Raw genomic sequence first — 57,671 nt, forward strand, 5'->3', positions numbered from 1 at the left:
TCTATCATACAGGTTTGCTCCAGTTTTGTATAGGTACCCACTATCTACCGTTTACGATTCCAATCAGCATTTTTTGTGCTAAGTAAGCTTATATAAATACCAAAACCCCTGTGAACAGCATTCCCACGCCACTCACAAGGGTTTCTTCATTCAAAATAACCAGGCAAACTTTGCCTTATGCATTCATCTGTTTTGCGAACTTTCCCTTTTTTATGTCCCGGACACACATCCCCGGAACTATGTATTTTACTGGCTTTGCAGTGATTTTTGACTGTTCTAAGACAGCGGCTTTTCAACCGTATCCCCCAAATTTTATTTTGGGGGAAAATTCGTTTTGCTTTCTAAAATTTCCGATTTCTCATTTTTCAAATTTGGGGGATAACCATTTTCCATTTGGGGGAATTTGGGGGTAAGGTTCTTCCCCCAACTCTTACTCAATTTAATTTCTAAGCAAATATTTAAGAGACATCAAAAATATTTTTTTATTAGTCCTCACTATACTGACCTCCAAACTCATCATAATATTTGTTAGGATCATTTAAATATTCAATAAGTTCTTCCAACACGATACAATAAAAAACTCTCTGATTAGAAGACATGCTATCAAACATTTCATGGGTAATACCATGATACGGTCGCCTATCTCTATAATCAGGCAGCAAATAAGATATTGTCTGAAATCTCTCTTTCCATCTTCCTTTTCCCATTGTCCACACTACAACTAAACCCAAATCCTTTGGATGCTTATCCTCATTGTCAAAATCCTGTATAAGTGCATCAAAACTAAATTTGTATTCAAGAAAACCAGGGGCTGTTTGTATCCCGGATTCAATAATGGCTTCTGGTTCCACTCCTAAAGGATTACTTATTTCATTAAAATAATGATTTTCCATTGGTTCTAAAACACGTATTCTAAAAACTCCATCATATTTCACAAATGTGCTTGCTGCCATTAACTCAATTGAACGTATCACGCCACCCGCCAGTAATTGATTAAATAGAACCACTACATCCTGTTCACTTATCGGAGTTGATGTCATAGAAATCTTTTTAGTAGGTAAAAAGAATACTTGATTTTTAATGAGTAAAGGATTCTCTTGCTCATGATTTTCTATTTCCCTTATATAATCATGTAGCTGTTTAGCATCGTTATCTCTACGATTATATTTTCCATCGGCAGATAGAAGCCGTTTCCAACCACTTAATCCCAAGCTTACAATCATAGTAGAAATTTTTTCTGACAGCACTTTTAATTCTGGCTGAAATCCTTTTCTTCCTAAATCTGGTTCAGCCCCTTCAAAATGCACTATAACTTGAGATTGTTTTTGATGCCCAATGCTTGAAGTTAATGGGATTTGCAATGCCGAACCTTGGATCATATGATCTGTAGCTAATTGTAACCCATAAGATACACAATTTGCTCCTTTCCTAGCTTTAATAAATTTTTCATTAATATCTGACCATCTGTCCACTGAATTACAAAAAAATCCATATGCCATAATATTATAATCCTCTAACATTTGAATTTCGTCAGAAGACAACGTTTTTGACCGTTCTGCCAATTTTATTATATCATTTGTTTGAAAAAATCTATAAAGACCTAGTTTTTTATTAAATCTCTGAGGAATATTTGTCCCATCTCTTCCTTTTTCTATTTCTGCTTTTTGCCATGCAATAACATCTTCAATATTAATAGATGTATGTTTCATAAACATATGTGGATAAAAAAATTCTGCATGATTATTCTCTATTCTCGTTGTCTTTCCTCTTATATCTTTTACACATAAATCATAAAATACTTTTGAATCACTTCCGTCTATAGTCAAATGTCCTAAAGGTGTATTCGTTAATAACACATAATTCCAGCTCTCTGCCGTATTAACTCCTATCCAGGCTAAATCCTTGATTTTATTTCCGTTTTCATCTTTAAAAAATAATTTAAAAGACGTTCCTTGATCAAATGGAAATGCTTTATCTTCACCATCCTTACACTCAACAAATGGCATATCTACATCTCCTGTTTTGTCATCTATCCACTTCTTGGCATTATTTATTTCAGCATACTGCTTAAAAAATGGCGTTTTAGTATACATCTGCATTTTACAAAAACCATATGCTAAATATGTTGTTCCTACACCTTTATTTCCTCTTGTGTGACCATCTGTCTTATAAGAAATATTTGGAGACAAAAAAGCGCGGAACTGTTCTTTTTCAAATCCTATTCCATTATCTGCTACATAAATACTGTTTTCTGATAAGTCTATATATATTTTTAGTTTTTTTCTATATTCGTTCTTTACAATATGTGCCATTCTATCTGTCGCATCCATTGCATTCTGTAGCAATTCACAAAAAGGATCATAATACCCAACATATGATTTCAAAATATTTCGTATTTGTTGTTTAGTACTACTTATAGCAAGTTTTCTATAATTTTCTTCTGCATTCATACTTATTATTTCCAAAGGATTCCATTTCTCCAAATAATTTTCCATATTCGTTCTCCTATTATTATGATGTATTTTTAAAAAATAATTCTCTTTAGGCAATTTCAGTATCTAATAATCAATAAAGAGTTGTTTATAATCTTTCTTTTTCCTATTCTACATATTATCAAAACCTAATATTACATTCTTCAAAAAAATCGAAGTAATTGCAAATACCTTTTTTGATCTACATCTGATTCCCTCTCTCCAAATATTTTAAAGCGGTTACAACCATTTTGATAAAAATCAAGAACTTTTACCACATTTTCACAATCCAAATACACAACACCTCCACCAACACAATACTGAACATGCTTCAACAACTCAAATGTTAAATCCATCAATTCATTTCCAGTAATCGAATATTTTTTCGGTACGGCATTGTTCTTTCCGAACTGTGCAATAAGGAATGCAGAAATATTGTATTTATTGGTATCCTTGTCCAAAGCCGCATATCTCAACAGCTTTTTACGAGTTGTATTACTAATATTAGAATTCGTAATTTCGATGGCCTTATGAGATAACGTATAAATCCCCACAAGAATGTTTTTATCCTCATTCGTTCTCTTCATAACAAGATATGTAATGGAAAGTTTCCTTTGTGCAAAATCAATGGATTTATTTCGTACAAAATCCTCCACTTCCCTATTTAAAGGACACGAAAAATCGGAGAGAAGCTTTGATAATTTCTCCTCTCCGATTGCTTTAAGCATGTCCTGGATATTTACTGCTATACAATCATTCATTCTCTCTATTCTCCATTCCCATGAACTTTCGTATTTCTCCTATATTAGTAACTAATGGAATAATAGGTTTGGAAGGTATCCTTTCTGGTTCATGCGCTGAAATATCTAATGCTTCTACAAAATCTTCCACCTTTTTAGGATCTGTAATCTTTATATTAGTAAGTATACTTGATGTTGCCATATCAACACCTCCTCACGAATTGAATTCTATCATTATCTCTTTTTACTTATTATATGCAAAAAATATGTAAATTGCAATATTTTTTGTAGACAGACTCTATACCCATCTTTCCAATTGCTATTATAGAAAATACATAAAACCCCTGCAAATGGCACATTCATGCCACCTACAAGGGTTCTCATTCCTATCTCTATTCGCCTTATTTCGACAAATTTCTACGCATTCATCTGTGCCGCAACCTCTGCCGCAAAATCTTCCTGCTTCTTCTCCAAGCCTTCACCAGTCTCAAAACGTACAAACCGCTTAACAGAAACTGTTGCTCCAGCTTCTTTTGAAACAGCTTCCAGATATTTTCCTACAGTTTGTTTTCCATCTTCTGCCTTTACATATACCTGATCAACCAGACAGATTTCTTTCAGCTCTTTGTTAACGCGTCCCTCAATCATACCATTGATAACCTTCTCTGGTTTCTGGGATTCTTTCGGATCATTCATAATCTGAGCCAAAAGGATTTCCTTCTCATGAGCGATATATTCTTCGCTGATCTCATCTCTGGATACATATTTAGGAGAAAGAGCTGCAATCTGCATTGCCAGATTAGTTAATGCTTCTTTCACAGTGTCATTTACTACAGAAGTTTCCGCTTCTACGATCACGCCGATTCTTCCGCCGCCATGGATATAAGAAACCACGCATCCATTTTCTGCTGTAACTTTCTCAAATCTGCGGATATTTAAATTCTCTCCAATTACTGCAATCTTTTCTACCAAAGCATCTTTCACAGTCTTGCTGGAATCTTCATTCCAAACTTCTGCCATAAATGCATCCAAATCTGAAGCGTTAGAATTTACTGCCTGAGTTGCAACTGCTTCCACAAAAGCTTTAAAAGTATCATTCTTTGCAACAAAGTCTGTCTCAGAATTCACTTCCACTACGGCTGCTGTCTTATCATCCTTCACCACAACGGTACAAAGACCTTCCGCTGCAATTCTTCCTGCCTTCTTTTCAGCCTTTGCCTGTCCATTTTTTCTTAAAAATTCTACAGCCGCGTCCATATCGCCATTTGTCTCATTCAAAGCCTTCTTGCAGTCCATCATGCCTGCACCGGTCATTTCTCTTAACTCTTTTACCATTGCTGCTGTAATAGCCATTTTTAATCCCTCCATCTGTCATTGTTCCAAAGCATTACCATAAACTCAGGTTCTTACAGAACACTGTACGGCTCGTTACCTTAGAACATATCATTTATCCATAATTGAGGACAGGCAATACTGTCTGTCCTCGCATTGAACGCAATTATTCTCCCAAACGTGAAACATAATTGTTGAATACTACAAATTCTATCATTATTTACGCCGCTTCTGCCTATTCTTCCACTGTCTCTTCCGCTTCTTCCTCAATAGTTCCTTGATTTGCTTCTACGACAGCGTCTGCCATCTTAGAAACAATCAACTTAACGGCTCTGATAGCATCATCATTCCCCGGAATTACATAATCCAACTCTTCCGGATCACAGTTTGTATCACAAATACCAATCAACGGAATTCCCAATGTATGAGCCTCCTGTACACAGATTCTCTCTTTCTTTGGATCTACAATGAAAATTGCATCCGGAATCCGCTTCATATCTTTAATTCCGCCAAGATTCTTCTCCAGCTTCTCCCATTCTTTCTTCAGTGCAATAACTTCTTTCTTGGGAAGAACATCAAAAGTTCCGTCTTCCGCCATTGTCTCAATAGCCTTCAATCTTGCAATACGGCTCTGAATCGTTTTAAAGTTTGTCAGCATACCGCCCAGCCATCTCTCATTCACATAGAACATACCGCAACGTTCTGCTTCTGCCTTAATTGCATCCTGTGCCTGTTTCTTTGTGCCTACGAAAAGAATGGTGCCGCCTTCTGCTGTAATATCAGCCACTGCTTTGTAAGCTTCATCTACTTTGCCAACTGATTTCTGTAAATCAATGATATAGATACCATTTCTCTCTGTGTAGATGTAAGGAGCCATCTTAGGGTTCCATCTTCTTGTCTGATGTCCGAAATGAACACCGGCTTCTAATAACTGTTTCATTGAAATAACGCCCATTTTTTTACCTCCATTGGTTAGATTCTTCCATATGCTTCTTCTCCCAAAGCCACCGACAGGGCACCGGCTTCAAGATCCACATATGTGATTTATATTATCTTGGCAATTATATCACAGGAAAAATTTACTTGCAAGTCCTATTGCGGTTTTTCCTGTAAAATTGCAATAATTTCATCGGCAGTAGCATCGGCAGGGATTAAATGGACCCCGATTCGCAAGGAATCATCCACGCCTTTCTGGGTCATGTAATTATTGAACTCTTCTGCGTCAGGCACCAATCCCGCCTCATAAAGCTTCCGGCTTACCACATCGGAAAATTCTCCTTCTTTGATTTCCAATTCTATCGTTTCCCGATTCCCGGAAGCAGTCTGTTCATCTGAATTTGCAGAATCTGCATTTTGGATGTTGTTACTGTCCCCGGAATCCGGATTCCCGGCTTCTGTCCCATCACTTTTGGTATCTATTGATTTATTACTGTTCGGCTGCTCTTCTCCGGAATCTTGATTTTCAGACGTTTTTCCATCTTCTATCTCCTTCTGCTCCGGAGTCTGTTCCCCACTGTCCGATTCTTCCTCCATCACCATTCCCAAAAGCCTGGCCCGTTCTATGATTTCTGCATCTGTCAATGTTTCCTTTTTATTTCCGGACAAAGCAATTCCCATAATGATAGCAGTACATATGATACCAACTCCTAATCCCCGCAAATAATATTTCAGCTTCATAGATTATAATTCTTCCTCTCTGAATAATCCGATTACGAGTTTTACCTCACCTACGCCAAGTCCCAATTCTTTTGCAATTTCCACAGCGTCTTTTCCATTCCGGTACATGTCCAGTATCATCTGGTTATGGTTGGATTTTTCTGCTGCCTGCTCTTCTGTAAAAAATTCAGCTTCCGGCATCTGAAGCTCTTCCGGCAGAACCGGTTCCGGCCTGCGGGGCGCCTCAGCCATTTCCTGGCTTCTGCTTAAAATCTCATCTGAATGATCTACCGTATTTTGAATCTGCTCCTGCAATTCTTCTAAATGAATGGCAAGCTGTGCAAGATTTCCAGCATATTTTGTAAGTTCAGAATGCTTATCGTTCAGCATACTGTAGAGAAACATAACTTCATTATGAGTTTTATGAATAGATTCCAACACGGTATCAGAATATTCTGTGATTGCCCGCATTTTTTCATTGGTCTCTTTATCTAATGCCCTCTCTACCACTTCCATGGATTTCTCAATGGAATGATCAATGACCTGATCCACCATATTGTCTACCTTTATCTGGGCGTCGTTCAAGCTTCGTTCCAGAATACGCTGCATTTCCTCCGTACTCAGTTCGGCAACCTTATCCAAATCCTGATTAGAAAGCTTCTCTGCAATGAAAAAACTTGCTACCATCATTACGACGCCGATTATCAATAAAACAATTTCTATTGCTGTCATACTTGTACCTACCTATATTTTTATATCAAAACCGCCTGAGGTTTTAACGCTTACCTTTCCATTATTTTTTTCACCCGCCTTCTTCTTTTTCTTCCGGCGATCTTCATACTCGTTGCTGCCTTTTTCACGGGCATCAAATTTTTTCTCCGGATTATCAGAATCATTGGCGTGATTGACCTGCTTCATATGATGCATAGTGTCTTTTGCAAATTGTGTCTGCACATTCTGCTGCTGCAGCATGGCTTTATTATCCTCGTTCTGTTTCAAAGTGCTGACATCCTGGCTTCTCTGAACCACTCCGCTGAATTCCACTGGCCTGATTGACATGTTTCACCCTCCTTTTACAACGTGCGGATCACTATTTCTCCCTGCTCCTTCACAAATTTTGAAAATGTCCGTTCGCTTTTGATGTTCATGCTTACCTCAGAAATATTCACCGTTACGCCAGGATAAATGCTGCCTTTTACTTTTATTTTGGCATTATGGGACATTTGAATCTGCTCATGAATCTCTTTTAGTTCTTTTCTCTGGTTATTCAGTAACTGCTGTTTTTCTTTAAAAGAACGGGCAACAGTCTGAACCTGCTGAATCCGATCAGCGCTTAAAGGTTCCTTTTTCTGCATTTTCTCATTAAAATTGACAAGAATAGGACGCAGCTGTTCCAGTTCTTTGCTGATCTGAATAATACTTTTCTGCAGTTCTCCGTAATGCTCCTTTACCATAGGATCTACCCCTACTTCCAATCGGGTGAGGGTTCCCATGGTGGATCCTATGGTCTGTGCTTCTATCAGGCTGCCGGCGCGGATCACACCGCCGTTTACAAAGCCTTTTCTGCCGCTGACACGTATATCATTTGCAGCCGATACCTGACTGTGTAAAATAGAATCCGTCTCAATATAGCCCCCAGAAATTACGGTGGCATTTTCTATAAATTTAGTAATAATATTGTCTTTTGCCTGTACTCTGCCCTTTCCCATGCCATGAATGCCGCGCTTTACAATAATCTGGCCTCCTGCAGAGAGAAATGCAGCTTCTACTACGCCTTCTATGACAATATCTCCCTTGGCGGTTACAGAAAATCCGCTCTTTATATTACCTTTAATGGTAACATTTCCGTCATAGACAATATTTCCAGTTGAAGTGTCCACATCTGCCGGCACCTCAAACACATCCTCCACAAATACTTTGCCGTTTACCAGGCTGGCATGGCCGGTAACGCCGGAATAAATCTCAGTCATGTCCTCGGAAAGCGTAATATTATTTCCAAACTCCAATTTCAGTGTTTTGGCCTGTCTTCCCTGAATTTCACCGCCGAAAACATCCTTTCCTGGCTTTCCTGGAACTTCCTTGTGAAGCTTTGCAAGAACCTGCCCTTTTTCTACCCGGCTGATGGTATTCAGCTCATAATAATTTACTGTACCGTCTTCGTTCTTTTTAGGCTTTAGATTGTGGTTTGTATTAAAAAAATATTCAATTTTGGCGTCTTTTCCATTAATTGGCGGAATACCCTTTGCCATAATATAATTTGTACAGTAATGGCGCTCCTGAAGAAACTTCTGAATTTCATCCTGCTTGAGCCCTACAGTAACCTTACGGAAGGACAATTCTTCGACAATTTCCTCTGCTGTTAACAGCTTTCCCTTGTTGGAAGGTGGATAGAAACGACAGAAAACCAACATTTTATCAATGGAAATATTCACTTCCATCTGTTCGTTTTCATAACTCCCGTTCCATGTGCCCACGTAGACTTCCGGAATGCCTTCTGTTGCAGTTAAGGCATGATTCAAGTCCTTTACATCATACATGCCATAACCTTTTGCGTCCAGATAAGCTACTACTTCCTTGTACTCCGGCGGTGTGCCACCCTCTTTGGGCGGATATACCTGAAGGAATACTCCCACATCTCTTATATCTAATTTGAAATACCCATTTTTGCTCTCCATAGCATCAACCACCTAATCCGTTAATATATTCATGTAGGGTCCCATCGTTTTTTTCATCTTCATTAGAGCTTTCGTATGAAGCTGTGATATCCGGGATTCCGACACCTCCAGTACGTTGCTGATTTCTTTTAATGTTAAATCCTCGTAGTAATACAGAGTGATTACTTTTCGTTCCTTTTCTGTAAGAACCTCAAGAGACTGCTCCAGTACTTTCTTCAGTTCTTCTTCTGCAATGGCGTCTTCCGGCTGAATAAAATGGGAGTTTCCTCTGGCGTCCATAGTAGGTTCCATTCCCTGTTCCACATATTCATTCAACGAAACCACATTTGTGATTTTTAGCTGGTTCTGCCAGTTCAGCAGCTCTTCATTGCTCACTTCCAATTCATTGGCTATCTCTTCGTCTAAGGCTGCCCTTCCAGTTCGTGTTTCTATTTTTTTAATTGCTTCGTCAATTTTCTTCTGTTTCTGACGCACTGTTCTAGGAATCCAATCCATTTTCCGTATCTGATCCAAAATGGAACCTCTGATTCTAAGGCTGGCATATGTTTCAAACTTTACATCCTTATTTACATCAAATTTATCGATAGCGTCAATTAGGCCAAAGATCCCATATCCAACCAGATCATCATATTCTACATTATATCCAAGATACATGCTCAGACGCCCCGCTACAATTCTGACAAGCGATGCATATTCTACAATAATTTGTTCTCTTAATTCTGTTGTAGGTCTTTTTAAAAAATCTACCCACAATCGTTCTCTCTCTGCTGCGTTCATCCAAAGCCCCCAAGACTAACAGGAACTGCCCTATTGGCCGCCTGTATTATTTTTTTCTTCTTTTGCGGAGTCATCCTGGTTTTGCGGAGTTTCTGCCTGGTCTGCCTGATCTGCTTCTTCAGCATTCTCTCCTTCTTCCCCCTCCGCTGCCTCTTCCGTGGCTTCTTCTGGTTCTTCCTTGAAATTTTTATCCAACAACAGTTTCGCAACACATCCTAAGATATAAAAGGATATTAAAACGATGACCCATATTTTTACAAACTGCTTCGTATCCATTCTCGTGATAAAACCTATAATGCAGATTGCGAGTCCTCCAATCAGCGTAATAATTATTGGCACCTGTTTTGTTTTCATATCCTGTCACCTTTAAATAGATTTGATTGTTTTGCCCACTGCTTTAATACGAAATTCCCCGGTTGCCGTATACAATTCTACGGTACGTCCGTAATTCAATCCAGTATCCTCAGCTAAAAGGGGAATTCCAAGCTGCTTTAATTTTCTCCGGGAAGCCTGTGCATTGCGCTCTCCTACATTACCAATGGTAGAAAGCCCGCTGACTTCAAACATTTTCGCTCCTCCGGCAATCTTTGCAACGAGCCGTCTTTTATTGGCCCCTGCTGCCACTACTCGTCTAACTAATTCTTCAATTCCTGTATCTGCAAACTTGGCAATATTTGAATTATTCCGCATCTGTGTGCTGTCTGGAAGCATGATATGTGCCAATCCTCCGATTTTGAGAACCGGATCGTAAACGGCAATTCCGATACAAGATCCAAGCCCCAAGGTTGTAATCATATCATCACCTTTACAAATATTCAAATCTGCCATTCCAACTTTAATTGTAGCCATAACTCCTTGCTCCTCTTATAGTGCAATCCCCAGTGAAGTTAAAATCTTATCATAGGAATCTACATCCGGCATTAATATAAAGAATCCCTGTATTTTCACATCGTCCCCAAATTCTGTCTGTATCAAAAGTGCGTTATCTCCATATTGACCAAACTGAATCGCCGGCACGCTTAAAATAGCCGCTGCCATATCAATGGCAAGGTATGGTACAGATGCAGTGATTACCATGTTTGTCATAGTTGACAATGCCGACAAATAGGAACCGGAAATAATGTTTCCAATCTCCCGAATTGCAGACAGATCCATCTCATTAAATTCTTCTGTATAATCATCCGGCCTTCCCATCAAGTGATTTACCAGATAATGAGCAGAATCCATTTTCAGCAAAAACATCATGCTTCCGCTGATGTCGCTTTCCACCTCCAAAAAAATTCCCACAATTGTTTCTTCCTCTGCTGAAATCGCAGTGGGCAGTTCCTGAAAAGTTAAAAATTCTATCTTAGGCACTTCCATATTTACTTTCAAGTTCAGCATATTAGAAATCGCAGTGGTAGCATTTCCTGCACCGATATTTCCAATCTCCTTCAGCACATCAAAATACATTTCATTAACCTGATCCAAACTAAACTTCGCCATGGCTCTTATCTCCTTAATTACGAACAGGCTGCTGCTCAAACTCCTATTTTGCTGCAACAGCCTTTTCAAATCTAACTACACAGTTTCTGTTTCATCAATGATACTATTGGTATCAAACAGAGAAATCAGTTCTTCTCCGTGTTTACCAACTCCATTAATAAAGTTACTTTTGCTGTTCTTAGCGTCGTAAGCCACTTTATCAATTTCATCCGGGCCAAGGGTTACCACTTCTTTCACCTCATCTACAATGAGACCAAGAACTCCATGTTCTTCCAGCTTCAGGATAATGATTCTGGTAACGTCCGTGAATACGTCCGGTTCCAGATCCATCTTGGTGCGAATACTCATCACCGGTACAATTTCCCCGCGCAGATTGATGATTCCTTTAAAATAAGGCTGTACTTTCGGCACTCTGGTAATTTTCTGCATACGGACAATATTATCCACATAACTGATGTCAATTCCATATTGTTCACTGCCGATTTTCACTACGATAAACTGCTTTTTGCCATCTTCTACCACAGATATATTGTTAGCCATAGTAACACCCCCTAAAATAATGTATTAACATCCAGGATTAACGCCACTTCACCGTCACCCAGTACAGTTGCACCGCTGATAATCTTGGTACTGTTGTTAATGTATTTGCCCAGGGACTTGATAACAATTTCCTGTTGGCCATTCAATTCATCTACAATAAGTCCGGCAAACTTATCACCCTTGCGGACAATAATAACTGTAAGGCTTTCTTTTTCTTCTTCTTCTGGTTCGCAATCCAGAAGCTGATCCAGGCGGATCAGCGGAATTACCATACCGCGGATATGTATTACTTCTTTTGCCTGAACAAACTTAATCTCGTCTGCCATGATTTCTTCTATCGTTTCAATAGAACCGAGGGAAATTGCATATTTCTCACCCCGTACTTCCACCATCAAAGCCTGAATAATAGCCAGTGTCAGCGGAAGGCGAACCGTAAATTTGGAACCTTCTCCCAGAATGCTTTTCACTTCCACATCTCCACCTAAAGCTTCAATATTGGATTTGACAACATCCAGTCCTACTCCGCGGCCAGATACATCCGAAATCTGCTTTGCCATGGAAAAGCTTGGCATAAACAGAAAATCAATAATTTCTTTCTGACTCAAAGCGGCTCCCTGTTCCGGCGTAATTAATCCTCGCTCAATGGCTTTATTTTTAACATTTTCTGTATCAATTCCATTACCGTCGTCACTTACTTCAATAATAACGTTATTTCCTTCCTGGAAAGCGTTCAGGTGAATAGACCCCGTTTCTGGTTTGCCTCGCTTTTTACGCAATTCTGCATTCTCAAGACCATGATCAGCAGAATTACGGAGCAAATGCTGCAAAGGATCGCCAATCTGATCCACAACGGTACGATCCAGTTCAGTATCTTCACCAGTCATGTGCAGCTCCATCTTTTTATCCAGCTTCTTTGACAAATCACGGATCATCCGGGGGAATTTCTGCACAACGCTTTCAATGGGCACCATTCGGACTTTCATTACAGACTCGTGAAGCCCTGTGGTGATTCGTTCCAGATATTCAATCTGCTCATGGAATGCCTGGGAATTGGAACCATTAACGCCTCCATCCGAAGTAGAGCCAATGGATACCAAAGAATTTTTCGCTATAATCAGCTCGCTGACCTGATTCATCAATGCATCCAGCTTCTCAATATCCACACGGACCGTCCTGTTTGTTACCGGCTTGCCCGTATTCTGCTTCTTCCCATTCTGGGGCTGAGCCTGCGCCTTAGCTGGGGTTGCCGGGGCCTGTACAGCGTTTGCAGTCTCTTTCTTCCGTTCCTGCTCTGCTGCTTTGGCTGCTGCTGCCGCCTCTTCTTCTTTCTTAGCTGCTGCCGCAGTCAGTTCTTTGTACTCAACCTGTTCTCCCACTGCTTCTTCAATCTCAGAAACAGCTTTGGAAACTTCTATAATCTTATCCAACTCTGATTCACTGGCAAAATAAAAGCTGAAATCAAAACCGAATTTCTCATCTTCAATATCCTGAGAGGTTGGATTATATACAATAATATTTCCGTAATCTTCCACTGCTTTAAAAACAAGAAACGCTCTCGCTGCCTTCAACAGACAGTCTTCCTGGATGTATACTGTCATGCCATACAGCTTCATGCCTTTTTCTTCCGATACCCGGAGTTCTTCTTTTTCCTTCTCTGAAAATTCTATATCAAGATATTTCTTCTGAAATCTGTCTCCGCCAGAATTATTCGCAGGCTCCTCCTTCACTGCCGGTTTTTCTTCCTTCTTAGGTTCAGGTGCATTTCCGGTTCCCGCTGCCAGAATATCGTTCAGTTCCTGAATAATTGCCTCGTTGTCATCTGTCCCTTCTTCTGAACTTTCTTTTACATTTTCCAGATATGCATCTATGGCGTCCAGACACTGAAACAGCACATCCACCAGACCGCTGGTAACACTCATGTTACCGCTGCGGACTTCCTGAAAAACATTCTCCATATCATGGGTCAAACGCTGCATGCGTTTGAATCCCATGGTTCCTGCCATTCCCTTCAGAGAATGGGCTGCACGGAAAATCTCGTTGATAGTATCCATATTCTCCGGATCTTTCTCCAGACTCATGATACAATCCGAAAGGTTCTGCAGATGTCCATTTGTTTCATCAATAAAAATCTCAAGGTATTGGCTTACATCCATACTACTGTACCCCCACATTCTTTATTATCGTTTGTGCAACTTCTGTTAAGGGAACCACCTCATCTACAGCGCCCGCCTCGGCAATTGCCTTCGGCATTCCATAAACCACGCAGGACTGGGCGTCCTGTGCGATTACATAGATTTTCTTTTTCTGTTTCAGGGAAAGAATTCCTCCTGTCCCGTCCGCCCCCATTCCGGTAAGCACTACGCATACAATCTCGTCATACCCGCTGTTTCGCAGAGATTCATAAGTCACATTAGCACAGGGACGCAGTCCGCCGATAGCCGGCGCATCGTTTAAATGAACCACATGCCTTCCATCTGGCTTCTTCAAAATCTCCATATGCTTCCCGCCGGGAGCAATATAGACGCATCCTTTTCCCAAAACTTCACCGTCCTCGGCTTCTTTGACTGCAATCTTGCTGACTTCATTCAAACGATCCGCCATGGATTTTGTAAATCCTACCGGCATATGCTGAACCAGCACCATAGGAGCATCCATATTCTCCGGCAGATATGGAATTACACTCTGCAATGCCTTGGGTCCTCCGGTAGAACATGCAAGGGCTACCAGCCTGTTAGCGCCTTTTACCATTGTTCTTTTCGGCGCCTGAACAAACTTTGCCGCAGCGGGCTTCTCTGCTGCTTTTGCGGTTGATGTAAGGATATTCTTTGCATTGTCAGATCTGACAACGGCCTTTAACACGCGCAACAGGCTCCCCTTGAAATCTTCTCCCTTTGCTTCAATAATATTACAGGGCTTTGTGACAAAATCAACCGCTCCCAGCTCCATGGCTCGGATTGTAATATCCGCATCCTTCACGGTCAGGGTGCTAACCATAATAATGGTAGCTTTAATCTTTTCCTGCTGTAATTTTTCCAGTAATTCCAGACCATCCATCCGAGGCATATTCACATCCAGAACTACACCATCATAGCTGGTTGTTTTCAGTCTTTCATACGCCTCCAGGCCATCTTTGCAAACATCTGTTGCCTGAAATGTACTATCTGTATTGATTATATCACATATAAGTCTTCTCATAAGTGCAGAGTCATCAACCACTAAAATATTTTTTTTCATCATATCACCCTTTTTGTCTGCTTCTGCGTTCTTGTTCAAAAATATATTTTATAATCAGCTCTCGTTTCTTTTCATCTTTCATCAAGAAATTTACCCGATATTCATATTTCTCGTTCTCCATTTTCTGGCAAATTACAATCTTTCCTACGATTTCCAGAAGATAATCCATGCTCTCATTTGCCAGACGGATGGACATCAGCAAATAACCGCCTTCTTTTCCTGGCTGCTGGGCCACAAATCGTATTCCGCCTCCGCTGATATCTACTGCAATGGCCTCCCTGCTCAGATCCGCCGGATATGTTAACCTATGATGTTCTTTCAAATCTGTGATATCTTCAATTTCGGCTTCCTCATCTGTAATTGCCATATATTCTATATCCATGATACACTCAAACCGATAGAATTCGCGTCTCTGAAATTTTTCTAATGGGCTCTTGAGTTCCATTAGCATCAGATAGACATTTTCCTTCAGGTAGCGGTTTTTAATCTGAGCAATACAGCGATACATTCCTCCTCTGGTATAAAACAGAGCCTCAAGCCTGACGCCGTTGGGGGGAGCGTCTATTTTTCCTTTTACAATTGGAAGCAGCAATTCCATGGAACCGTCTTCCTGTACATTTTCTACAATACTGCGATAAGCTGGCGGATATTCCCCCAGCCTTCTTCCCTTTTCTACCTGCTGTAGAATCCGGATTTCAACTTTGTCTCCCGTTTTGATAACATTGGATTTCATACATTAACCTCTCTTATAAATAAAGCGGGAAAGCAGCTGCATAATTCCTTTTTTTGCATATAAGGGAACCGTATTCCCATCCAACAAATTTCCAGTCAATACTTCAAAAGCCCTGCTGGACTTTGCTTCCGGATAGAGAATGCTTACCGGCTGCTGCTGACGTACCGCCTTTTCCATTGCTGCATCCTGGGGAATCATTCCAAGATACTCCAAATTTCCTTTTAAAAACTGTCCTACTACGGCATTTAGCTTCTCATAGATCCCCATGCCTTCTTCTTCTGTAACCACCCGGTTGGAGATCACCTTAATCTTTGTCTGCGCCTGACGAAATTCAGGATTTCGATGCAATGCTTTCAGCAAAGAATACGCATCAGTCAAAGAACTGGGTTCCGAAGTAGCCAACAGAAGGATTTCTGGACTGGCCATTACAAATTCCAACACATGATCTGAAATTCCGGCTCCGGTATCTATCAAAATAATATCTGCAAGCCCATCCAGTTCCGATAAATTGTGCACCAGAAATTTTAATTTTTCTTTGGACAAATTATTAACGCCCGTAATTCCCGAGCCTCCGGATATAAATCCGATATCCATAGGTCCCGGGGTAATGATTTCCTGTATGGTCTTTCCTCGGTAAATTAAATCACTTAAATTATATTTAGGAATTGCGCCAAACATGATTTCCACATTTGCAAGCCCTAAATCTGCATCAAAAATAATGACTTTTTTTCCAAGCCTCTGCATGTGAACCGCCAGATTTACCACTACATTTGATTTGCCCACACCGCCTTTTCCACTTGTTACGGTAAAAATGCGCGCTTTCGATGTGGACCACTGCTGATTTTTCTTTACAATATTTCTTAACTGTTCTGCCTGGTCCATACTTACTTTCCTCCAAGCAGATGTTTTACAATCCTCTGCGTATTAAAAATCTCAATATCCTCCGGAACATTCTGTCCATAAGTTGAATAAGACAAATCCGCTCCGGTATACAGCTTCATATTCAGGATATTTCCATAACAACTGGTTTCGTCCAGTTTTGTAAATATAAGCTTAAACTGGAAATTCTTCTTATATATATCTGCAATATCAATCAGATCCCGATATTTGGTAGTTGCACTCAGAACAAGATATACTTCCTTCTGATATTCTCCCGGTATCCTGTCAATTAATTCTTTTGTTTCATTTCGCTGCTCTTCGTTTTTGTGGGAAAACCCCGCAGTATCAATCAGAACCAAATCATACTCCTCAGATTTCTTGATTTCTTCATTTAATTCCTCGGAAGAATATACAATATTCAAAGGAGTGTCCATGATATTTGCATAGGTTCTAAGCTGCTCTGCTGCCGCAATACGATAAGTGTCTGCGGTAAAGAGCGCTACCTTCTTTCCCTTCTCCATTTTGAACCGTGACGCAATTTTGGCAATTGTGGTGGTTTTTCCTACTCCCGTAGGGCCGATAAAAAATACTACTTTCGGCTTGCGTTCTGACAATTCAACCGGCTGAGGCTGTCCAAATTTTAAAATCATTTTCTGATAAATGCTGGACAGAATCAGGTCTACACTGGCGCCTCCTTTCATCACTTTTTCCACTTCATCCATAATCTGGTTGACATACTTTTCATCTACTTCATTATCCAGTAAAATACTGTAAATCATCTTAATAAATTTAAAGTTCTCATCCACAGGAGCCTCCTTCGGCAGTTCTTCCGGCTGCTGAGGCGACAGCTTCTCCTCTAACAGCGACTGCAGGCTTTCTAATTTCTCTTCCAGATTATTCTCTGCTGCACTTTCTTTTTTCTTCTCTTCTGTATTCGGCACTGCCGTCTGCACTCCCATAGAAGATGCCCATGTATTTTCCACAGTAGCAAACATCTCCTTTACTGGTTCCGGCTTAGGAATCGCAATAGGCTCATCTGCCGCTATATTGATATTTCCCGGCGCTGGCGGCAGCGGTGCAGGCGCTTTGGCCGCTGACTGCTGTTCCATTTCCTCAATGGCCGCAGTTACCTCAAAGATAGAGGTTTTAAAAGTTCGCAAAAAACCTTTAGGCTTTACTTCCTTTACATTCATAATCACTGTCTGGGGGCCGAATTCCTCTTTTGCCTTTGCAGTGGCTTCTTCTTCTGTTCTTCCCTGAAATTTCTTTATCGTCATGAAAGGCTCACCATCCCTACTGATTGTAATTCTACGTTGGACTCAACCTCGTTATAAGAAACAACAATTAAATCCCTGAAATAGTCTTCTGTCAATTTCTTAAAATACATACGCACAATCGGCGATGTTATAATAATTGCATTCTTGCCAAGATTCTCCAACTTGCCAATCTCTGTTTCCAACGACGCCATAATCCCTTTGGTTTTTTCCGGGTCTAAGGTCAAATAAGCTCCCTGCTCCGTCTGTTTTACAGAACCCATAATCTCCTGTTCCAACTTAGGATCTAAAGTAATGACACTGGTAACCTCATTTGCTGGAAAATATTTGCTGGAAATTGCGCGTTTTAAACTCTGTCTCGCATACTCCGTCAATACATCCGTATCCCGGGTAGTGGCTGCATGATCCGCCATGGTTTCAAAAATCGTAAGCAAATCCCGGATAGATATTCCTTCCCGCAGCAAATTCTGAAGCACCTTCTGTATCTCTCCAATTCCCAAAAGCTTTGGAATCAGCTCTTCCACAAGAGTAGGATTGGTTTCTTTGATATTATTCACAAGATTCTGTACATCCTGACGAGACAGCAATTCGTCAATATGCATACGAATTACCTCTGTCAAATGGGTTGCAATAATGGAAGGCGGATCTACAACAGTATAGCCCAGACTTTCCGCCCGCTCTCTCTGACTCTCTGTGATCCAAAGAGCCGGCAGATGGAAAGAAGGTTCAAAGGTTGGAATTCCGGAAATCTCTTCTTCCACAAATCCTGGATTCATTGCCATATAATGGTCAAATAAAATTTCTCCTTCTGTTACCTGAATCCCTTTGATCTTAATAATATACTGATTGGGATTCAGCTGTATGTTATCCCGGAGACGAATGATCGGCACAACTGTACCAAGCTCCAATGCAATCTGTCTTCGAATCATAACCACACGATCTAAAAGGTCACCGCCCTGATTTACATCTGCAAGGGGAATAATACCATAGCCAAATTCCAATTCTATCGGATCTACCTGAAGCAGGGAAACCACATTCTCCGGCCTTCGTATTTCTTCTGCCTGCTCCTCTGCCATATCCACTTCTTCTTCAATGGCTTCGATGCCAAGGCTGGTGTCCATACTTCTGCCTGCAATCAAAAATGCTATTCCCAGTGGAATGAATAATCTCCAGTCCAAGGGTGTGGCAAGACCCAGAAAAATTAAGACCGCACCTACAATATACAATACTTTTGGGATTCCAAACAGCTGCCGAATCAACAAATCGCTGAAATCTGCTTCTTTGGACGCTTTTGTTACCAGAATACCGGTTGCCAGTGAAATCAGCAGAGAAGGAATCTGGCTAACAAGTCCGTCACCGATGGTAAGGATTCCATATTGATTCAGGGCGTCGCCAATATCCAGTCCCTGCCTGGTCATTCCCATGGAAATTCCGCCCACCAGGTTAATCAGAGTAACAACAATGCCTACGGTGGCATCTCCCTTTACATATTTGGTGGCGCCGTCCATAGAGCCAAAAAAGCTGGACTCCTGCTGAATCTTATCACGCCGTTCCCTTGCCTGTTTCTCATTAATGGTTCCTGTGTTCAAATCTGCATCAATCGCCATCTGCTTACCTGGCATAGCATCCAGGGTAAACCTTGCAGTTACCTCAGATACACGCTCAGAACCTTTATTGATTACGATTAACTGAATCAAAATCATAACCACGAAAATAATAGCGCCGATAATCAAATCATTTCCACCTACGAATTGTCCGAAGGTACGCACAACATTTCCCGGATCTCCTGTATTTAAAATTAAACGTGTGGATGAAACGTTCAAAGAAATACGGAAAATAGTAGTGAACAAAAGCAATGTTGGGAAAAAAGACATATCCAGCACTTCTTTTACAAATAAGGCATTCATCAATATCACCAGCGCAACGGATATGTTAAATGCCAGCATGATATCCAATAGAATAGAAGGAATTGGAACAATAAAAAATATAATCGCTGCCAATATATACAGCGCAATTCCCATATCTGCCTTCTTCATGCTGATTTCTCCTTTCGTTGTTTACTCCTGCAATTTATCTATTCTCTCTCAGACTGTAGACAAAAGCAAGCACTTCCGCCACTGCCTGATACAATTCTGGCGGCACTTCTTCCCCAACATCCACGTTGGCGTAAAGCATTCGCGCCAGAGGCTTATTTTCTACGATTTCTATTTGATGTTCTTTTGCCGCTTCCCGTATCTTCATGGCAAGGTAATCTTCTCCCTTTGCCACTACAACAGGGGCAGAATACTGACTTGCGTCATATTTGATAGCCACTGCATAATGGGTAGGGTTGGTAATTACCACATCTGCACTGGGAAGACTCTGCATCATGCGCCGCTGAGAGGCTTCTCTCATCCTGGAACGCTGACGTCCCTTAATCTCGGGATTTCCTTCCGTATTCTTATATTCATCTTTCACTTCCTGCTTGGTCATCTTCATGTCTTCCTTAAACTTATGCTTCTGGTAAAACCAGTCTGCAATTCCCACAATCAAGTAGACCAGGCTGATTTGCAGTCCGGCATTAATCACAATAGAACCTACCAGCAAAACTACCTGCAGCAAAGGAATGTCATATAACAAAAACAATTCATCCTGATGATCTCTGATTGCCGTATAGGCCACATAGATAATCAAACTTATTTTAGCAATAGATTTTAACAATTCAAACAGGGAATCCTTGGAAAAGATTCTCTTAAAGCCGCTTAGGGGATTCAATTTGCTAAACTTAGGCTTCATGGGCTTGGCAGTCACCTTCCACCCAACCTGAACAATATTCGTAAGCAGTGCAACCGAATACCCAATCAGAAATACCGGAAGCAAAATCTTTACAACTGTACCCAGCGTATGATTAATCACCGTCGTAGCCAGTTTTACCGACATGCCTCCGATGCTTTCATCTATAATATCCGGAATCTTATGATATAATACCGGAAAGCTGTGAAACAAACTTTCTCCAATATAGGAAATAAATATTTTCAAAGTCACAAACAATGCAATCAGGCTTAAGGCGCTGTTTAATTCCTGGCTTTTCGCTACCTGCCCCTCATTCCTGGCATCCTGCAGTTTCTTAGATGTAGCGGGCTCTGTCTTCTCTCCGCCATTCCCTTCTTTGGCAAACCACTGCAGATTATATTCCATAAAAAAACATGATTTTTCTTTCAATTTCAATACATTCCTTCAATGATGGAAACAATCATTCTCTTCATTTCCGTAAAAATAATATTCGAAATGTTCGGAAGCAGCACAATGGTTAAAAACATAACGGAAAATCCTATTAAAATTTTAAGCTGCATACCCACCGCAAACATATTCATCTGTGGAGCCACCTTTGCCATAATTCCCAGAATGCAGTTCAATATCATACTGGTTGCAAAAATAGGAAGAACAATGCGAAAACCAATCACCATCAAATCTGTCACATACATCGTCATAGTTCCCATAAGGTGATTCCAGTCAAAAACAGCTCCATTAATGGGAATAATCTGGTAAGTGTCAATAAATGCCCGTAAAATATAATGATGCATATCGGTTACAATCAGAAGCAGCATAATAAAATAATTATACAGGGTCCCGGTAAGTCCTGACTGGGAATTGGTGGTAGGATCATAAATATTTGCCATGGCAAGCCCTATTTCCATATCAATGACTTTGCCTGAAAACACAATAATGGAATTACAAATATTTGCCGCAAATCCAATGAGCAGACCTGTAATTCCTTCTTTCAGAACGATGATGGCAAACTCAATTACTCCAGAATATTCCAAAACTTCTTTTGGCAGTATTACCTGATACAAAATCAGCGCAAGAAAAGCTGAAAGTCCGATTTTCACTCGACCTGGGGTATTATTCATTCCAAAAAAGGGAGCAATAAAGACAAATGATGCAACCCTTACCAATATCATCAAAAAATATTCAAATGTATTTAATGTAAACTCATAGTTTATCATACTGTCTCAACCTAACGCAGATACAGGCCAAAATTACTCCACAGCTCGGTCATAAAGCCTGTCAGATTCTCCAGAATCCAGCCGCCTAACAGCATCATTCCTAAAAAGACAACAAGGATTTTGGGCACAAACGTCAGCGTCTGTTCCTGAATGGAAGTGACTGTCTGAAAAATACTGACAATCAGACCTATAATCAATGAAATCAACAACAATGGCGTGGATACTTTGATAATCAAAAACAATGCTTCTCTTGCAATATCCAGTACCTGTCCTTCTGTAATCATCTGTTCTTACCTCTACACTCTGCAACCACTTGCAGAGACAAGTGGTTGTTATTTAATGAAATGTTTTTACCAGGCTGCCAATCAAAAGATCCCATCCATCTGCCAGTACAAAAAGCAGAATTTTAAAAGGCATGGAAATCGTAGTAGGCGGCAGCATCATCATACCCATAGACATTAATACGGAGGCAACCACCATATCAATCACAATAAAAGGAATATAAATCAGAAAACCAATAATAAATGCTGTCCGCAATTCACTGATAATAAACGCCGGTATTACCACATTCATGGGAATGGGCTCTAACGTCTCAGGCTCACTTAAATCCATGCCTGTCATATCAATCTCTGCAATATCACAAAACAGCTTTAAATCTTTCCTCTGCATTTCCTTATACATAAATCTTCGGATTGGATCTTCTATCCGCTCCAGGGCTTCTTCCTGATTAATCTCATTGGCTTCTAAAGGCTGAATCACTGTTTCATTAATTTCAGAAAACACAGGATTCATGATAAATAACGTTAAAAACAATGCAAGCCCTATCATCACCTGGTTAGGCGGTACCGTTTGAGTTCCCACTGCAGTCCTTACAAAATGCAGCACAATAATAATTCTGGTAAAGGACGTGAGCATAATCAGAATAGAAGGCGCCAATGAAATTACTGTAAGCACCAGCAGAATCCGAATATTGGCAGATAGATTACCTTCTTCATTATTCCAACTGACATTAAAGCCATTGGTTGTACCGCGCTCTGCCGTCTGCGTATTCGGCGGACTCAATTCGCCTAACTCCTGCCTTGTCTCATCTGTCACCCGTTGGTTTTCATCCTGATTGTTATCCTGAACAGTTCCTGTTGCATATGCACTTTGACTGAAAATCAAAAACAATGCAAGCAGCAGCGTCATTGTCCCAAAGGCCAGGGAAGCTCTGCAACATATTTTTTTCAGTTTTTTCATCGCGCTTTTCCTACTTCCTGGGAATTTTTTTCTTCAAGTTATCTAGTATTTCCTGAAAACTCTCATTTAATTTGATTTCTTTTCTGTCTTCTGCAGACGGAAAATAAGTCAATTGATCTTCTGTTAATTCTGTCAGTACATTTATCGTATCTTTACAGACGGAAATAACCAGATATTTTTTTCCAACCTGAATAATCTGAATAAACTTATTATTGTTTACCCGAAATGTTTCCATCACCTGTATATTTCGATGAAGTGTGATCCCCTGCTGGTAACCCGCAATCCATTTTGTAACCAGATACGTAAGCACCAGCACAAACAGGAAAATCAACAATATGCCAACCAGTTGGAAAAAACTCTCCCATCCTGAGGAAATTTCCAGTAAAACCATGCTATCCAACTACTTTTTTTACAGCTTCCAACACACGCTCTGCCTGGAAAGGCTTTACAATGAAGTCCTTTGCCCCAGACTGAATCGCTTCGATAACCATTGCCTGCTGGCCCATTGCAGAACACATAATCACACATGCAGAGGGGTCGGCAGACTTAATCTGCTTCAATGCCTGAATTCCATCCATTTCCGGCATGGTAATATCCATCAGCACCAAATCCGGCTTTGTCTCATTATACTTCTCTACTGCTTTCAGGCCATTCTCGGCTTCCCCTGCAATATTGTAGCCATTCTTGGTAAGAATGTCCTTGATCATCATTCTCATAAATGCTGCATCATCACAAATTAAAATATTCTTTGCCATGTCTTCTTCTCCTTGATATCACTTTAAATTATTTGTTTTCTTAGTTATTTATTATTTCGGTAATACGTACGCCAAAATTTTCTTCCAGTACTACTACTTCGCCTTTGGCTACATATTTACCATTTACTAACACATCAATCGGTTCCCCTGCAATCTTATTTAATTCAATGATTGTACCTGGCGCAAATTCCAGAATATCATGAATTGATTTACTGGTTCTCCCAAGTTCCACTGTAACATCAAGAGGAACATCCATAATCAGCCCAATATTCTCCTGTTGGGTAATCGGATTAAAATCACCGGAAAATGCCTGGAATTGAGCCGGCTGTACATTGACTGGCTGCTGAGCATACATCTGAGACATATCACCCATAGGCATTCCCATCATCGGCTGGCCCATCATTGGCTGCTGCATCATCGGCTGACCCATCATTGGCTGCTGCATCATTGGCTGACCCATTTGAGGTGCCGACGCAGGCTGGGGTGCCGGTGCAGGCTGAGATGCGGGCGCTGCATCTGCCGGTGCAGGAGAAACATCCGCCTCCATATTATTTGCAACACTGGAACACATTTCTTTTGCAAAAGAAAACGGATACAACTGCATAATTTCACTGTTAATCAAATCTCCAATTTCCATTTTAAATGAAATCTTTACAAAACGGCCTGCCAGAAATTCATCAATTTCTTCTCCGCTTATGGTATCTTTCAAATCTACCAGGTCAGCGGAAGGCGGACTGATATCAATCATCTTATTCAGCATTGACGACAGAGATGTAGCTGCACTTCCCATCATCTGATTCATTGCTTCACTGATTGCACTTAAATGAAGTTCTCCCAATTCACCCTCCAGATTCGTGCCATCTCCGCCCATCATCAAATCTGTAATAATTTTAACATCCTGTTCTTTCAATACCAAAAGGTTGCTTCCATCCAAACCTACCGTATAAGCAATTCTGATAAACACACAGGGTCTTTCATATGCTTCTACAATATCATCCCAGGTAGCAAAGGTAACTACAGGCGTAGAAATATCTACCTTCCTGTTTACCAGAGAAAACAGCGCTGTGGCTGCTGTTCCCATACTGATATTGGAAATCTCGCCTATCGCATCAATTTCATCCGGCGTCAGAACGCCAAAATCATCTGCTCCATTAACTGCATCCAAACCGGAATCGTCATTCAACAAAGCGCTAATCTCTTCCTGTGATAAAACTCCATCCATTCCATCCATTCCATCCATAACGTCACTGCTCCTCTCTGATTACTGATGTAACTCTTACTGCATACAGATCGCCAGACGCACCAGGCAAAGCAGTAAACTTCTTAATATTTCCAACATATACATCCAATTCATCTTCTACTTTTCTATCTAAACGAACAATATCTCCAACCTGAAGATTTATAAAATCACTGACAGAAATTACGCTTTTGCCTAAAACTGCCTTAACCGGCATAGGAGCTTTGGAAATAACGGACTCAATAATTTCCGTATACTCTTGCTCCCCCCGTGCCTGCATTGTAGAAAACCAATACTTGGTATTCAATTTGTCCATAGCATCTTCCAATGTCATATAGGGCAGGCAAATATTCATCATACCTTCCACATCGCCGATCTTCATATTGATTGTAATAATAGCAATCATCTCACTTGGAGAAATAAACTGCGCAAATTGAGAATTTGTCTCAATCCGTTCCAGTCTTGGATGTATTTCAGTTACATTCTCCCAAGGCTCTCTGAGCAGGTTAATGCATACATTCATAATACGTTCAATAATCAGCAGCTCAATTTCCGAAAAATCACGGCTCCGTTCCAGCGGAACTCCTTCCCCGCCCAGCATACGATCCACCATGGCATAACCCAGATTGGACGCCAGGTCTATAATGATACTGCCCGGCATCGGTGCGAAGTTCACGATTCCCAAAAGCACCGGATTCGTCAGGGAATTGGAAAATTCCGAATATGTAACTGCCTCCGAATTCATTACTTCTATCTGTATATTCTTCCTCAGATACGCAGGAAGATTCGTTGACAACAGTCTTCCGTAATGTTCAAATATAATTTCCATCGTTCTGAGATGTTCTTTAGAAAACTTCGCAGGCCTTGCAAAATCGTAATCCTTAACCTGTTTCTCTCCTGTGTCCTTAATCTCATCCGCATCCAGTTCACCATTGCTTAAAGCGCTCAGCAGACTGTCTATCTCATTTTGCGATAAGACCTCGCCCATCTTCTCTCACCACCTGACATTTATCTTGTAATTTTCTGATTGGTATAAGTTTCTTTATTCATAAGTATAAGTAGGAAATGCTACACTTACAATAAAATCAGAATCAAACATCCGGCGGAGACGGGCAAGAATCTCATCCTGCACATCAGCCTGGCTTTCTCGCATTTCTTCAATGGTATGGCTTCCCACAATTTTATTTACTTCATCTCGAATCAGATCTGCCTTGGCAGAAATTCCATCCGGTCCGTAAGTTTTATATCCTTCACTCTTGTTATCCAACGCAAGCGATACAGAGATAACTGCATGATGCGCCTCACCGTCTTCCCCTGTCTTCAGATTAATGGTGAGAGACTCCCCATCGGAAAGGCTGACAGTTTCTATCCGATCCATCGGAATATTAAGAGCGGAATTATCCTTGCCGCCTTCTAATTCTAAATCAATGGCGGAACACACTTTCGTAATCAACTCATTCGCTTTTTTTGTCTGAGGCACAACAGAAATCATCAAGATCGCTGTTAAAACCAGATTCGCAAGTACCAGTGCCAAAATTAAAACACTCATTAGATTCTTTTTCATTGCTGTCTTTCCTTTCTAATTTGAATTATACGAATTGTATATTTTAATCTCCACCCTCCGGTTCCTTGCCCGTCCCTCAGGCGTTCCATTATCTGCCACAGGATTATATTCCCCGCATCCGGTCGCATTGATCTTCCCTGCTTCCAGAGCAGTCTTTCCTAATACATAATTCTTCACCGCAAATGCACGGTAAGCAGATAACACATCATTATTCTCATACTGTTCGTTACTTATGGGAACATTATCAGTATGTCCCTCTATATCAATCAGACTGCTGTCATAATTTTCTAAAATCAATGATAATTTATCCACAAGCGGAAGCGCATCTTCCCGTATCTGTGACTGGCCGGAATCAAACAGCAGTGCACCGTTTAATGTAATGCGAACAAACTGGGCGTTAGAATCCACTTCTACCTGTTCTCCAATTCTCTGCTCTTCTAGCATCTTCTCAATCTGTTCCGCCATTTCTTCCGATTCTTTCAAACCAGCTTCCGTCATCTCCTGCTTCAATGCCTCTTCCGGATTGTCTTCCTCTTTCTCGTTATCTTCTCCTTCTTCTTTGCTTTTGGAATTGGAAGCTTCCATATAATACTGATCCAATAACTGAAGCTGGTTCACGCCTGCTGCCACCATCTGTCCATCTCCGATTGAGGAACCTCCCTGGGGCAGGATGCTGAAGCTGTGCTCTAAGGACTGCACCAGCGCTTCAAACTTATCCGCATCCACAGAGGACATGGAGAACAGAAGAACGAAAAAACAAAGTAGGAGATTCATTAAGTCTGCGAAGGTATTCATCCAGTTGGCTGTTCCGCCGCCGGAATCCTTTTTCTTCTTCTTTGCCACTATTCTTCACCTCCGCCCTGATCCGTCATGCCTTCTCGCATCTTCGGAGACAGGAAAGATTTTAATTTTTCTTCAATTACACGTGGATTCTCACCAGCCTGAATGGACAGAAGACCTTCCACTGTAATTTCTTTAATTCTGATTTCTTCGTCATTATTTACCTTTAGCTTTGCCGCAGTAGGGTTACAGAGCCAGTTGGCAATCAAGGAACCATACAATGTGGTAACCAACGCCACTGACATGGATGGTCCTACGGTAGAAGGGTCATCCAGCTTTGCCAACATGTTGATCAAACCGATCAAAGTTCCAATCATACCCCAGGCAGGGCCAAGACCTTCCCATGCCTTCCAGAATCCAATATTTACATTATGCCGCTCTTCCACGCTGAGCAAATCCGCTTCCATAATTCCTCTTACCAGTTCTGGATCTGTACCGTCAACCACCAGCATGACGCCCTTTTTCAAAAATTCATCTTCAATTCCGTTCGCAGCTTCTTCCAATGCCAGAAGCCCTTCTTTTCTTGCTATATTTGACAAATCAATAATGTTCTTAATTACTTCGCTTACATCTGCCTTTGTGTCTTTAAATGTCAGTGTAATGGATTTCAGACCATTAATGAAATCCGAAAGTTTATGGGAGGCCAACGTACCAGCCAAAGATCCTCCGATGGTGATGATAACGGAAGGCACATCCCAGAAGTCCCTCGTAAGGTTACCTCCACCATTGATAACTCCAAACACAAACAAAAAAATTCCAAGTATAATACCCAATATAGACGCTATATCCACTTTAGCCACCTGCCCTTTTCATCCATGAAATATATTCTATCCGTAAATCATGCTTATGGAGTGATATTTCATAAGCTATTCTTTTTCCAACCAGGGAAGACCGGTCGTCATAATTTCTCTCTTGTATAATATTACTAAATTTTTTATCTCTTGTCTACTTTCTTTTACAATTAATTTCTTCCCAGTTACAAAAGAAAGGACAGTATCCGGCGTTTCCTCCACGCTTTCAATTAATTCTGCATTGACAAGCACCGTCGAACCATTTAGTTTCGTAACTTCTATCATGGAGCTTCACCTCACAGTAGATTGGGGAACTATGGTACAGTTCCCCAATATTATATTTCCATGCTGATTACCATGCCGTAATTCCAGCTTTACTTTTTATTAACGTTTCAGGTTCACCAGCTCTTCCAACAGGGTGTCAGAAGTTGTGATAATTCTGGAATTCGCCTGGAATCCTCTCTGGGTGGTAATCATTTCCGTAAATTCCGTAGAAAGATCTACGTTGGACATCTCCAAAACGCCGCTGTCCATCTTGCCGCCGTCTGCGGTGATGTCCTGGCCGATTCCATCGAACTCACCGGAGTTCAATGTGGCGCGGTAACAGTTGTCTCCCAGCTTCTCCAGACCAGAGGGATTGGCAAACACTGCAACTGCAATCTGTCCCAGCAATACGGTGTTTCCGTTGTCATAGCTTCCAAAAATCTGTCCGTCCTGACGTACCTCCAAACTAGTCAGGTCGCCCAGCTTCTTACCGGTGCCGGTGGTCTTATCTGTTGCTCCCTTTACCAAATCCATCGTAGAGCTTCCTGCATTATCGTAACATGTTGTCTGACTAAAATCAACATTGATATTCTGGAATTGTGTGCCAAGTGCGCCCATGTTGAAGGATACGCTGCTATTTCCCTGTGCGCCAATGTAATTAAAGGTACCGGCATTGGTTCCGCCTGGGTTAAAGGCCAGCTGATAGCCTACAACATTCTCTGTATACGGATATTCTGCAGAAGTGCCCACCCCCACAATATTTGCAGGATTAAAATTCTCCAGCTGAGACCCTGTAAGTCCGAATACATCCGTAACAGAATAGCTGATAGCCCCGCCGTTGTTATAAGTGCCCGTATTGGCGTCATAATTTAAATTAACTCCATCTTTATCTCTAATCTGGCCATTGACATATTCAAATCCCGGCTGCAATTTAAAGGTTCTGGTAACTGCTGTACCAGTTTCACCTGCGGCTGCATCTCCAAAAAGATTTGCTTTTGCCGCATCTAAACTCAGGTTATTCCTTGCAGCATATTCATTCAAAATAGAACGGTTGCTAGAGTCCACGATATCCGACAATTCCACAGAATATGTCTTTGCGTCCGGATCAATTGTTTTTACTGCAAATTTAGCGGTATAATTATACCCCAGCGCATCATAGAAATTCAAGGACAATACATATCCGCCGTCGGAATTCGCCTGAGTATTCGTGGAATCCAAAACGCCGCTGCAGGTTGCTTCCGTGGTCGCCTCAGGCGGAGAAGTCATGTTTTCTTCTGTCATAATCTTCAAAGCAGACACAGTATCCTTACGGATGGTTCCAGTGGTGGGATCTACCTGCCATCCCATTACCGTATATCCATTTGCCTTGGTGGCAAGGTTGCCGGCTCCGTCAACATAGAAAGCTCCTGCCTTGGTAAAAAGGTTCTCGGAACCGTTATTTACAATAAAGAAGCTGTCTCCGGTAATCTTTAAGTCCCAGCCGTCTCCGGTGGTCTGTGTTGCTCCAGGTGAGCTGATATTTATGGACGTGGAACCTGTGGTAACGCCAAGACCGATCTGCTTGGCGTTAACGCCCCCCTTAGTAGCGGTTGCACCAGATGCACCGGACATGTTCTGATACATAATCTCACTGAATGTGGTACTAGATGATTTAAAGGCAACGGTATTTACGTTTGCAATATTATTACCAATTACATCCATCTTCTGCTGATGTGTTTTCAATCCAGACACACCAGAATACAATGCTCTCATCATAACGAAATGACCTCCTAATTCTTGACTGCCGTAAGGCCCCTTCTGTCATTCCAGGACCTTCTGCCTCCTGTTTCGGTCCGGCTAGATAATTACGGCTCCGTCGATATTTGTATATACATTTTCTTCAGACTCTGTCTGATCCATTGCTGTGACTACCGTCTTATTGGGCACATTCACAATAAAGGAATAGGAATCTACAATTACAAGGGATTCTCGCATCCCTTTGGCTTCCGCCTTTTCTGCCCCTGTCTCTAAGCGTTCCTTCTGTTCCGTAGAAAGCTCTATGTTCCTGCTCTGCAAGCGCAAGGACGCATGCTTAGAAAATTTCAGCGCAGAACTGTTACTTACTGATTGCTTCTGTTTTAATATATCACCAAAGGACAATTCTCCTTCCGGAGCTGTCAATCCCTGACTGCTTTTTTTCAGATACTGTTCTGTAACCTGTTCAATGGAAGAGAATTGATTTGAAATTTTATTCATGATATCTCTCCGTTCTTAAAGCTTCCCTGCCGTCCTCTGTGCTGCCTGAAAAGTAACTCAGGCAATGGTTACTGTTCTGGTACTGCCGCACCTCTCGCTAAGAAAACACAGTTTCGCTATGTCGTGCTTCCTTCTGTACTTCCGGTTCCGCCACCTTCTGTGCCTCCGGTTCCACCAGCAGTGGCGTCATCCTTTCCGTCTCCGGAATCATCTGGTTTATTTGTATCTGGCGGGCTCAGTTCGTTCATCCTCTTTACCAGATTCTCAAACTTCGTGTAAGCATCTTTGCAATATTGCTTGATATGTGCCTGCTGATAAGCGGTAAGACTGTTATACGCCGCTGTAATCGCCGCCAGTTTCTCTTTATCCGAAAGGAGCAGCTTGCTGGGATCCGGCATCTTTCCGATTTCTTCCTCAAAGTCTTCTGCAATCAGAGTTGCCTCCAGATATTCATCATCCACTACGGTATCCAAATCATCAATGTTATACCAGGAATCGTCGATGGACAGATAAATCTTGCTTCCTTCCTTCCGAACCTGATCTACCCTGCCGGAAATATATTTTGTCTCACCGCTAACGTCAATTCCCATAATTACAGTCTTGCCTACCAGATTGGTAGCCTGGGATGTTTCCAGGGATGCGCGCATATTCTGCATTTCCTCTAAAGATGAGAATGTTGCAAGCTGGGAAATATACTCTGTATTGGAAGTAGGCTCTAATGGGTCCTGATATTTCATCTGCGCTACCAGAAGCTGAAGAAACGCTTCTTTGCCCAGTGCGCCGCCGCTTCGCTCTTTCTTGGCTTCCTCTGCTTCTTTCGCAGGATCATAACCATTCACAATTTCTCCGTTTTGTACTGGTACTGTAACTGCCATAAAATTCTCCTTTCTAAAATTATTATTTTCTGATTTAATTATTCCTGATTTAATTTTAAGCAAATATTCTCAGAATAGAACTATCCTTAACTTAAGCCGTCAAGTCCATACTGTTGCCCTGTTCTGCCATTATCTTAGCGGCAAGGTCTTCTTCTTCAGACAACCCGCCCTCTAATTCCTCCGGGCTGTTGAGATTGATATTTCTTCTGGTAGATTTTCCTGAATCAGCTTCCTGCTGTTCTCCCGGCATATTCTGCTGGTTCTGTTCCAAATTGCGCTCAAACTCATGGCTTGCAATGGTAACTTCAATGGCTTCCACTTTGATGCCCTGCTGGTTCATATTTTCTTTCAATATGGCAACCTGATTCTCTAAGGCTTCTTTTACCGCTTCATTCTGAGCTGCGATTTGAGCTGTAATCATTCCCTCTCTGGAAATCACCTGCAAATAAACTTTTCCAAGATTTGCCGGATTCAGCTGCATCTCAATGGAAGATTCTGCCTGGGTGACCATTACACGGGTCATCTGGCTGACCTGACGCATAATATCTTCCACGTCTATTCTGGTCTGGACAACTGTCTGCGTCACCTCTAATGCCTGTCCCTGATTCACAGTCTGAGTTGTCGTCTGGTATGTGACATGATGTTGGGGACTGTCTGACTTTTCTGTTGTTTTGGAACCCTGTGAAGTATCAGACAAGGATTTTTCAGAAGAATCTTCCTGGCCGTACTCTTCGGAATCAGTCTGATTCTGTACCTCCGTTTTCTGGCTCTGCTGTTCTTGTTCCACTTCTTCCGGAGCGTCAGTCTCTGCCACATGCTCCTGACCATCCATCTCTTTTACCTTCTGATCGGATACTGCGGCTTCGGCAGATGTATTCTGCAATACCTCCCCGCTGTTTTCCATCGTCTTCTCAGAAGCTTCCGCAACCTGCCCTTCCAATTCTGGCTGCAAATACTGCTCTGGCAATTCTCCTGGCTGCTCTTCCAGATCCGCTGTAAGCAGATTCTCTAACTGTTCCATTGCCTGCGGCAGCTCCTCTGGTGAAAGTTCTAACTGTGCCATCAATTCCTGCGTCAAGTCTTTAATTTCCCCGATAATCTGCTGAAAATCCTCGCTTAACAACAGAGAACCAATGTCCTCGCTTCCGGTCAGCTTCATAACCAAATCTGCTAATTTGGAAGGATCCGTCAAATCCATTACGGTCATTCCAAGTGCTTCCATAGCTTCTTTGACTTCTTCCTCTGTCACATCCAGTTCTTCGGCCACTGTTTCCGTGACTTTTTCTTCAAAAGCATCCAGCTTCTCCTTGGCATCCTCTGGTAATTTGTTCTGAGCTTCTCCAGCATTATTCTGCGTAATTGCATGATCCTTAAAACTGCTGCCTGCGGTTTCCTTCACAAAAGCAGCCTGATTATTCAGTTCTGCCTTAGGCGGCTGAATTGCATTTCCATTCCAGAGATTTGTTTCTTTGTTCCCGCCAGAAGTCTGATTCAACAAGGCTCCAAATGCGGGGCTGCCATCCTGCTGGGAATTTTTCTGAGCGCTAACCAGTTCAGAAGCCCGCATCATTGCTGCCATCTGGGATATTTTGCTGCTTGTCATCCCTTTTCCTCCTTTCTTTCAGATTATTTATTATATGATTCCTTATAGAACCCTATAACCATAGTTATTTTACTTTCTGCCGCAAAGCAGAGTACATAACTCTGTAACTGTCGTAAAACTTCTGCCCTACGGCTCCATCATCTTGGTAATTCTTGCTGCCACTTCTGCATTCATGGCTGCAAGAATGTCACTTCTGGAGTCTGTCTCCATATTCTCCAGAATCTTTACCACCAATTTCAGATTATCCTGCATAGCTTCCATAATTGCCGCTGCCTGCTTAGGCTTCATCTCTGAGTAAGTCTTGGCATATTCTTCGATTTCTGCATCTGCCTCCTGCTGCTGTACCACTTGTTTGTAAAGCACTTCTGCATTGGCAGGATCAATACTCTCATAATATGCCTTATATTCAGATATATCGGGTGCATTCTCATTGAACACAACCTCTTTATAGAATTTCGTCTTTTCCTCTTCAAAAGCAGACTGTTCATTCTCAAACTCCCGCAATCTTGCCACTTCTGCTTCCAACTGCGCCACATAATCAGAATTGCCCTGAGACTGGGATTGGGTATTGGAAAGTTCAACCTCCAACTCTTTAATCCGATCAATTGCCTCATTCAATGTAGTATAAGGATACTGAGCATCCACTACCGGTTCTTCTCCTGTCTCTGGTAATATCTTGTTGATGACAGGAACATCCTTTAAAATGGGCTGCAGCACCGTGGAACCGAACCCGCCGATATCCATCTTAATAATAAGGGCAAGAATCGCCAGCCATATGGCAATAAACACAATTGTGGCAAGAATCACTGCGATTTTACTTCCGCCGCTTTCCTCTTCTTCTGCTGTGTCCCCTTCTTCCTGCATCTGTTTCTTCTCTGCTTTTCGCTGTTTCTTCTCTTCTTTCTTTCTGGCTCTTTCTGCTTTCTTCTGGGCCTTTTTATCCAAAGCGCCGCCTTCTTCGCCTGCCTGCTCTAAGATATCTTCTGCCATATGATCCACCACCTTATTTTTCCTCGGCATGATTATGGGTAAAACTTACCAGTTCATCCACCGCCTTGCTTTCTTCCTTTTCCATTTCCTTTTTAAATTCCTCAAAGGCTTTATCTTTGAGAATCTCATGGGTTTTCCGTTCTGTCATTACATTCTGCAGTTTCTTTCTCTCAAGTTCCAGATTACGTTCCGCCACATGAACTGCAACCACCTGATTCTGAATGGCTCCTTTCATCGTTTCAATGGCAATGCGGTTCAGTTTGATTTCCTGAAAATCCAGACGGTCTGCCACCAATTCTCTGGCATGGCTCTCATATGCCCGTCTCCGCTGCCGCAGCCCTTCCAACTTTTCTTCCTCCTGATTCAACCGTACAGCTGCCAGGGAAAAAGAAGTTTTTGCCTGTGCTTCTAATTTATATTTCACATTCAGGATATTCTGCATCTTATATGTAAACTTTGCCATAGTTTAGAACAATCCTTCCATCATACTTATAATTTCTTCGAAGGAAAACTTATCATGGGTCTCCTGCAGCAGAAATTCATTTACTGCATCAATCTTTTCTATGGCATAATCTATATTCTTATTAGAGCCGGATTTATAAGCGCCAATATTAATCAAATCCTCTGCTTCCTGATAAGTTGCCATTACATTTTTCAATTTCCCCGCTGCTTCTTTGTGGCTGCTGTCTGCAATCGAACTCATAACACGGGAAATACTCTGCAGCACGTCAATGGCCGGATAATGATTCTTATGGGCCAGTCTCCGGTCCAGCATAATATGTCCATCCAGAATACTTCTTGCAGTATCCGTAATCGGCTCGTTAAAGTCATCTCCGTCTACCAAAACGGTATACAGTCCAGTAATGGAGCCTTTATCTGAATTGCCTGCCCGCTCTAAAAGCTTTGGCATCTCAGAATACACGCTGGGCGGATACCCTCTGGTTACTGGCGGTTCTCCAGAAGCAAGGCCGATTTCCCTCTGAGCCATGGAAAAACGTGTCAGGGAATCCATCATCAGCAATACATCCTTGCCCTGATCCCTGAAATACTCTGCAATGGCAGTGGCAGTCTTGGCTGCATTCCTTCGAAGGAGCGCCGGCCTGTCAGAAGTAGCTACAATCACAACGGATCTGCGCATTCCTTCTTCTCCCATATCCCTCTCGATAAATTCTCTGACTTCCCTGCCTCGCTCTCCAATCAGTGCAATCACATTGATATCTGCCTTCGTATTTCTTGCAAACATGCCAAGCAGCGTACTCTTTCCAACGCCAGAACCGGCAAAAATACCAATTCTCTGTCCCTTTCCCACTGTAATCAGACCATCTACCGCTTTCACTCCCAGAGGAAGCACTTCGCTGATAATTACTCTTTCCATGGGATCTGGCGGCGGCGCATCTACCGGATATTCCTCCCGCAAAGTCAGTTCTTCGATATCTGTAGGCCTTCCCATACCGTCCAGTGTATGGCCCAGCATCTCATCTCCTACACAAACAGACAAAGGATGTCCCGTATTTTCTACGATACATCCTACGCCCAATCCCTCTACGCTCTCATAAGGCATCAGAAGCAGTCTCTTATCCCGGAAACCAACTACTTCCGCCATAATTGAAATATTCCTGTTCTTATCAATAATGATCCTGCACAAGTCATTCAGTTTGGCATTTGGTCCCACAGACTCAATCGTAAGTCCTACAATTTTTACCACTTTCCCCAGGTGTCTGTAATAATTCCTGTCTGCTAATTGATAATACTTATCCAAATTATATGTCACAATATCGCTTCCTCACAAACTTAATGACCGCAGTGCTTTTATCAGATTATCGAGCTGGACGTCTGATCCACAGTCAAATACGCCGGAATCCGTCTCAATCATACATTGTCTCTCCTTCAAGCTTGCATCTGCCATAATCTCCACATGTACGGCGTCTCCAACCCGTTCTGTAATCTCATTCTTATGATTTTCCATAAACTCATAATCTTTCAAACTCACCCTTACCTGGAAATCTTTTGTGCCTTCCGTGTTTAAAATTGTCTGCTGTATCAGATAAATCAAAATCTCTTTCTTATCGTCAAACTGTACGTGAAATACTTTTTCAAACACGTCTGCAACAATATTTACCAGATACGGCTCCAATTCTTCTATTTTCTGCCGGTATTCTTCTTCTATCCGACGCTGCTCTTCCTCCATTTGGCTTCTCTTGACAGCAAGTTCTGCTTCAGCCTTGTCATTTCCTTCCTGAAGGCCGCTGCCATAGCCGCTTTCATAGCCGCTTTCCTCCGCCTGTTTCCGAATGGAAACCGCCTGTTCATTGGCCTGGGCAAGAACTGCCTCCGCTCGGCTGCGGGCTTCGGCAAGAATTTCTTCCGCTTCCTGTCTGGCATTTTCCAACAGTTCCTCAGGACTAACCTCTTCTTCCTTGGGAACTGCATCCACCAATTCCATCGGCAGCCCTTCCACAAAACCATCCGCTGACTGCTGTTCCATCAGCTTCTGGGCCATCTCCCGTCTCAATTCCTGCATCCGTTCTTCCACCCGGGCATTGGAATTGATAATCCTTGCATTGTTATTATTGGCAACGATATGCCGCTGCTTATACAAATTAGACAACGATCTCGTCACCTCCGCCTCTGGAGATTACAATCTCTGCTGAATCCTCCAGTTTACGTATAATACCTACAATCTTCTGCTGTGCTTCTTCCACATCTTTCATACGCACCGGCCCCATAAATTCCATATCTTCCTTAATCATGGTTGCCAGACGTTTGGACATATTCTTAAAGATTACATTCTGTACATCTTCATTGGCCGCTTTCAGGGCGATACCCAAATCATTATTATCCACATCCCGAAGCACACGCTGAATCGCACGATCGTCCAGGAGAAGAATATCCTCGAATACGAACATCTTCTTACGGATTTCATCTGCCAATTCTGGTTCTTCAATTTCAAGAGTTTCCATAATATGCTTCTCTGTGGACCGGTCTACGGTATTCAAAATAGAAACAATCGCATCCACACCGCCAACAATTGTATAATCCTGATTTACTAAAGTAGAAAGTTTTCGTTCCAACACACGCTCCACTTCCTTAATTACATCTGGTGAAGTCCTATCCATCAAAGCAATACGCTTTGCAACATCCGCTTGTTTCTCCGGAACCAGAGAACCGATAATCATGGCTGACTGCCCCGCAGACAAATATGATAAAATCATAGCGATTGTCTGGGGATGTTCATCCTGGATAAAGTTCAATAACTGAGCCGGATCTGTCTTACGCACAAACTCAAAGGGACGTACCTGAAGAGAAGCAGTAAGCTTGGAAATAACTCCCTGCGCCTTTTCCTCTCCCAATGCCTTTTCCAACAATTCCTTCGCATAACCGATACCGCCTTCTGCAATATACTGCTGTGCCAGACAAACCTGATAAAATTCATTTAATACATCTTCCTTTGTCTGGGGAGATATGCTTCTGGTATTGGCAATTTCCAGAGTCAGTTCTTCAATTTCTTCTTCTTTCAGATGTTTGAATATAGAAGCTGATTTTTCCGGTCCCAGCGCAATCAACAATATTGCCGCCTTCTGGACGCCATTGTATTCTTCTGAATTTGCCATAACTCTATTCCCACTCCTCGTTCAGCCAGTTTCGCAGCAAAGAAGCCACTGCTTCTGGGTTTTCATCAACAAATTTCTCTATCAGGATACGTGTCTCTGACTTGTCAGAGAATCCGATATCCTCCAGGGAATCCTCTTCTGCTTCTTTGGTAGACGCCAGAAGCGACTCTACGGAAAGCTCCGGCTCCACTTCTGCAACCTGCTGTTCCCGCCTGGTGCTGCGAAATACTACATATCCCAGCATTGCCATAATAATCAGTGCAATTGCCACTGGCAGATAATCCATCACACCCCGGCCACTGTTGTCCGAATACTCAAAAAACGGCACCTCGTATCCTACTACCATGACATTTTCTTCCGGAAATCCGGTGGCCCTTGCCACCATCTGCACAAAATCTTCATCCAGATCCATCCGTACACGTTCACGGTTTGCCGCTACAAATTCATCGAACGTCATATCATCCAACTGGCCGCTTGCCCGCAGAGCATCTTCATTATACACCTGGTACTGGCTGGCCACTACTGTAATAGAGGAATTCTCATAATTTACTTCCCCAATGCCGCCAGTGCTCTCCCGAATCAATTCATTGGTATTATACGTTTCATTTAATTCTTCTGTTGTCTGACTGGAAGCTGCTCCGTCTTCCAGCATATATCCGGTATCATCATCATTCGTATCCGTTCCCGGAACGCCTTCCACACCGCCAGTTGTCTCTGATGTGAATGTCCTCCTGCTGGACACCGGGCCATGTTCCTCTCCGTCTGGCGTAGAATATTCATGATTGGTTTCTTTGGTCTCTGTAAAACTTACATCCAGATTTAATCCCACGGAAACATTGTTAAAAACATTGGTTCCCATCATGATATCTTTGACCTGGCTTTTTACTGCGCTCTCGGCTTTAGTTTTATAGGAAAGCTGCGTATTGGCCGCTCCCATAGCTGTTGCGGAATCTCCGCCGGAAAACAGCATATTCCCAGAAGTATCCATAATTGAAATATCATCTGTTCCCTTATTGCCGATTGCCGTTGCAATCCATCTTGCCAGTCCTGCCGCCGTATCTTCATCCATCTCTCCGGACAAAGACAAAGTAACTGCAGCATAGGAATCCTCCTGCAATGCCAGTACTGTTCCGTCATCCACCGGCATGCTCAAATTGACTGTTGCAGAATTCACACTGTCTAACTGCTGCAAATCCTCTTCTAACTGTTTCTCCAGGTATAACTGATAACGCTTGGTCTTATCTGCCTCTGTGGTACTGAAACCGCCTTCAAATACATTATTCAAATCATAGGAAGAAGCCGGAATTCCATTCTCTCCCAATAAAATCGAAGCATTCGCCCTATCTTGCGCTCTCACCTGAAAATCAAGCCCATCGTCCGAGACTTCAAAGTAAATGCCCTCTCCGTCCAACAATTCTTTCACCTGGGCCGCTTCCTTCGTATCCACACAGCTTCTGATTGGCACCATCGTAGGCGTCGTCAATATCTTCGTGACAATAATCAGCCCTACGATTACCGCAACTGCGATACTTGCAATCAAAGTTTTCTGTTTCACTGAAAACTTATTCCACCATTCGAGGACCCTCTGAGGAACCTCTCTAATTCTTTCCTGCATGTGACTCTCCACCCATCCCGTTCATATGATATTCATTCGTTTCCATTAAATCTGCATATTCATAATCTCTTTGTAGGCTTCAAGCATTTTATCTCTGACTGTTGTGGTATAATTCAAAGTAATGTCTGCCTTTTCCTGCATTGCCGTCAAAGTATGGGTATTAGTCGCATACCCCAGCATAAACTGCATCTCTGCTTCTTCTAACTTGTTCTGTGCATCATTTGCTTCATTCACCATATCCATTGCCGACTGAAGCACACTTTCAAATCCTTTGTCCCCTACGGTAAGCTGTTCATTCTTCAGCGCCGCATTTTTTATGTACTCTGACCCTACACTGCTTAATACTGATATGTCCATAATTAAAAAGCCTCCCTGACCCTGTTTCTTATCTGCGGCTCATAACCTCCTGTCCGCACAGCCAAACGGCTGGTTCAGCAAAACAAAAGTTACTTGCCAAGCTCCAATCCCTTTAATGCAATTGCCTTACTGGTCTCAAATGCAGTCAAATTCGCCTCATAAGACCGACTGGCGTCTATCATATTCGTCATTTCTGTTATAATATTTACATTCGGATATGACACATATCCATTCTCATCCGCATCCGGATGGGACGGATCGTACTTCATTACATATTCACTTTCCGTATCCTCGGAAACTTTGGAAACCTTAACGCCGTTGCCCAAGTAAGCTTCCTGAGTATTGCTTAACACTTTGCTGAAGGGCGTTACCTTCTTCTCCCGGAATGTTACAATCTTACGGGTATAAGGCGTTCCATCTTCTGTTCTTGTAGTCGTGACATTTGCAACGTTCTCAGAAATCACATCCATACGGAAACGCTGCGCAGTCAATGCTGATGTATTAATATCAAATGACTGAAATAATGACATATTCTTTCCTCCCAGCTTCTATTTCGTTCTATTTAATAACACTCTTAATTCTCTGGAATTCTTTGGTCATACTGTCTATCAGCGCATTGTATTGAATCCTTGTAGATGCGAGTTCCGCATACTCCTGTTCTGGATCTACGCTGTTGCCATCCAAACGATAGGAATAATTCTCAATATCGGTATAAATCTCCGCATCCAGATGATCCATATGGCCTTTGTTGATATCGCTGACTTTCTCATCCAGTGAAACATACTTCATCTTTCCAAGTTCCCGTTGGAGCAGCCCTTCAAAATTCACATCCTGCCGCTTATACCCTGGCGTGTCTCCGTTGGAAATATTCTGACTGATGGCAGTTTCCCGCAGCCAGGCTGCGTCCGCCGCTTTCCCCATGATATCAATATAATCATAAATACCGCTGCTTATCATCTCCGCAAACCTCCTTTCGCTTTTCAGTGCTTTCTTCCTATTACATGCTTTCATTAAAAATTCTATTCTACTATATTATAAATTATCCTAATAATAATGCAAGCATTTTTTGTAGTTTTCCTGTAATTTTTACCTTATCTTGTGTTCTGCTGTCGATATATCTACCATTTCTTCCAATTTTCGACTATTTTTCAATATTATTTGGTTCTTTTTTTATCCTTCTTTCCTATTAATATACTTTTAATATACATTTTCTATTTTTCATGGTTCTCCGGCTGCTGCATCCTCTTTTACAACCATGCCCTGATCTGTAAAAAATTCTCCTCCAGAACCTGCTGCTCTCTTCTCCTTTCTGCACGCAAAAAGGATCTATAGCCATTCCTACAAATCCCTTTTGTACTCAAATAACCAAATCCGTTTAGTTATGTTTCATATTCTCTTTTTTAATCTTATCCAATTCGTCAAATACCACGTCATTCAATACTTTTATGTAAGTGCCCTTCATCCCTGAAGAGCGGGATTCTATCACCCCTGCACTTTCAAATTTCCTCAATGCATTGACAATAACGCTTCTGGTAATTCCTACCCTGTCTGCGATTTTACTTGCCACCAGAATGCCTTCCTTGCCTTCCATTTCGTCAAAAATATGTGTAATCGCTTCCAGTTCTGAAAAAGAAAGTGTACCGATTGCAGATTTGACAATCTGTACCTTCCGATTCTCTTCTGCGCTTTCCTCATTCACAGAACGCATCATCTCAAGGCCTACCACGGTTGTTCCGTATTCACTTAAGATAATATCATCAATATCATACTGCTGTTCCAGCCGATATACAAACAGAGTTCCCAGCCTCTCCCCTGCAATATCTATGGGAGTAATAATCGCCCGGTATCTGCGCACATCCTCTGAAACAAATCCAAGTGTTTCTAAATTGACATTCTCTTTAGTGGACAGAATGCCCAGCAAACGCTCATTCAACAGCGGATCAATAAACCCTCCCACTTCGTCTGCAATCAATTCTTTGATTTCTTCCGTTCCCTCGCTGCGGCTGGTTCCAAGTACCTTTCCTTTTTTACTGATGACAAGGATATTGGAATCCAGAATCTCTGTTAAAACTTCACAAATATCACTAAAGATTACTTTCGAGGAATTATTGTTATGCAGCAATTTATTGATTTTTCTTGTCTTATCTAACAACTGGACACCCATAAAACTCCTCCCATGTTAAAGTCTGTACACCTGTTGTATTATTTTGAATTCTACCATGGTTTCCGACAAATTTCAATAAGTTTCTGACATTTTTCACATTTTCTTTGGCAGCATCTCATATTTTCTAACTATTTTTATCACTGATTCTGCTCTTCTTTTTGTTTCTCTTTTACAAATCCGCACTGTTTTTCTGCGCAGACCAGCTTATTGCCTTTTTCTACCATGTATCCGCCGCATTCCGGGCATTTCTCACTGGAAGGCTTCTGCCAGCACATAAAATCACATTCCGGATTATCCTCGCAGCCATAATATTTTCTGCCCTTTTTCGTTTTCTTCAGGACGACTTCTTTTCCGCACTGAGGACAGGCCACGCCAATCTTCTCCAAATAGGGCTTGGTGTTGCGGCACTCAGGAAATCCCGGACACGCCAGGAATCTTCCGTGGGGACCGTATTTAATTACCATATTCCGGCCGCACAGATCACAGACCACATCTGTAACCTCGTCTTCTATCTGGATCTTTTCCAGATCTTTTTCGGCAGCCTGCACCGCTTCCTCAAGATCCGGATAGAAATTGCTGATCACAGCTTTCCATTCCACACTCCCCTCTGCCACTTTATCCAACAGAGATTCCATATTGGCAGTAAAACGCTCATCCACAATCGTTGGAAAAGCTTCCAGCATAATGGAATTTACTGCTTCTCCCAGTTCTGTAATGTACAGATTCTTATTCTCTTTCACCACATATCTTCTCCCCAGCAGCGTAGTGATGGTAGGCGCATAGGTGCTGGGTCTTCCAATGCCCTGTTCTTCCAAGGCTTTTACCAGGGACGCTTCGGTAAAATGTGCCGGAGGCTGGGTAAAATGCTGCTTCTCCTCCAGCTCCTTTAACGTAAGCTTTGTATCCTTATCAATAGATTTCAACAGGACGTTATTTTCTCCCTTTTCATCCTCCTCACTGGTATAAACTGACATAAACCCTTCAAAGGCAATTCGGGATGCAGACACATGAAACCGAAAGTCTCCTGCGCCAATCTGTATGGAGGTAGTTTCATATACTGCACTGCTCATACGGCTTGCTGTAAAACGTTTCCAAATCAATTGATACAGACGGAATTGATCTCTGCTTAAGGATTCTTTCATCATAACCGGAGTTCTTGTAATATCCGAAGGACGGATTGCTTCGTGGGCGTCCTGAATCTTGCCGGCCCCTTTGCACTCCTGCCCGCTGTGAGCCACATATTTCTCACCGTAAGAGGTCTGGACATATTCTCTTGCCGCCTGATCCGCCTCTTCAGAAACCCGAACTGAATCGGTTCTCAGATAAGTAATAATACCAACAGTCCCCTGTCCCTTAATATCCACACCTTCATAGAGCTGCTGAGCCAGGCGCATGGTCTTTTGTGTGGAAAAATTCAGCGTCTTTGCCGCTTCCTGCTGCAGCGTACTGGTAGTAAAAGGCAGAGGCGCCTTTCTGGTGCGTTCCCCCTTTTTCACATCCAGCACCTGATACTGTTCCTGCTCCAGCTTCTTTAAAACCTCATCCATTTCTTCCCGGGAACCTATGGTCCGCTTTCCTTTTTCATCTCCATAGAATTTGGCCGTAAGAGCCTTCTTCTCCCCAGGAACAGCAAACTGCGCCTCCAGAGTCCAGTATTCCTCCGGAATAAAGGCATTGATCTCCTCTTCTCTGTCGCAGATAATCCTTAAAGCCACGGACTGCACCCGGCCGGCGCTTAAGCCCCGCTTTACCTTTGCCCAGAGCAGAGGGCTGATCCGGTAACCCACCATCCGGTCCAGCATACGCCTTGCCTGCTGCGCATCCACCAGATTCATATCTATTTCCCTGGCCTGTTTCAAAGAGGTCTTCACTGCATTCTTAGTGATTTCATTAAAGCTAATCCGGTATACATGCTTATCCTCTAATTTCAGCGCTTTAGACAAATGCCAGGAAATGGCCTCCCCCTCCCGGTCAGGGTCCGTTGCCAGATATATTTTTTCCGCTTTCTTTACTTCCTTTCGAAGATTGGCAAGAATGTCCCCTTTTCCCCGGATGGTAATATATTTTGGTTCATAATCATGTTCCACGTCAATTCCAAGCTGGCTTTTGGGTAAATCCCTCACATGTCCGTTGGAAGCCGCCACTTCATAATTCTTCCCAAGAAATTTTTTGATTGTTTTCACCTTTGCCGGTGATTCCACGATTACAAGATACTTTGCCATGTGCCTGCTCCTTTAATTATCCTTTATGCGAAGTCAGAAACTTCCGACCTGATATAATAATTATGATATACTTCCAGTATACATCCTTTCTTCCTCAGAGATTCCAGATTTTCCATAAGCTCTGGGATAGAAAGCATTGTTTCTGTCAAAAGCCTGTCCAAATTCTTTGGACTTAAATCCAGACAACTATACACCAACCTTTCTGATTTTTCAAGTGATAATTTTGTATTTTTCACAGAAGATTTCATAAAATCTGTAAAAAGCTTCATTTCCTTTAAAAAGTCTTCCACTGACAAAAAAATTCCTGCCCCCTGCCGAATCAGCCGATTCGTCCCTTGACTCAGACCGTCTGTAATCCTCCCTGGCACTGCATAAACTTCCTTTCCCTGCTCCAGGGCAAAGTCTGCTGTGATCAGCGCGCCGCTTTTTTCCCTTGCCTCCACCACAATCACCCCATCGGAAAGTCCGCTGATAATCCGGTTCCTCTGGGGAAATAACATAGCCCGCGGCCTGGTGGAAGGGGGATATTCCGATATCACTCCGCCCTGCCTTACCAGTTGTTCATACAGTCTTCTGTGACTTGCCGGATAACAGACGTCAATGCCGCAGCCTAAAACGCCATAGGTCTTCCCTGCTTCCTGAAAACGTCCCAAAGGCTCTGTATTTCTTCGGCCGGCAGCAGCCTCTGTCTTACTGAGAGCCTGCAGCGCTCCCAGATGGCCTGCGCCGTCAATGCCCTGAGCCATTCCGCTGATCACAGAGACGCCGCATTCTGCAAGCCGGAAGCCAATCTGTTCTGCCGTCTTTTGCCCCCAGACAGAACAATTTCTGGCCCCTACCACTGCAATTGCAGGATCGGAGGCTTTGGGAAAGGCCCCTTTGAAATACAGACCATAGGGAGGATTGTAAATATTTTTCAGACCTTTGGGATATTCTTTCTCCCAATAGCTGATCAGCCCGATTCCATTCTGAATACAGAATTCCATATTTTCTTCCAATTCCGATTCCGGCGTTTTCTGCCCCAGAGCCAAAGCCTCTTTTTCTTTCTCGGTTAATCCAAGCTGCGCCTGCAGTTCTTCCGGTTTCATACGGTAAAGTTCTTCGGCTTCCTGATGCAGGGAACGCATTCGGACTTTTTTCCTGCCGGAAAGAATGGGAAGGGCAGAAAGCCAATACTCGTACTTATTCTTCATTCCATCACCCACAGCTTTCTGTCAATCCCCCGGTATATCAGGCTTTCCACGACATGCTCCCGGCAAATCTGCTCGGAATGGCCCAGATCCGCTATGGTGCGCGCTATGCGTATGGTACGATAATAGCCCCGGGCGCTCATTTCCAGCCGTTCAAAGGATTCCTGAAGCATCTTCCCCGCCTCCGGTTCCATAGGGCAGAATTCTTCGATACAGGACACTGGTATCTGACTGTTATAGGAAACGCCGCTGTCCCCAAAACGTTTTCTCTGAATCCCTTGCGCCTGCTGTACCCGCTTTCGTATCACACTGGAAGCTTCCTCCGGTTCTTTGGAAATAACCTCCGCCAATGGCAGTCGTTTCACTTCCACCGTAAGATCCATCCGATCCAAAAACGGCCGGCTGAGCTTGTTCAAATGACGTTCAATCACAGACGCAGAACAGGTGCAGCGGGTTCTGTCAGGATAATAGCCGCAGCTGCAGGGATTCATTGCGCCAATCAGCATCACATCTGCCGGATAGCGATAGACGCCTGCGCTCCTTACCAAACGGATGACTTTCTCTTCCAAAGGCTGGCGCAACACCTCCAGCGCCTCCTTTTTGAACTCTGTCAATTCATCCAGAAATAATACTCCTTTGTGGGCCAGGCTTAATTCCCCAGGCTTGGGCACTGCTCCGCCGCCGGCAAGCCCTGCGGCGCTTACCGTGTGATGAGGGCTGCGAAAAGGTCTTGTCCTGAAATTTTTTTCCCGCTGTTCAAACTGGCCGCTGACACTGTAGATCTTGGCAAGTTCCAAAGCTTCTTCTTCCGTCATGGGCGGCAGAATCGTTGCGACAGCCTGGGCTGTCATGGTCTTTCCTGCTCCCGGCGCTCCTACCATCAACATATTGTGCCGGCCTGCCGCCGCAATTTCACAGGCTCGTTTTAATACCTTCTGTCCATGGATTCCTGCAAAGTCAAATTCTGGGCAGGAAAACTCCTGCCTTGTTTCTTCTATAATATTACTTGTCTGAAATTTCTCCGGCGACCTGTGGAAGGTTTCTACCATAGCAATCACCTGATTCAGATTATCCGCCGGCAGAATTGTAATTCCCTTTACAATTCCGGCCTCATTTACATTTTCCCTGGGAACGCAGACGGTATGCTTTCCTTCTTCCTTGGCTGCCAGAACCATGGGGAGAATGCCGCCGGCAGCGCGGATTTCCCCATTGAGACTGATTTCCCCGGCAAACAGAATGCCCTCCAGATGATCTTGAGGAACCCTGCCGTGAGCAGATAACACTGCAAGAGCGATAGGCAAGTCAAATCCTGTTCCTGTTTTGCGGATATCCGCTGGGTAGAGATTTACAGTAACTTTCCTTGGCGCCAGCCGGATACCGCTGTTGCGGATGGCAGCCTTCACTCTCTCTTTTGCCTCTTTTACCTCAGAGGACAATACGCCCACCATTTCAAATGCGGGCATCCCATCACACACATCTGCTTCCACCTGAATCAGAACGCTTTGAATTCCGCAGACGATGGCTGTTGATACAATACTGTACAAAATACCTCCCTTTGTGCTGGTTGGGAATGCGGGCAGATACGCCCTTTGAAAAAAGATAAATCTATCATAACACGTTTCTTTTTATTCTGCAACAACCAGATCAGGATTTCCTATAAAGTTTTCTTTACTCAAAACATAATTTTAATTTTTCCAGGGCACGTTTCTCAATCCGGCTGACATAGGAACGGGAGATTCCCAGTTTATCCGCTATTTCCCGCTGTGTTACCGGTTTGCGGTTGTACAGTCCGTACCGCCATTCGATAATTTCCCGCTCACGGCCGCTTAGCACTTTCGGAATCATTTCATACACTTTTCTTGTATTTCCTTTCAGCTCTATAATTTCAAAAATGTCCCGGTCCATACTTTCCACCACATCCAGCAAATTAATCTGATTTCCTTCTTTGTCCGTTCCGATGGGCTCATACAAAGACACCTCCCGGGACGTTTTTTTCTTTCCCCTGAAATACATCAGCAATTCATTGTCAATACAGCGGGCAGCATAGGTGGCAAGCCGGTTTCCCCGCTCATAGTTAAAGGTGGATATCGCCTTAATCAGCCCGATGGTTCCAATGGAAATCAAATCTTCCATATCCTCTTCCCCGTTCTGATATTTTCTGGAAATATGCGCTACCAGTCTTAAGTTTCGTTCGATCAGGGTATTTTTAGCTTCAAGGCTGCCCTCTTTCATTTTTTCCAAATAATATTTTTCTTCCTCGGCGTTCAGCGGCATTAAAAATGTTTTCAAAAAAAGCACCTCTAAGCTGATTTATTACATTCTATGAAAAATCAGCCTTTGAAGTGCCTTTCCAACCGGAAAATACTTTGGGGACAGCCGCAGTTTTGGAAAATTCTCTTGTCAGCATACCCAAAAAGAGCTATACTGTCAGTGATTTCATGATTGATAGTTCAGTTGGAGGTGATTGTAACATGAATATGCCCAAAGACCCGGTGATTCTGCTTAGCTTCGTCAATACACGGCTGAGAAACCAGTATCCTTCTCTGGAAGAACTCTGCAAAAGCCTGGATGTTTCTTCCGAAGAATTGACTGCTTCTCTGGCCGCTATCGACTGCTATTATCAGCCGGAAAAGAATCAGTTTTTATGAGTGCAACAAAGCGCGGAAGCGCTTCCAGGGCGCTTCCCGTAATCTTTTTTCTTCAGCACTACTTTTTTAATATAGCGGAACGTATAGTCTTCTCCATGTTCCGCCAGCATATGCAGCAGCCTTTCCAGCAGAATTCTGGTGTCCGGATGGAGCATATGATATGCTTTTCCGTTTTCATAATACTCCAACGGACTGCTGTCTGTATAGTTCTCTTTCTGGTAATTCTTGGATGCGGACATTCGGTCAATAAACATTTCCACCACATATTTGATCGGCATTTTCATGCCTGTCATTCCCTTTTTTTCTCCCACGCCATAATCAATCCAGTATTCCATATGGTGCTTGTTTCTTCCCTTGTGATGCAGCCATGCGGAGGAATACCCTTTCTCCTTCCGCTCCATATTATTGGGGCTCAAATTTCCCTGGAAATATCTGCAGCCTACCAAAAACTCCGTAGGCGTATATTTGGATAAATCATGCAGCAGCCCCTGCTTATACAACCCTGCCCTGAAACAACCTTTCATTACAAGCATCTTATGATGGTTTATGGTTTTGAAATGTTCCCACGCCTTCATTGACTCACGCTCCTGTCCAATAATTAATACATGATTTTACATATGAAATAAATTGCCAGCAAATGCAGCGGATAAAATGCATAAAAAAGATACTTCATAGACGGTCCCCGCTTCCCGTTATACAGCAGCATGGGAATTACTGCAAACCCCGCATATGCCTGTATGCCGCCCTGATACATCAAGAAATTGGCCGCCGCAAAGGCAGCCTGTTTTCCTAAGGTATACTGATATAAAAGATAAAATATTAAAATAAAGACTACTCCAGCCGCTCCATAATCCGTGTTCAGAAATTCCGCTAACAACATAACTATTACAAAAATTAAAAATGAACTTAATTTATCTCTGTTTTTCTGATACTGTTCTACCACTACTAATCCCAGAAACAGCGTAAAAAATACATTCTGATGGCGAAAGTTCATTCCGGAAGAAAAGGCCAGGTCAAAAGGAATCTCGGACATCAGGGCAAACAGCAGCAGACGCATCTCATATTTGCGGATATTCCTGGTGTGGACGGCCCCTTCTGCCAGAAGAAAACAATAGATAGGAAATGCAATCCTGCCAATCATCCGAAGCTGGATATATTGGGGAAATAACACTGCTCCGGTATGATCTGCCAGCATGGACAGCATAGCAATCCACTTCAGCGCAAACCCGCTGAGACCAAATTTCTGTTCTGTCATTTCTTCTCCCCTTTCGCTGCAGCAGCTGTGCTCTCTGATTTTTTTCGTCTCTTTCTTGTTTTTTCTTCCGAAAACGCTTCGCCTCTTAACAGGCAGACAGAACGTTCTTCTGCCTGGAATTCCCGTATCTCTCCCAGTTCCTCCTGTTCTTCCAATACGGCAGGCTCTAATGCCGTATTAAGCAGTAATTTCCATTTCATTCCCCCAGGAAGGGCGAATTTCTGGGGAACTGTCTGGAAATTCCATGCCACATACAGGTTTTCTTTCCTTCCGGCGTAAGCGCCGAAATAAAACATGCCGAGAAATCCCCTGTTCATGCCAAAGTCCATTTTCCACGCTCCGTCACTGTGATAGGAAAGATCCGGACACCCTTTATTGCCATAATCCTGCATCTGAAATGGATGGGAACTGCGCAGCATAGGGTAAGCGCTTCTGAGCGTGGAAAGCTTCTCCACATAAGAAATAAGCTGTCGGCTGGCTGTCGTCCGTTTCCAGTCTTTCCAGCCAGTCTCATTATCCTGACAGTAAGCGTTGTTATTCCCCCTCTGGCTGTTGCCGCACTCATCTCCCATCCATATCATAGGAATCCCCTGTGCCAGAAATACCACTGCCAGAGCATTCTTCACCTGGCGCCGGCGCAATTCATTCACCTGACGCTTTCGGCTGATTCCCTCCTGGCCGCAGTTTGCGCTGCAGTTCCAGTTATTCCCGTCCCTGTTTCCCTCTCTGTTCAGTTCGTTATGCTTATGTTCATAAGAAAATACGTCCCAAAGGGTAAATCCATTGTTTTCTGCAATAAAATTCACATATCCCTGATGTTCCTGCTGCCTGCGCATCTGGCAGGCAAACTCATAAATGCTGCCGCTCTGTCGGTTCAGAACCTTGCGCACTTCATACAGAAATTCTTCATTATAAGAAAACAGCCTGGGGCCGAACCGCTGACTATCCTTTGCAAATTCCTCCTGAAAGCCGTCAAAAAACAGCTTACAGCCGCTGAGCCTGCTGTCCTGGGCCAACAACTCCGCCACCGAGGGACATCCTAACAGCCGAAATCCATCCACGTGATATTCCCTGTTCCAATAACGCAAAACATCAACAATTAAATGTGGATTTATTTTTTTAGGGAAATAAAACTCCAAAATACATTCCATTTGCTTCTCATGCATTTTCTGAATCAGGCGTTTTAGGTTATCTGGATTATTCCCTTTTCCAAGGTAGGAAGCCTTGGGTGCAAAGTAGCTTCCCACTGTATACCCCCAGCAATTAATCACATCCTTCGGCTGAGTCTGTTCTTTGCTTTCGTCCAGCAGCAGTATTTCTTCAAATTCATATACTGGCATAAACAAAAGCGTTGTAATTCCAAGCCCCTTCAAATAATCCAGCTTCCGTTCCACTGCCTCCACCGTTCCCCGCCGGGGGCTGTTTCCCGGCATGCCCATAGAAAACCCGCGGACATGGAGCTTGTAAATTACCATGTCTTCCTTTTTAACTCCCTCATATACCTTATCTTTCCATTTAAATTCTGAAAAATAAAATGAACTTTTAACTTTTCCAGCACAATTTTCTTCTTTCTGCCTCTTCTCTGCCAGAATACCTTTCCCCTGAAGCTGCTCCATTCTCCGCTTCTCTTTTTGCGGAACAAACGGTTCATTCTTTTGTTCTCTCGGTCTGCGGGCCGCATCCCCCCAGACCTCCCGCCCAGTGATTCTGCGGGCATAAATATCAGTTACCTCTTCCCCGTTTATTTCAAAATTGTAGTCATAATTCTTCCAGTCTAATCCCTGAATTCCAACTGTGTACACAGTATCACAATTTCCCTGGGTTTTCATAGGAATCTTCAGAGCCGGACTGTTATCTTTGGGATATAGCAGCAGATAGCAGATAGAATTTCTCGCCGCCTGTCTGGAAAATGAAATGATGTCCTTCTTCTTAGTTACGCCTGCTTTTTCCTGATTTCCGGAACAGATTTGAAAATTCATATATGCCTCCCTTGATGTCTCTTCCTCTTTCTGTAACGTCCTGTCTCTTTCCTGTTCTATTTGAAATCTTCCTCATCGGAACAGGTTTTCGAACAATTTTTATGCTTCTTTTTTCATTATAGCAACTTCTGGGGAATTTGGAAAGATATTTTTCCAGGAGTTTTATTTTTTACAAATATTCTGCGAATTCTTTCATGATTTCTGACACATGCTCCATTTTTTCTGCCCGCCATGCGTTGGAGCCGCAGAATATCAGACCATGCTCTATATTACCTTTGACTGCATTGATTAATGCATCTGTGATACAGTAAGGAATTTCTTTCGGATTGCATTTTTCTAGACATTGATGGCATTTCCAGCTATTTTTTCCACCGAAATGCTCCTCATTTTCTAAAAGAACTGATTGACTGCTTTGTTCCGTTTCCCGAATAAACTGATTACGAATTGCCCTTCCCGGCATACCTACCGGACTTTTTACAATCTGAATATCCTCTTTTCCTGCTTTCAGATATGCTTCCTTATAGGATTCGCTGGCGTCGCATTCCCAGGTAGTCACAAAACGGGTGGCCGCCTGTACCCCGTCTGCCCCTAATTCCAGCATATGCTTCATATCTTTCCCATCATAAATTCCCCCGGCCACAACCACAGGGATATGGTATTGATATTTTTCGCTGTACTGATTTACCAGTTCTATGATGCGTTTGATTTCTGTTTCATAGTCTTCTTCCTGCATATTTTTTAATTCATCCAGAGAAAAGCCAAGATGCCCTCCTGCTTTCGGCCCTTCAATGACTACAAGATCTGGACAGCGCCCATATTTCCGATCCCACAGCCTGCAAATGACTGACGCCGATTTCAGAGAGGATACAATGGGCGCTATCTTTGTCTTAGCATTCCCTGTTAAAGCAGGAAGATTGGTAGGCAGACCTGCCCCGGAGATGATCAGATCTGCTCCGGCTTCTGCAGCAGCACGGACATACTCTCCATACCGCCTGGTTGCCACCATAATATTTACTCCTATTATCCCGCCTTCTGCAATTTCTTTTGCGCGGCTGATCTGGGTTTTGATTGCTTTTAAATTCGTCTCAATGGGAAACTGGTCAAACTCCGGCTCCTGATAGCCGATCTGGGCCGTGGAAATAATTCCTATTCCGCCGCATTTTGCCACATTTCCAGCAAGCCCAGACAAACTGACTCCAACGCCCATACCTCCCTGTATCACAGGAATTTCCGCTTTTAAATCTCTGATTTCCAATGGTCTGCGCATGATATCTTCCTTCCTGTTCCGTTATTGCCTGCTTCTTTGTATATTCCGAAGTCTTTCACTCCGCTGGGGCATTCTACATATTCCGAAATCTTTCATACCTCTGTTCTGTCAGCTTTTGTCCATCCATGGGAAGATATCTGTGGAGAAATCTGCGTATCTCCTCCTGCATGGTTTCTGCAATCCGCTCTACATTCTGGGAATTTGCCGGCTGAGGCTCCGGAATTACCTTTTCAATGATCCCCAGTTCTTTCAAATCTTCTGCTGTCACGCGCATCTGTTCTGCCGCCTCTGGCGCCCTGGACGCGTCTTTCCACATAATGGAAGCAAATCCTTCCGGGGATAAAATAGTATAAGTGGCGTTTTCCATCATCCACACTTCATTTCCGACTGCAAGGGCAAGCGCTCCGCCGCTGCCGCCTTCGCCGATCACAATGCTGAGTACGGGAACTGTCAGGTCTGACATTTCAAAAAGATTCCTTGCAATCGCTTCTCCCTGTCCCCGCGCTTCCGCTTCCATGCCGCAAAACGCTCCCGGCGTATCCACAAAACAAATAATGGGACGGCGGAATTTTTCTGCCTGCTTCATCAGCCGCAACGCCTTCCGATAGCCTTCCGGTGAGGGCATTCCGAAATTTCTGGTAATGTTTTCTTTGGTGGTTTTCCCTTTCTGCTGCCCAATCACAGTCACCGGACAGCCGTCCAGATATCCGATTCCGCCTACAACGGCTCCGTCATCTGCAAAATGCCGATCGCCGTGAAGCTCTGTAAAATCTGTAAATATTTCCTGGATATATTCCAACGCCCCTGGTCTGTCCTGGGCTCTGGCGCGCTGTACTCTTTCCCAGGCGGATGCCCGCTCCGTCCCCTTGGAATTTCCAGCTTCTCTGGCATGCTTCCTGCGGTTTGGAATCAGCGCCTCTTTTGCTTCCACCTGCCTGTGCATCACAATGAATTTTACCAGGGTTTCTTTCAGGTCTTCCCGTTCCACAATATTGTCAATCAACCCATGCTCCAGCAGAAATTCCGCCCGCTGAAAGCCCTCCGGCAATTTCTGGCGAATGGTCTGTTCAATCACCCTGGGGCCTGCAAATCCCACCAATGCCCCTGGTTCTGCCAGAATAATATCTCCCAGCATAGCAAAACTGGCTGTGACGCCTCCGGTGGTAGGATCGGTCAGAACGGAAATATAGAGAAGCCCTGCCTCAGAATGACGCTTCAATGCGGCGGAAGTTTTTGCCATCTGCATCAGGGAAACCATTCCCTCCTGCATTCTCGCACCGCCGGAACAGGTAAAAATAATGACTGGAAGCTGTTCTTTGGTGGCCTGTTCCACAGCCCTGGTAATTTTTTCTCCTACTACATAACCCATGCTTCCCATCAAAAACCTTCCGTCACAGACGCAGACTACCGCTGGCTCTCCGTGAATGGCGCACCGGCCGCAGGTAACTGCCTCGTCAATCCGTAAGCGCTCCTTTAAGGACGCCGTTTTCTCCTGATAATCCGGATAATTCAGGGGATCCCTGTTTTCAATCCCTTCGTCCCATTTTTCATAAGTGCCTTTATCCGCTACCATCCGCAGACGTTTCTTTGTGCTGACACGGAAATATTTTCCGCATTTATAACAAATATAATGATTCTGCCTGACATCTTCCTTGTAGAGAAGCTCCCCGCAGCCTTCGCATTTGATCCATAGTCCTTCCGGTACGGTGGGTTCTTTTCCTGATGTAAACACAGAACCTGTTTTCTTAAACTTCAGCATCTATTTCCCTACTTTCCTCTGATTCATAATATTCCGGAATAAAATTCGTATTGACATTTCCTGACAAAAATACCGGATGATTCAGCATATCATACTGGAAATCCAGATTGGTGGTAATTCCATCCACTACCACTTCCCCCAGTGCGCTGCGCATTTTCCGAATGGCGTCCTCTCTGTCCTCTCCATGTACAATCACCTTCGCCACCATGGAGTCATAAAAAGGCGGAATGGCATATCCATTATACAAAGCAGACTCAATCCGCACGCCGTTGCCTCCAGGAAAATGCAAATCCTTCACGGTTCCCGGACAGGGCATGAAATTTCTTTCAGGATCTTCTGCATTAATTCTGCATTCAATGGCATGACCCTTCAATACAATCTCTTCCTGGCGCATATGCAGCGGCTCTCCTGCCGCAATCCGAATCTGTTCCTTTACCAGGTCAATCCCTGTTACCATCTCAGTGACCGGATGCTCCACCTGAATTCTGGTATTCATTTCCATAAAATAAAAATTTTTGTGCTTATCCAGCAAAAACTCTATCGTTCCTGCATTTTCGTAGCAGGCTGCTTTCGCTGCCAGAGCCGCTGTTTCACCCATTTTCTGCCGCAGCTCTTCTGTCATTACTGCACAGGGAGATTCTTCTAACATTTTCTGATGACGTCTCTGAATGGAGCAGTCACGCTCTCCTAGCCAGAGTACCTTTCCAAATTTATCTGCAAGAATCTGAATCTCAATGTGCCTGGGCTCTTCGATATATTTTTCAATATACATGGTATTGTCCCCGAAGGCATTGATAGATTCCTGCTGTGCCAGCCGAAAATGGTTTTCAAATTCTGAAATGTCTGCAGCAACGCGCATTCCCTTTCCGCCGCCTCCGGAGGAGGCTTTTATCATTACCGGAAATCCAATTTCTTTTGCGATTTCCAATCCCTGTTCCCACTCATAGATCGGCTCTTTCGTTCCTGGAATCACCGGAATCCCCGCTTCCATCATAGTGAGCCTTGCCTGTGATTTATTTCCCATCTTACCGATAATCTCACCGGAAGGCCCGATAAATGCAATGCCGCAGCTTTCACACATATTTGCAAAATGCTCATTTTCCGATAAAAATCCAAATCCCGGATGGATTGCCTGGGCTTTGGTGGCAATGGCTGCACTTAAGACTCTCTCCATATTCAAATAGCTGTCTGCTACCGGAGCCTTCCCAATACAGACTGCTTCGTCTGCCAGCTGTGTGTGCAGTGATTCCCGATCTGCCTCTGAATATACTGCCACCGACAGGATTCCCATTTCCCTGCATGCCCGAATAATCCGAACTGCAATCTCTCCCCGGTTGGCAATCAATATTTTCTGAAACATATAAAATGCTCCTTTAACTTTTATTAATTATGTAAGCCTTTTTCTTCTGCTCCACGCTCTCTTTTCGCTAATGAAAATTCTGGCTAAACACAGCACTAATTCACGGCAAAGGTAAGCTCTGCAGTTACGGCAACTTTTCCATTTACCATAGCTTTTGCGCTTCCCACGCCTACCGGCCCTTTTTGTTTTACAATTTCCAGTTCCAACGTCAGCACATCCCCCGGAACCACCTTCTGCTTGAACCTGGCATTGTTGATCGCTCCAAAATAAGCAGTCTTTCCTTTGAAATCCGGCTGGCTTAATATGGCAACCGCCCCGGTCTGGGCCAGCGCTTCTACAATCAGCACGCCCGGCATCACTGGTTCTCCCGGAAAATGGCCTGCAAAAAACGGTTCATTATAGGTTACGCATTTTTTCCCTACCGCCCGCTTTCCCGGCTCCAGCTCTTCTATAGTGTCGATCAGCAAAAAAGGCTGACGATGGGGAATGATTTCCATAATCTCTCTGGTTCCCATCAGTGACATAACAGTCCCTCCTGACAATATAATACAATTCTAATTTAATTATTTACTAATTACCGTCTATCCAGCGCTTATTTATCCAATTATAAACAGCGGTTGGCCGTACTCAATGACATCTTCATTGGATACCAGAATCTGCTTCACAATACCGTCGTAATCACTTTCAATTTCATTCATCAGCTTCATAGCTTCCACAATTCCAAGCACCTGGCCCTTAGATACAGGATCGCCCACCTTTACAAAAGGCTCCGATTCCGGATCCGGCGCACTGTAAAAGGTTCCCACCAACGGAGATTTCACAACATTTCCCTCTGCCTGCCCGCTTTCATTGCCGCCTGAAATTCCTGACGCACCTGCTGTTTCTGCTGCTGTAAGAACCGGAAGTCCGCTTCCCGTGGTCTCTGCCACATTATTTATCGTGACCAGCTTCTGCTTCTTATCCTTTTTCATGGAAATGGACACTCCGTTTTCTTCATAGGAAAAGCGGGTCAGCTCTGATTCGGAAACTGCCTGAATTAATTTCACAAGATTATCAAATTCCATATCATTACTCCTGTTCTTCAAACTTTTTCAAAAGAAGGCTGGCATTATGTCCTCCAAAGCCCAGAGAATTTGTTAAAGCATAATTAAATTTCTTCTCTATTCCATTGCCTTTCATATAATTCAGATCTAATTCTTCCTCTGATTCCTGCAAGCCCACAGTTGCATGGATATAGTCATGCTGCATCTGCAGAATACATGCAATTACCTCCACTGCTCCGGCTGCTCCCAACAAATGGCCAATCATGGATTTGGTAGAATTGATCTTCATGTGATATGCATGTTCTTTGAAGGCCAGCTTAATGGCTCTTGTCTCAAACAGATCATTGTGGTGAGTACTGGTCCCATGGGCATTAATATATTCTATCTCTTCTGGTGATACCCCTGCATCCCTTATGGCGTTTTTCATTGCCATAGCAGCTCCCATGCCGTCCTCTGCCGGAGAAGTAATGTGATAAGCATCGCTGGTAGCTCCGTATCCTGCAATTTCCGCCAGAATATGAGCGCCACGCTTTTGGGCATGCTCTAATTCTTCCAATACTACCACACCTGCTCCTTCTCCCATTACAAATCCGCTGCGGTCTTTATCAAAGGGTATAGAACATCTGCTGCAATCATTACTGGAAGATAATGCGGTTAACGCGGTAAATCCGCCGATTCCAATAGGGGTAATGGAACTTTCTGTTCCTCCTGCCACCATTACGTCTGCATCCCCTGTCTGAATAGTGCGGAAGGCTTCTCCGATGGAGTGAGTGCCGGTGGCGCAGGCAGTTACCACGTTCAGACTTTTTCCCTTTAACCCAAACTGGATGGAAACATTTCCTGCCGCCATATTGGTTATCATCAACGGCACCAGCAGAGGATTAATCCTGCCCGGTCCCCGTTCCAGCATTTTCTTGTGCTCCCGCTCTAATGCCTGTAAGCTTCCAACGCCGGAACCAATGGCACAGCCCACCCGATAAGGATCCTCCTGTTCCATCTGAATACCAGACTGCTCCAGAGCTTCTT

The 57,671-nt window shown here is 43.1% G+C and carries 60 protein-coding genes (1 of these 60 running past the window's edge); 1 reads left to right on the plus strand and 59 read right to left on the minus strand.

The window, feature by feature from the left end; all coding sequences use genetic code 11:
• Positions 1-485: 485 nt before the first annotated feature.
• The 50 genes from E5329_RS07375 to sigK all read right to left on the minus strand — a co-directional run bounded on the left by E5329_RS07375 (position 486) and on the right by sigK (position 47,623).
• A complete protein-coding gene (locus E5329_RS07375) occupies positions 486-2,495 on the minus strand; it encodes an ATP-binding protein (RefSeq protein ID WP_135988928.1) in 2,010 nt (669 codons plus the stop codon).
• A gap of 140 nt (positions 2,496-2,635) precedes the next feature.
• Complete coding sequence (locus E5329_RS07380) at positions 2,636-3,232, minus strand: GNAT family acetyltransferase (protein ID WP_135988929.1); 597 nt, start codon at positions 3,230-3,232, stop codon at positions 2,636-2,638.
• Positions 3,225-3,413, minus strand: coding sequence for a hypothetical protein (locus E5329_RS07385; RefSeq protein WP_135988930.1), 189 nt, complete (start codon positions 3,411-3,413; stop codon positions 3,225-3,227). Before E5329_RS07385 ends, E5329_RS07380 begins: the two co-directional genes overlap by 8 nt.
• A gap of 215 nt (positions 3,414-3,628) precedes the next feature.
• A complete protein-coding gene (tsf, locus tag E5329_RS07390) occupies positions 3,629-4,564 on the minus strand; it encodes a translation elongation factor Ts (protein ID WP_135988931.1) in 936 nt (311 codons plus the stop codon).
• 214 nt (positions 4,565-4,778) lie between these two features.
• Positions 4,779-5,498 (minus strand): 30S ribosomal protein S2, encoded by a 720-nt coding sequence (gene rpsB, locus E5329_RS07395; protein WP_135988932.1) that lies wholly within the window; start codon positions 5,496-5,498, stop codon positions 4,779-4,781.
• A 137-nt stretch (positions 5,499-5,635) separates the two neighbouring features.
• On the minus strand, positions 5,636-6,220 hold the full coding sequence (locus E5329_RS07400; RefSeq protein ID WP_135988933.1) for a hypothetical protein: 585 nt from the start codon (positions 6,218-6,220) through the stop codon (positions 5,636-5,638).
• 3 nt (positions 6,221-6,223) lie between these two features.
• Positions 6,224-6,931, minus strand: a complete 708-nt coding sequence (locus E5329_RS07405) for a DUF6115 domain-containing protein (RefSeq protein ID WP_135988934.1) — start codon at positions 6,929-6,931, stop codon at positions 6,224-6,226.
• Positions 6,932-6,943: 12 nt separating this feature from the next.
• Positions 6,944-7,258 (minus strand): hypothetical protein, encoded by a 315-nt coding sequence (locus E5329_RS07410; RefSeq protein WP_135988935.1) that lies wholly within the window; start codon positions 7,256-7,258, stop codon positions 6,944-6,946.
• Between the two features lie 14 nt (positions 7,259-7,272).
• Positions 7,273-8,874, minus strand: coding sequence for a DUF342 domain-containing protein (locus tag E5329_RS07415; RefSeq protein ID WP_135988936.1), 1,602 nt, complete (start codon positions 8,872-8,874; stop codon positions 7,273-7,275).
• A gap of 12 nt (positions 8,875-8,886) precedes the next feature.
• Positions 8,887-9,651, minus strand: coding sequence for a FliA/WhiG family RNA polymerase sigma factor (locus E5329_RS07420; RefSeq protein ID WP_135988937.1), 765 nt, complete (start codon positions 9,649-9,651; stop codon positions 8,887-8,889).
• Between the two features lie 30 nt (positions 9,652-9,681).
• The gene (locus tag E5329_RS07425) at positions 9,682-10,005 is read right to left on the minus strand and encodes a hypothetical protein (protein WP_135988938.1); all 324 of its coding nucleotides are present in this window, start codon (positions 10,003-10,005) and stop codon (positions 9,682-9,684) included.
• Positions 10,006-10,017: 12 nt separating this feature from the next.
• Complete coding sequence (locus E5329_RS07430; RefSeq protein ID WP_135988939.1) at positions 10,018-10,500, minus strand: chemotaxis protein CheD; 483 nt, start codon at positions 10,498-10,500, stop codon at positions 10,018-10,020.
• 15 nt (positions 10,501-10,515) lie between these two features.
• Positions 10,516-11,136: a chemotaxis protein CheC gene (locus E5329_RS07435; RefSeq protein WP_135988940.1), complete on the minus strand. Its 621-nt coding sequence runs from the start codon at positions 11,134-11,136 to the stop codon at positions 10,516-10,518.
• 75 nt (positions 11,137-11,211) lie between these two features.
• On the minus strand, positions 11,212-11,676 hold the full coding sequence (locus E5329_RS07440; RefSeq protein ID WP_135988941.1) for a chemotaxis protein CheW: 465 nt from the start codon (positions 11,674-11,676) through the stop codon (positions 11,212-11,214).
• Positions 11,677-11,687: 11 nt separating this feature from the next.
• The gene (locus E5329_RS07445) at positions 11,688-13,829 is read right to left on the minus strand and encodes a chemotaxis protein CheA (protein ID WP_135988942.1); all 2,142 of its coding nucleotides are present in this window, start codon (positions 13,827-13,829) and stop codon (positions 11,688-11,690) included.
• Between the two features lies 1 nt (position 13,830).
• Complete coding sequence (locus E5329_RS07450) at positions 13,831-14,910, minus strand: protein-glutamate methylesterase/protein-glutamine glutaminase (RefSeq protein WP_135989039.1); 1,080 nt, start codon at positions 14,908-14,910, stop codon at positions 13,831-13,833.
• Between the two features lie 4 nt (positions 14,911-14,914).
• Positions 14,915-15,643: a flagellar brake protein gene (locus E5329_RS07455; protein ID WP_135988943.1), complete on the minus strand. Its 729-nt coding sequence runs from the start codon at positions 15,641-15,643 to the stop codon at positions 14,915-14,917.
• Positions 15,644-15,646: 3 nt separating this feature from the next.
• Positions 15,647-16,525, minus strand: coding sequence for a MinD/ParA family protein (locus tag E5329_RS07460; protein ID WP_135988944.1), 879 nt, complete (start codon positions 16,523-16,525; stop codon positions 15,647-15,649).
• A 2-nt stretch (positions 16,526-16,527) separates the two neighbouring features.
• The gene (gene flhF / locus E5329_RS07465) at positions 16,528-17,799 is read right to left on the minus strand and encodes a flagellar biosynthesis protein FlhF (protein ID WP_135988945.1); all 1,272 of its coding nucleotides are present in this window, start codon (positions 17,797-17,799) and stop codon (positions 16,528-16,530) included.
• Positions 17,796-19,832, minus strand: a complete 2,037-nt coding sequence (gene flhA / locus E5329_RS07470) for a flagellar biosynthesis protein FlhA (protein ID WP_135988946.1) — start codon at positions 19,830-19,832, stop codon at positions 17,796-17,798. The genes flhF and flhA overlap by 4 nt, the downstream gene beginning before the upstream one ends.
• Positions 19,833-19,866: 34 nt before the next feature.
• Positions 19,867-20,973, minus strand: coding sequence for a flagellar biosynthesis protein FlhB (gene flhB / locus E5329_RS07475; protein WP_135989040.1), 1,107 nt, complete (start codon positions 20,971-20,973; stop codon positions 19,867-19,869).
• 26 nt (positions 20,974-20,999) lie between these two features.
• Complete coding sequence (gene fliR, locus E5329_RS07480) at positions 21,000-21,782, minus strand: flagellar biosynthetic protein FliR (RefSeq protein ID WP_135988947.1); 783 nt, start codon at positions 21,780-21,782, stop codon at positions 21,000-21,002.
• 11 nt (positions 21,783-21,793) lie between these two features.
• Positions 21,794-22,066, minus strand: a complete 273-nt coding sequence (gene fliQ / locus E5329_RS07485; protein WP_135988948.1) for a flagellar biosynthesis protein FliQ — start codon at positions 22,064-22,066, stop codon at positions 21,794-21,796.
• 52 nt (positions 22,067-22,118) lie between these two features.
• Complete coding sequence (gene fliP / locus E5329_RS07490; protein WP_135988949.1) at positions 22,119-23,021, minus strand: flagellar type III secretion system pore protein FliP; 903 nt, start codon at positions 23,019-23,021, stop codon at positions 22,119-22,121.
• A gap of 10 nt (positions 23,022-23,031) precedes the next feature.
• Positions 23,032-23,412, minus strand: a complete 381-nt coding sequence (locus E5329_RS07495; protein ID WP_135988950.1) for a flagellar biosynthetic protein FliO — start codon at positions 23,410-23,412, stop codon at positions 23,032-23,034.
• 1 nt (position 23,413) lies between these two features.
• Positions 23,414-23,776: a response regulator gene (locus tag E5329_RS07500; protein ID WP_135988951.1), complete on the minus strand. Its 363-nt coding sequence runs from the start codon at positions 23,774-23,776 to the stop codon at positions 23,414-23,416.
• 40 nt (positions 23,777-23,816) lie between these two features.
• Positions 23,817-24,998: a flagellar motor switch phosphatase FliY gene (gene fliY, locus E5329_RS07505; RefSeq protein WP_135989041.1), complete on the minus strand. Its 1,182-nt coding sequence runs from the start codon at positions 24,996-24,998 to the stop codon at positions 23,817-23,819.
• Between the two features lie 22 nt (positions 24,999-25,020).
• Positions 25,021-26,001 (minus strand): flagellar motor switch protein FliM, encoded by a 981-nt coding sequence (fliM, locus tag E5329_RS07510; RefSeq protein WP_135988952.1) that lies wholly within the window; start codon positions 25,999-26,001, stop codon positions 25,021-25,023.
• Between the two features lie 54 nt (positions 26,002-26,055).
• Positions 26,056-26,577 carry a flagellar basal body-associated FliL family protein gene (locus tag E5329_RS07515; RefSeq protein ID WP_135988953.1) on the minus strand — a complete coding sequence of 174 codons (522 nt, stop codon included), beginning with the start codon at positions 26,575-26,577 and terminating at the stop codon, positions 26,056-26,058.
• 15 nt (positions 26,578-26,592) lie between these two features.
• Positions 26,593-27,420 carry an OmpA/MotB family protein gene (locus E5329_RS07520; protein WP_135988954.1) on the minus strand — a complete coding sequence of 276 codons (828 nt, stop codon included), beginning with the start codon at positions 27,418-27,420 and terminating at the stop codon, positions 26,593-26,595.
• On the minus strand, positions 27,420-28,208 hold the full coding sequence (locus E5329_RS07525; RefSeq protein WP_135988955.1) for a motility protein A: 789 nt from the start codon (positions 28,206-28,208) through the stop codon (positions 27,420-27,422). Before E5329_RS07525 ends, E5329_RS07520 begins: the two co-directional genes overlap by 1 nt.
• 75 nt (positions 28,209-28,283) lie before the next feature.
• A complete protein-coding gene (locus tag E5329_RS07530) occupies positions 28,284-28,493 on the minus strand; it encodes a flagellar FlbD family protein (protein WP_135988956.1) in 210 nt (69 codons plus the stop codon).
• Positions 28,494-28,592: 99 nt separating this feature from the next.
• A complete protein-coding gene (locus tag E5329_RS07535; RefSeq protein ID WP_135988957.1) occupies positions 28,593-30,227 on the minus strand; it encodes a flagellar hook protein FlgE in 1,635 nt (544 codons plus the stop codon).
• An 81-nt stretch (positions 30,228-30,308) separates the two neighbouring features.
• On the minus strand, positions 30,309-30,707 hold the full coding sequence (locus tag E5329_RS07540) for a TIGR02530 family flagellar biosynthesis protein (RefSeq protein WP_135988958.1): 399 nt from the start codon (positions 30,705-30,707) through the stop codon (positions 30,309-30,311).
• 116 nt (positions 30,708-30,823) lie between these two features.
• Positions 30,824-31,582, minus strand: coding sequence for a flagellar hook capping FlgD N-terminal domain-containing protein (locus tag E5329_RS07545; protein WP_135988959.1), 759 nt, complete (start codon positions 31,580-31,582; stop codon positions 30,824-30,826).
• Between the two features lie 91 nt (positions 31,583-31,673).
• Positions 31,674-33,185 (minus strand): flagellar hook-length control protein FliK, encoded by a 1,512-nt coding sequence (locus E5329_RS07550; protein WP_135988960.1) that lies wholly within the window; start codon positions 33,183-33,185, stop codon positions 31,674-31,676.
• 126 nt (positions 33,186-33,311) lie between these two features.
• Positions 33,312-34,175, minus strand: coding sequence for a MotE family protein (locus E5329_RS07555; protein WP_135988961.1), 864 nt, complete (start codon positions 34,173-34,175; stop codon positions 33,312-33,314).
• Between the two features lie 13 nt (positions 34,176-34,188).
• The gene (gene fliJ, locus E5329_RS07560) at positions 34,189-34,638 is read right to left on the minus strand and encodes a flagellar export protein FliJ (RefSeq protein WP_135988962.1); all 450 of its coding nucleotides are present in this window, start codon (positions 34,636-34,638) and stop codon (positions 34,189-34,191) included.
• A gap of 3 nt (positions 34,639-34,641) precedes the next feature.
• On the minus strand, positions 34,642-35,946 hold the full coding sequence (fliI, locus tag E5329_RS07565; protein WP_135988963.1) for a flagellar protein export ATPase FliI: 1,305 nt from the start codon (positions 35,944-35,946) through the stop codon (positions 34,642-34,644).
• 12 nt (positions 35,947-35,958) lie between these two features.
• Complete coding sequence (locus E5329_RS30535; protein ID WP_275443099.1) at positions 35,959-36,783, minus strand: FliH/SctL family protein; 825 nt, start codon at positions 36,781-36,783, stop codon at positions 35,959-35,961.
• Complete coding sequence (fliG, locus tag E5329_RS07575; protein ID WP_135988964.1) at positions 36,776-37,786, minus strand: flagellar motor switch protein FliG; 1,011 nt, start codon at positions 37,784-37,786, stop codon at positions 36,776-36,778. The genes E5329_RS30535 and fliG overlap by 8 nt, the downstream gene beginning before the upstream one ends.
• Before the next feature lie 4 nt (positions 37,787-37,790).
• The gene (gene fliF, locus E5329_RS07580; RefSeq protein WP_135988965.1) at positions 37,791-39,401 is read right to left on the minus strand and encodes a flagellar basal-body MS-ring/collar protein FliF; all 1,611 of its coding nucleotides are present in this window, start codon (positions 39,399-39,401) and stop codon (positions 37,791-37,793) included.
• A gap of 45 nt (positions 39,402-39,446) precedes the next feature.
• A complete protein-coding gene (locus tag E5329_RS07585) occupies positions 39,447-39,758 on the minus strand; it encodes a flagellar hook-basal body complex protein FliE (protein WP_135988966.1) in 312 nt (103 codons plus the stop codon).
• Between the two features lie 89 nt (positions 39,759-39,847).
• Complete coding sequence (gene flgC, locus E5329_RS07590; RefSeq protein ID WP_135988967.1) at positions 39,848-40,288, minus strand: flagellar basal body rod protein FlgC; 441 nt, start codon at positions 40,286-40,288, stop codon at positions 39,848-39,850.
• Positions 40,289-40,316: 28 nt separating this feature from the next.
• The gene (flgB, locus tag E5329_RS07595; protein ID WP_135988968.1) at positions 40,317-40,715 is read right to left on the minus strand and encodes a flagellar basal body rod protein FlgB; all 399 of its coding nucleotides are present in this window, start codon (positions 40,713-40,715) and stop codon (positions 40,317-40,319) included.
• Between the two features lie 418 nt (positions 40,716-41,133).
• Positions 41,134-41,922, minus strand: a complete 789-nt coding sequence (gene codY, locus E5329_RS07600; protein ID WP_135988969.1) for a GTP-sensing pleiotropic transcriptional regulator CodY — start codon at positions 41,920-41,922, stop codon at positions 41,134-41,136.
• A gap of 137 nt (positions 41,923-42,059) precedes the next feature.
• Entirely contained in the window at positions 42,060-44,144 is a 2,085-nt protein-coding gene (gene topA / locus E5329_RS07605; protein ID WP_135988970.1) for a type I DNA topoisomerase, read from the minus strand.
• A 23-nt stretch (positions 44,145-44,167) separates the two neighbouring features.
• A complete protein-coding gene (locus tag E5329_RS07610; protein WP_135988971.1) occupies positions 44,168-45,337 on the minus strand; it encodes a DNA-processing protein DprA in 1,170 nt (389 codons plus the stop codon).
• Positions 45,334-46,878, minus strand: a complete 1,545-nt coding sequence (locus tag E5329_RS07615) for a YifB family Mg chelatase-like AAA ATPase (protein ID WP_135988972.1) — start codon at positions 46,876-46,878, stop codon at positions 45,334-45,336. The genes E5329_RS07610 and E5329_RS07615 overlap by 4 nt, the downstream gene beginning before the upstream one ends.
• Positions 46,879-47,002: 124 nt before the next feature.
• Positions 47,003-47,623, minus strand: a complete 621-nt coding sequence (gene sigK, locus E5329_RS07620) for an RNA polymerase sporulation sigma factor SigK (protein WP_135988973.1) — start codon at positions 47,621-47,623, stop codon at positions 47,003-47,005.
• 182 nt (positions 47,624-47,805) lie between these two features.
• On the opposite strand from sigK, the gene E5329_RS07625 reads away from it, so the two are divergent.
• On the plus strand, positions 47,806-47,982 hold the full coding sequence (locus tag E5329_RS07625; protein ID WP_135988974.1) for a DUF4250 domain-containing protein: 177 nt from the start codon (positions 47,806-47,808) through the stop codon (positions 47,980-47,982).
• Here the strand turns inward: E5329_RS07625 and E5329_RS07630 are convergent.
• From E5329_RS07630 to fabF, 9 genes are all read right to left on the minus strand, one after another.
• Positions 47,970-48,557 carry a DUF5662 family protein gene (locus E5329_RS07630; protein ID WP_135988975.1) on the minus strand — a complete coding sequence of 196 codons (588 nt, stop codon included), beginning with the start codon at positions 48,555-48,557 and terminating at the stop codon, positions 47,970-47,972. The genes E5329_RS07625 and E5329_RS07630 overlap by 13 nt on opposite strands.
• 23 nt (positions 48,558-48,580) lie before the next feature.
• Positions 48,581-49,237, minus strand: a complete 657-nt coding sequence (locus E5329_RS07635) for a TraX family protein (RefSeq protein WP_135988976.1) — start codon at positions 49,235-49,237, stop codon at positions 48,581-48,583.
• On the minus strand, positions 49,234-51,216 hold the full coding sequence (locus E5329_RS07640; protein ID WP_135988977.1) for an alpha-amylase family glycosyl hydrolase: 1,983 nt from the start codon (positions 51,214-51,216) through the stop codon (positions 49,234-49,236). Before E5329_RS07640 ends, E5329_RS07635 begins: the two co-directional genes overlap by 4 nt.
• A gap of 169 nt (positions 51,217-51,385) precedes the next feature.
• The gene (locus E5329_RS07645; RefSeq protein ID WP_135988978.1) at positions 51,386-52,483 is read right to left on the minus strand and encodes an NAD(P)H-dependent flavin oxidoreductase; all 1,098 of its coding nucleotides are present in this window, start codon (positions 52,481-52,483) and stop codon (positions 51,386-51,388) included.
• Positions 52,484-52,556: 73 nt separating this feature from the next.
• Positions 52,557-54,242 carry an acetyl-CoA carboxylase carboxyltransferase subunit alpha gene (locus tag E5329_RS07650; RefSeq protein WP_135988979.1) on the minus strand — a complete coding sequence of 562 codons (1,686 nt, stop codon included), beginning with the start codon at positions 54,240-54,242 and terminating at the stop codon, positions 52,557-52,559.
• Positions 54,229-55,602, minus strand: coding sequence for an acetyl-CoA carboxylase biotin carboxylase subunit (locus E5329_RS07655; RefSeq protein ID WP_135988980.1), 1,374 nt, complete (start codon positions 55,600-55,602; stop codon positions 54,229-54,231). The genes E5329_RS07650 and E5329_RS07655 overlap by 14 nt, the downstream gene beginning before the upstream one ends.
• Positions 55,603-55,697: 95 nt before the next feature.
• Positions 55,698-56,126: a 3-hydroxyacyl-ACP dehydratase FabZ gene (gene fabZ / locus E5329_RS07660; RefSeq protein WP_135988981.1), complete on the minus strand. Its 429-nt coding sequence runs from the start codon at positions 56,124-56,126 to the stop codon at positions 55,698-55,700.
• Positions 56,127-56,198: 72 nt separating this feature from the next.
• Positions 56,199-56,666, minus strand: a complete 468-nt coding sequence (gene accB, locus E5329_RS07665) for an acetyl-CoA carboxylase biotin carboxyl carrier protein (protein WP_135988982.1) — start codon at positions 56,664-56,666, stop codon at positions 56,199-56,201.
• Positions 56,667-56,670: 4 nt separating this feature from the next.
• Positions 56,671-57,671: the 3' portion of a beta-ketoacyl-ACP synthase II gene (fabF, locus tag E5329_RS07670; protein ID WP_135988983.1), read on the minus strand. 241 nt of this gene lie beyond the right edge of the window; 1,001 of the gene's 1,242 nt are visible here — the last part of the coding sequence; the start codon falls outside the window, past its right edge; the stop codon is at positions 56,671-56,673.

Source organism: Petralouisia muris, from assembly GCF_004793545.1.
Classification (GTDB): domain Bacteria; phylum Bacillota; class Clostridia; order Lachnospirales; family Lachnospiraceae; genus Petralouisia; species Petralouisia muris.

What these genes read in the sequence shown, in the direction of transcription:
- E5329_RS07375 (WP_135988928.1), bottom strand. Translation starts at nt 2,495, where the DNA reads ATGGAAAATTATTTGGAGAAATGGAATCCTTTGGAAATAATAAGTATG.
- E5329_RS07380 (WP_135988929.1), bottom strand. Translation starts at nt 3,232, where the DNA reads ATGAATGATTGTATAGCAGTAAATATCCAGGACATGCTTAAAGCAATC.
- E5329_RS07385 (WP_135988930.1), bottom strand. Translation starts at nt 3,413, where the DNA reads ATGGCAACATCAAGTATACTTACTAATATAAAGATTACAGATCCTAAA.
- tsf (WP_135988931.1), bottom strand. Translation starts at nt 4,564, where the DNA reads ATGGCTATTACAGCAGCAATGGTAAAAGAGTTAAGAGAAATGACCGGT.
- rpsB (WP_135988932.1), bottom strand. Translation starts at nt 5,498, where the DNA reads ATGGGCGTTATTTCAATGAAACAGTTATTAGAAGCCGGTGTTCATTTC.
- E5329_RS07400 (WP_135988933.1), bottom strand. Translation starts at nt 6,220, where the DNA reads ATGAAGCTGAAATATTATTTGCGGGGATTAGGAGTTGGTATCATATGT.
- E5329_RS07405 (WP_135988934.1), bottom strand. Translation starts at nt 6,931, where the DNA reads ATGACAGCAATAGAAATTGTTTTATTGATAATCGGCGTCGTAATGATG.
- E5329_RS07410 (WP_135988935.1), bottom strand. Translation starts at nt 7,258, where the DNA reads ATGTCAATCAGGCCAGTGGAATTCAGCGGAGTGGTTCAGAGAAGCCAG.
- E5329_RS07415 (WP_135988936.1), bottom strand. Translation starts at nt 8,874, where the DNA reads ATGGAGAGCAAAAATGGGTATTTCAAATTAGATATAAGAGATGTGGGA.
- E5329_RS07420 (WP_135988937.1), bottom strand. Translation starts at nt 9,651, where the DNA reads ATGAACGCAGCAGAGAGAGAACGATTGTGGGTAGATTTTTTAAAAAGA.
- E5329_RS07425 (WP_135988938.1), bottom strand. Translation starts at nt 10,005, where the DNA reads ATGAAAACAAAACAGGTGCCAATAATTATTACGCTGATTGGAGGACTC.
- E5329_RS07430 (WP_135988939.1), bottom strand. Translation starts at nt 10,500, where the DNA reads ATGGCTACAATTAAAGTTGGAATGGCAGATTTGAATATTTGTAAAGGT.
- E5329_RS07435 (WP_135988940.1), bottom strand. Translation starts at nt 11,136, where the DNA reads ATGGCGAAGTTTAGTTTGGATCAGGTTAATGAAATGTATTTTGATGTG.
- E5329_RS07440 (WP_135988941.1), bottom strand. Translation starts at nt 11,676, where the DNA reads ATGGCTAACAATATATCTGTGGTAGAAGATGGCAAAAAGCAGTTTATC.
- E5329_RS07445 (WP_135988942.1), bottom strand. Translation starts at nt 13,829, where the DNA reads ATGGATGTAAGCCAATACCTTGAGATTTTTATTGATGAAACAAATGGA.
- E5329_RS07450 (WP_135989039.1), bottom strand. Translation starts at nt 14,910, where the DNA reads ATGAAAAAAAATATTTTAGTGGTTGATGACTCTGCACTTATGAGAAGA.
- E5329_RS07455 (WP_135988943.1), bottom strand. Translation starts at nt 15,643, where the DNA reads ATGAAATCCAATGTTATCAAAACGGGAGACAAAGTTGAAATCCGGATT.
- E5329_RS07460 (WP_135988944.1), bottom strand. Translation starts at nt 16,525, where the DNA reads ATGGACCAGGCAGAACAGTTAAGAAATATTGTAAAGAAAAATCAGCAG.
- flhF (WP_135988945.1), bottom strand. Translation starts at nt 17,799, where the DNA reads ATGACGATAAAGAAATTTCAGGGAAGAACAGAAGAAGAAGCCACTGCA.
- flhA (WP_135988946.1), bottom strand. Translation starts at nt 19,832, where the DNA reads ATGAAGAAGGCAGATATGGGAATTGCGCTGTATATATTGGCAGCGATT.
- flhB (WP_135989040.1), bottom strand. Translation starts at nt 20,973, where the DNA reads ATGGAATATAATCTGCAGTGGTTTGCCAAAGAAGGGAATGGCGGAGAG.
- fliR (WP_135988947.1), bottom strand. Translation starts at nt 21,782, where the DNA reads ATGATAAACTATGAGTTTACATTAAATACATTTGAATATTTTTTGATG.
- fliQ (WP_135988948.1), bottom strand. Translation starts at nt 22,066, where the DNA reads ATGATTACAGAAGGACAGGTACTGGATATTGCAAGAGAAGCATTGTTT.
- fliP (WP_135988949.1), bottom strand. Translation starts at nt 23,021, where the DNA reads ATGAAAAAACTGAAAAAAATATGTTGCAGAGCTTCCCTGGCCTTTGGG.
- E5329_RS07495 (WP_135988950.1), bottom strand. Translation starts at nt 23,412, where the DNA reads ATGGTTTTACTGGAAATTTCCTCAGGATGGGAGAGTTTTTTCCAACTG.
- E5329_RS07500 (WP_135988951.1), bottom strand. Translation starts at nt 23,776, where the DNA reads ATGGCAAAGAATATTTTAATTTGTGATGATGCAGCATTTATGAGAATG.
- fliY (WP_135989041.1), bottom strand. Translation starts at nt 24,998, where the DNA reads ATGGATGGAGTTTTATCACAGGAAGAGATTAGCGCTTTGTTGAATGAC.
- fliM (WP_135988952.1), bottom strand. Translation starts at nt 26,001, where the DNA reads ATGGGCGAGGTCTTATCGCAAAATGAGATAGACAGTCTGCTGAGCGCT.
- E5329_RS07515 (WP_135988953.1), bottom strand. Translation starts at nt 26,577, where the DNA reads ATGAAAAAGAATCTAATGAGTGTTTTAATTTTGGCACTGGTACTTGCG.
- E5329_RS07530 (WP_135988956.1), bottom strand. Translation starts at nt 28,493, where the DNA reads ATGATAGAAGTTACGAAACTAAATGGTTCGACGGTGCTTGTCAATGCA.
- E5329_RS07535 (WP_135988957.1), bottom strand. Translation starts at nt 30,227, where the DNA reads ATGATGAGAGCATTGTATTCTGGTGTGTCTGGATTGAAAACACATCAG.
- E5329_RS07540 (WP_135988958.1), bottom strand. Translation starts at nt 30,707, where the DNA reads ATGAATAAAATTTCAAATCAATTCTCTTCCATTGAACAGGTTACAGAA.
- E5329_RS07545 (WP_135988959.1), bottom strand. Translation starts at nt 31,582, where the DNA reads ATGGCAGTTACAGTACCAGTACAAAACGGAGAAATTGTGAATGGTTAT.
- E5329_RS07550 (WP_135988960.1), bottom strand. Translation starts at nt 33,185, where the DNA reads ATGACAAGCAGCAAAATATCCCAGATGGCAGCAATGATGCGGGCTTCT.
- E5329_RS07555 (WP_135988961.1), bottom strand. Translation starts at nt 34,175, where the DNA reads ATGGCAGAAGATATCTTAGAGCAGGCAGGCGAAGAAGGCGGCGCTTTG.
- fliJ (WP_135988962.1), bottom strand. Translation starts at nt 34,638, where the DNA reads ATGGCAAAGTTTACATATAAGATGCAGAATATCCTGAATGTGAAATAT.
- fliG (WP_135988964.1), bottom strand. Translation starts at nt 37,786, where the DNA reads ATGGCAAATTCAGAAGAATACAATGGCGTCCAGAAGGCGGCAATATTG.
- fliF (WP_135988965.1), bottom strand. Translation starts at nt 39,401, where the DNA reads ATGCAGGAAAGAATTAGAGAGGTTCCTCAGAGGGTCCTCGAATGGTGG.
- E5329_RS07585 (WP_135988966.1), bottom strand. Translation starts at nt 39,758, where the DNA reads ATGGACATATCAGTATTAAGCAGTGTAGGGTCAGAGTACATAAAAAAT.
- flgC (WP_135988967.1), bottom strand. Translation starts at nt 40,288, where the DNA reads ATGTCATTATTTCAGTCATTTGATATTAATACATCAGCATTGACTGCG.
- flgB (WP_135988968.1), bottom strand. Translation starts at nt 40,715, where the DNA reads ATGATAAGCAGCGGTATTTATGATTATATTGATATCATGGGGAAAGCG.
- codY (WP_135988969.1), bottom strand. Translation starts at nt 41,922, where the DNA reads ATGGGTGTCCAGTTGTTAGATAAGACAAGAAAAATCAATAAATTGCTG.
- topA (WP_135988970.1), bottom strand. Translation starts at nt 44,144, where the DNA reads ATGGCAAAGTATCTTGTAATCGTGGAATCACCGGCAAAGGTGAAAACA.
- E5329_RS07610 (WP_135988971.1), bottom strand. Translation starts at nt 45,337, where the DNA reads ATGAAGAATAAGTACGAGTATTGGCTTTCTGCCCTTCCCATTCTTTCC.
- E5329_RS07625 (WP_135988974.1), top strand. Translation starts at nt 47,806, where the DNA reads ATGAATATGCCCAAAGACCCGGTGATTCTGCTTAGCTTCGTCAATACA.
- E5329_RS07630 (WP_135988975.1), bottom strand. Translation starts at nt 48,557, where the DNA reads ATGAAGGCGTGGGAACATTTCAAAACCATAAACCATCATAAGATGCTT.
- E5329_RS07635 (WP_135988976.1), bottom strand. Translation starts at nt 49,237, where the DNA reads ATGACAGAACAGAAATTTGGTCTCAGCGGGTTTGCGCTGAAGTGGATT.
- E5329_RS07640 (WP_135988977.1), bottom strand. Translation starts at nt 51,216, where the DNA reads ATGAATTTTCAAATCTGTTCCGGAAATCAGGAAAAAGCAGGCGTAACT.
- E5329_RS07645 (WP_135988978.1), bottom strand. Translation starts at nt 52,483, where the DNA reads ATGCGCAGACCATTGGAAATCAGAGATTTAAAAGCGGAAATTCCTGTG.
- E5329_RS07650 (WP_135988979.1), bottom strand. Translation starts at nt 54,242, where the DNA reads ATGCTGAAGTTTAAGAAAACAGGTTCTGTGTTTACATCAGGAAAAGAA.
- E5329_RS07655 (WP_135988980.1), bottom strand. Translation starts at nt 55,602, where the DNA reads ATGTTTCAGAAAATATTGATTGCCAACCGGGGAGAGATTGCAGTTCGG.
- fabZ (WP_135988981.1), bottom strand. Translation starts at nt 56,126, where the DNA reads ATGTCACTGATGGGAACCAGAGAGATTATGGAAATCATTCCCCATCGT.
- accB (WP_135988982.1), bottom strand. Translation starts at nt 56,666, where the DNA reads ATGGAATTTGATAATCTTGTGAAATTAATTCAGGCAGTTTCCGAATCA.